52 protein-coding genes and 2 pseudogenes (2 of these 54 only partly in view) are annotated in these 56,797 nt (G+C 65.4%); 35 read left to right on the forward strand and 19 right to left on the reverse strand.

Going from position 1 to position 56,797, the window contains the following annotated elements; genetic code table 11:
- Both ACFWAY_RS18960 and ACFWAY_RS18965 read right to left on the reverse strand, forming a co-directional pair.
- Positions 1-360, reverse strand: the 5' end (the start) of a protein-coding gene (locus tag ACFWAY_RS18960; protein WP_378511659.1) for an LLM class flavin-dependent oxidoreductase. 636 nt of this gene lie to the left of the window's left edge; only the first 360 of its 996 coding nucleotides appear in the window; the start codon lies at positions 358-360; its stop codon lies beyond the left edge, outside the window.
- A 104-nt stretch (positions 361-464) separates the two neighbouring features.
- Positions 465-1,721: an MFS transporter gene (locus ACFWAY_RS18965; protein ID WP_378511660.1), complete on the reverse strand. Its 1,257-nt coding sequence runs from the start codon at positions 1,719-1,721 to the stop codon at positions 465-467.
- A gap of 65 nt (positions 1,722-1,786) precedes the next feature.
- Here ACFWAY_RS18965 and ACFWAY_RS18970 point away from each other — a divergent pair, with 65 nt between their 5' ends.
- The 16 genes and pseudogenes from ACFWAY_RS18970 to ACFWAY_RS19045 all read left to right on the forward strand — a co-directional run bounded on the left by ACFWAY_RS18970 (position 1,787) and on the right by ACFWAY_RS19045 (position 20,653).
- Complete coding sequence (locus ACFWAY_RS18970; RefSeq protein ID WP_378456442.1) at positions 1,787-2,149, forward strand: MerR family transcriptional regulator; 363 nt, start codon at positions 1,787-1,789, stop codon at positions 2,147-2,149.
- A gap of 157 nt (positions 2,150-2,306) precedes the next feature.
- Positions 2,307-3,302, forward strand: a complete 996-nt coding sequence (locus tag ACFWAY_RS18975) for a nuclear transport factor 2 family protein (protein ID WP_378511661.1) — start codon at positions 2,307-2,309, stop codon at positions 3,300-3,302.
- Between the two features lie 127 nt (positions 3,303-3,429).
- Positions 3,430-3,687: pseudogene (locus ACFWAY_RS18980) on the forward strand (LLM class flavin-dependent oxidoreductase); the annotation flags it as partial.
- A gap of 83 nt (positions 3,688-3,770) precedes the next feature.
- Entirely contained in the window at positions 3,771-4,445 is a 675-nt protein-coding gene (locus ACFWAY_RS18985) for an MsnO8 family LLM class oxidoreductase (protein WP_378511698.1), read from the forward strand.
- A gap of 658 nt (positions 4,446-5,103) precedes the next feature.
- Positions 5,104-8,601, forward strand: a complete 3,498-nt coding sequence (locus tag ACFWAY_RS18990) for a protein kinase (protein ID WP_378511662.1) — start codon at positions 5,104-5,106, stop codon at positions 8,599-8,601.
- Between the two features lie 479 nt (positions 8,602-9,080).
- Entirely contained in the window at positions 9,081-10,349 is a 1,269-nt protein-coding gene (locus ACFWAY_RS18995; RefSeq protein WP_378511663.1) for an MFS transporter, read from the forward strand.
- Positions 10,350-10,352: 3 nt separating this feature from the next.
- Positions 10,353-12,791 carry a glycoside hydrolase family 3 C-terminal domain-containing protein gene (locus ACFWAY_RS19000; protein WP_378511664.1) on the forward strand — a complete coding sequence of 813 codons (2,439 nt, stop codon included), beginning with the start codon at positions 10,353-10,355 and terminating at the stop codon, positions 12,789-12,791.
- A gap of 9 nt (positions 12,792-12,800) precedes the next feature.
- Complete coding sequence (locus ACFWAY_RS19005) at positions 12,801-13,454, forward strand: TetR/AcrR family transcriptional regulator (RefSeq protein ID WP_378511665.1); 654 nt, start codon at positions 12,801-12,803, stop codon at positions 13,452-13,454.
- Positions 13,455-13,464: 10 nt separating this feature from the next.
- Entirely contained in the window at positions 13,465-14,223 is a 759-nt protein-coding gene (locus ACFWAY_RS19010) for an IclR family transcriptional regulator (RefSeq protein WP_378511666.1), read from the forward strand.
- A gap of 123 nt (positions 14,224-14,346) precedes the next feature.
- Positions 14,347-15,684 carry an MFS transporter gene (locus ACFWAY_RS19015; protein WP_378511667.1) on the forward strand — a complete coding sequence of 446 codons (1,338 nt, stop codon included), beginning with the start codon at positions 14,347-14,349 and terminating at the stop codon, positions 15,682-15,684.
- An 83-nt stretch (positions 15,685-15,767) separates the two neighbouring features.
- Positions 15,768-16,265, forward strand: coding sequence for a nuclear transport factor 2 family protein (locus tag ACFWAY_RS19020; RefSeq protein ID WP_378511668.1), 498 nt, complete (start codon positions 15,768-15,770; stop codon positions 16,263-16,265).
- On the forward strand, positions 16,262-16,567 hold the full coding sequence (locus tag ACFWAY_RS19025; protein WP_378511669.1) for a hypothetical protein: 306 nt from the start codon (positions 16,262-16,264) through the stop codon (positions 16,565-16,567). The genes ACFWAY_RS19020 and ACFWAY_RS19025 overlap by 4 nt, the downstream gene beginning before the upstream one ends.
- Positions 16,564-17,847: a Rieske 2Fe-2S domain-containing protein gene (locus ACFWAY_RS19030; RefSeq protein ID WP_378511670.1), complete on the forward strand. Its 1,284-nt coding sequence runs from the start codon at positions 16,564-16,566 to the stop codon at positions 17,845-17,847. The genes ACFWAY_RS19025 and ACFWAY_RS19030 overlap by 4 nt, the downstream gene beginning before the upstream one ends.
- Entirely contained in the window at positions 17,837-18,343 is a 507-nt protein-coding gene (locus ACFWAY_RS19035) for an aromatic-ring-hydroxylating dioxygenase subunit beta (RefSeq protein WP_378511671.1), read from the forward strand. Before ACFWAY_RS19030 ends, ACFWAY_RS19035 begins: the two co-directional genes overlap by 11 nt.
- Before the next feature lie 10 nt (positions 18,344-18,353).
- Complete coding sequence (locus ACFWAY_RS19040; protein WP_378511672.1) at positions 18,354-19,301, forward strand: PDR/VanB family oxidoreductase; 948 nt, start codon at positions 18,354-18,356, stop codon at positions 19,299-19,301.
- A 59-nt stretch (positions 19,302-19,360) separates the two neighbouring features.
- Positions 19,361-20,653: an amidase gene (locus ACFWAY_RS19045; protein WP_378511673.1), complete on the forward strand. Its 1,293-nt coding sequence runs from the start codon at positions 19,361-19,363 to the stop codon at positions 20,651-20,653.
- A gap of 380 nt (positions 20,654-21,033) precedes the next feature.
- Here ACFWAY_RS19045 and ACFWAY_RS19050 read toward each other — a convergent pair whose 3' ends face one another.
- From ACFWAY_RS19050 to ACFWAY_RS19075, 6 genes are all read right to left on the reverse strand, one after another.
- The gene (locus tag ACFWAY_RS19050; RefSeq protein WP_378511674.1) at positions 21,034-21,816 is read right to left on the reverse strand and encodes an SDR family NAD(P)-dependent oxidoreductase; all 783 of its coding nucleotides are present in this window, start codon (positions 21,814-21,816) and stop codon (positions 21,034-21,036) included.
- A gap of 72 nt (positions 21,817-21,888) precedes the next feature.
- The gene (locus tag ACFWAY_RS19055; RefSeq protein WP_378511675.1) at positions 21,889-22,917 is read right to left on the reverse strand and encodes an ABC transporter permease; all 1,029 of its coding nucleotides are present in this window, start codon (positions 22,915-22,917) and stop codon (positions 21,889-21,891) included.
- A complete protein-coding gene (locus tag ACFWAY_RS19060; RefSeq protein WP_378511676.1) occupies positions 22,917-23,918 on the reverse strand; it encodes an ABC transporter permease in 1,002 nt (333 codons plus the stop codon). Before ACFWAY_RS19060 ends, ACFWAY_RS19055 begins: the two co-directional genes overlap by 1 nt.
- Positions 23,915-25,438: a sugar ABC transporter ATP-binding protein gene (locus ACFWAY_RS19065; protein WP_378511677.1), complete on the reverse strand. Its 1,524-nt coding sequence runs from the start codon at positions 25,436-25,438 to the stop codon at positions 23,915-23,917. Before ACFWAY_RS19065 ends, ACFWAY_RS19060 begins: the two co-directional genes overlap by 4 nt.
- 65 nt (positions 25,439-25,503) lie before the next feature.
- Positions 25,504-26,631, reverse strand: coding sequence for a sugar ABC transporter substrate-binding protein (locus ACFWAY_RS19070; RefSeq protein ID WP_378511678.1), 1,128 nt, complete (start codon positions 26,629-26,631; stop codon positions 25,504-25,506).
- 154 nt (positions 26,632-26,785) lie between these two features.
- Positions 26,786-27,313 (reverse strand): nuclear transport factor 2 family protein, encoded by a 528-nt coding sequence (locus ACFWAY_RS19075; RefSeq protein ID WP_378511679.1) that lies wholly within the window; start codon positions 27,311-27,313, stop codon positions 26,786-26,788.
- Between the two features lie 810 nt (positions 27,314-28,123).
- Here ACFWAY_RS19075 and ACFWAY_RS19080 point away from each other — a divergent pair.
- Positions 28,124-29,197 carry an alkene reductase gene (locus ACFWAY_RS19080; protein WP_378511680.1) on the forward strand — a complete coding sequence of 358 codons (1,074 nt, stop codon included), beginning with the start codon at positions 28,124-28,126 and terminating at the stop codon, positions 29,195-29,197.
- A gap of 111 nt (positions 29,198-29,308) precedes the next feature.
- On the opposite strand, the gene ACFWAY_RS19085 is transcribed toward ACFWAY_RS19080, so the two are convergent.
- Complete coding sequence (locus tag ACFWAY_RS19085; protein ID WP_378511681.1) at positions 29,309-30,154, reverse strand: tetratricopeptide repeat protein; 846 nt, start codon at positions 30,152-30,154, stop codon at positions 29,309-29,311.
- The gene (locus ACFWAY_RS19090) at positions 30,073-30,855 is read right to left on the reverse strand and encodes an ATP-binding protein (RefSeq protein WP_378511682.1); all 783 of its coding nucleotides are present in this window, start codon (positions 30,853-30,855) and stop codon (positions 30,073-30,075) included. The genes ACFWAY_RS19085 and ACFWAY_RS19090 overlap by 82 nt, the downstream gene beginning before the upstream one ends.
- Positions 30,856-31,199: 344 nt before the next feature.
- Here ACFWAY_RS19090 and ACFWAY_RS19095 point away from each other — a divergent pair, with 344 nt between their 5' ends.
- On the forward strand, positions 31,200-31,583 hold the full coding sequence (locus ACFWAY_RS19095) for a LuxR C-terminal-related transcriptional regulator (RefSeq protein WP_378511683.1): 384 nt from the start codon (positions 31,200-31,202) through the stop codon (positions 31,581-31,583).
- A 183-nt stretch (positions 31,584-31,766) separates the two neighbouring features.
- Here ACFWAY_RS19095 and ACFWAY_RS19100 read toward each other — a convergent pair whose 3' ends face one another.
- Together ACFWAY_RS19100 and ACFWAY_RS19105 are read right to left on the reverse strand one after the other, a co-directional pair.
- Positions 31,767-32,213: a cupin domain-containing protein gene (locus tag ACFWAY_RS19100; protein ID WP_378456430.1), complete on the reverse strand. Its 447-nt coding sequence runs from the start codon at positions 32,211-32,213 to the stop codon at positions 31,767-31,769.
- 86 nt (positions 32,214-32,299) lie between these two features.
- Positions 32,300-32,797, reverse strand: a complete 498-nt coding sequence (locus tag ACFWAY_RS19105) for a MaoC/PaaZ C-terminal domain-containing protein (protein WP_378511684.1) — start codon at positions 32,795-32,797, stop codon at positions 32,300-32,302.
- Between the two features lie 283 nt (positions 32,798-33,080).
- Between ACFWAY_RS19105 and ACFWAY_RS19110 the strand changes: the two genes are divergently transcribed.
- The 12 genes and pseudogenes from ACFWAY_RS19110 (at position 33,081) to ACFWAY_RS19165 (ending at position 44,616) form a co-directional block, all read left to right on the forward strand.
- Complete coding sequence (locus ACFWAY_RS19110) at positions 33,081-33,971, forward strand: HpcH/HpaI aldolase/citrate lyase family protein (protein WP_378511685.1); 891 nt, start codon at positions 33,081-33,083, stop codon at positions 33,969-33,971.
- A 34-nt stretch (positions 33,972-34,005) separates the two neighbouring features.
- The gene (locus ACFWAY_RS19115; protein ID WP_378456433.1) at positions 34,006-34,473 is read left to right on the forward strand and encodes a MaoC family dehydratase; all 468 of its coding nucleotides are present in this window, start codon (positions 34,006-34,008) and stop codon (positions 34,471-34,473) included.
- On the forward strand, positions 34,470-35,306 hold the full coding sequence (locus ACFWAY_RS19120) for a fumarylacetoacetate hydrolase family protein (protein ID WP_378511686.1): 837 nt from the start codon (positions 34,470-34,472) through the stop codon (positions 35,304-35,306). The genes ACFWAY_RS19115 and ACFWAY_RS19120 overlap by 4 nt, the downstream gene beginning before the upstream one ends.
- A 385-nt stretch (positions 35,307-35,691) precedes the next feature.
- Positions 35,692-36,816 carry a substrate-binding domain-containing protein gene (locus ACFWAY_RS19125; protein WP_378511687.1) on the forward strand — a complete coding sequence of 375 codons (1,125 nt, stop codon included), beginning with the start codon at positions 35,692-35,694 and terminating at the stop codon, positions 36,814-36,816.
- A gap of 69 nt (positions 36,817-36,885) precedes the next feature.
- Positions 36,886-39,426, forward strand: coding sequence for an ATP-binding cassette domain-containing protein (locus tag ACFWAY_RS19130; RefSeq protein ID WP_378511699.1), 2,541 nt, complete (start codon positions 36,886-36,888; stop codon positions 39,424-39,426).
- 13 nt (positions 39,427-39,439) lie between these two features.
- Positions 39,440-40,456, forward strand: coding sequence for an ABC transporter permease (locus tag ACFWAY_RS19135; RefSeq protein ID WP_378511700.1), 1,017 nt, complete (start codon positions 39,440-39,442; stop codon positions 40,454-40,456).
- Complete coding sequence (locus ACFWAY_RS19140) at positions 40,453-41,304, forward strand: mycofactocin-coupled SDR family oxidoreductase (RefSeq protein ID WP_378511688.1); 852 nt, start codon at positions 40,453-40,455, stop codon at positions 41,302-41,304. Before ACFWAY_RS19135 ends, ACFWAY_RS19140 begins: the two co-directional genes overlap by 4 nt.
- A 49-nt stretch (positions 41,305-41,353) precedes the next feature.
- Positions 41,354-41,707, forward strand: a complete 354-nt coding sequence (locus ACFWAY_RS19145) for an EthD family reductase (RefSeq protein WP_378511689.1) — start codon at positions 41,354-41,356, stop codon at positions 41,705-41,707.
- A gap of 47 nt (positions 41,708-41,754) precedes the next feature.
- Positions 41,755-42,615 carry an LLM class F420-dependent oxidoreductase gene (locus tag ACFWAY_RS19150; protein WP_378511690.1) on the forward strand — a complete coding sequence of 287 codons (861 nt, stop codon included), beginning with the start codon at positions 41,755-41,757 and terminating at the stop codon, positions 42,613-42,615.
- Between the two features lie 42 nt (positions 42,616-42,657).
- Positions 42,658-43,170, forward strand: a complete 513-nt coding sequence (locus ACFWAY_RS19155; protein WP_378511691.1) for a nuclear transport factor 2 family protein — start codon at positions 42,658-42,660, stop codon at positions 43,168-43,170.
- Positions 43,171-43,410: 240 nt separating this feature from the next.
- Positions 43,411-43,734: a hypothetical protein gene (locus ACFWAY_RS19160; protein ID WP_378511692.1), complete on the forward strand. Its 324-nt coding sequence runs from the start codon at positions 43,411-43,413 to the stop codon at positions 43,732-43,734.
- A 37-nt stretch (positions 43,735-43,771) separates the two neighbouring features.
- A pseudogene (locus tag ACFWAY_RS19165) lies at positions 43,772-44,616 on the forward strand (SDR family NAD(P)-dependent oxidoreductase).
- A 265-nt stretch (positions 44,617-44,881) separates the two neighbouring features.
- Here ACFWAY_RS19165 and ACFWAY_RS19170 read toward each other — a convergent pair.
- The 6 genes from ACFWAY_RS19170 to ACFWAY_RS19195 all read right to left on the reverse strand — a co-directional run bounded on the left by ACFWAY_RS19170 (position 44,882) and on the right by ACFWAY_RS19195 (position 50,974).
- Positions 44,882-45,208, reverse strand: coding sequence for a hypothetical protein (locus ACFWAY_RS19170; protein ID WP_378511693.1), 327 nt, complete (start codon positions 45,206-45,208; stop codon positions 44,882-44,884).
- Positions 45,205-46,164 carry a nitrate/nitrite transporter gene (locus ACFWAY_RS19175; RefSeq protein ID WP_378511694.1) on the reverse strand — a complete coding sequence of 320 codons (960 nt, stop codon included), beginning with the start codon at positions 46,162-46,164 and terminating at the stop codon, positions 45,205-45,207. Before ACFWAY_RS19175 ends, ACFWAY_RS19170 begins: the two co-directional genes overlap by 4 nt.
- A gap of 337 nt (positions 46,165-46,501) precedes the next feature.
- Positions 46,502-47,965 carry an aldehyde dehydrogenase family protein gene (locus tag ACFWAY_RS19180; RefSeq protein ID WP_378511695.1) on the reverse strand — a complete coding sequence of 488 codons (1,464 nt, stop codon included), beginning with the start codon at positions 47,963-47,965 and terminating at the stop codon, positions 46,502-46,504.
- A 185-nt stretch (positions 47,966-48,150) separates the two neighbouring features.
- The gene (locus ACFWAY_RS19185; RefSeq protein WP_378455077.1) at positions 48,151-49,254 is read right to left on the reverse strand and encodes an NADH:flavin oxidoreductase/NADH oxidase; all 1,104 of its coding nucleotides are present in this window, start codon (positions 49,252-49,254) and stop codon (positions 48,151-48,153) included.
- 32 nt (positions 49,255-49,286) lie between these two features.
- Positions 49,287-49,688: a cupin domain-containing protein gene (locus ACFWAY_RS19190; protein WP_378455076.1), complete on the reverse strand. Its 402-nt coding sequence runs from the start codon at positions 49,686-49,688 to the stop codon at positions 49,287-49,289.
- Positions 49,689-49,726: 38 nt separating this feature from the next.
- Positions 49,727-50,974, reverse strand: coding sequence for an acyl-CoA dehydrogenase family protein (locus tag ACFWAY_RS19195; RefSeq protein WP_378455075.1), 1,248 nt, complete (start codon positions 50,972-50,974; stop codon positions 49,727-49,729).
- 217 nt (positions 50,975-51,191) lie between these two features.
- Here ACFWAY_RS19195 and ACFWAY_RS19200 point away from each other — a divergent pair, with 217 nt between their 5' ends.
- The 3 genes from ACFWAY_RS19200 to ACFWAY_RS19210 all read left to right on the forward strand — a co-directional run bounded on the left by ACFWAY_RS19200 (position 51,192) and on the right by ACFWAY_RS19210 (position 53,543).
- A complete protein-coding gene (locus ACFWAY_RS19200; RefSeq protein WP_378455074.1) occupies positions 51,192-51,533 on the forward strand; it encodes a DUF485 domain-containing protein in 342 nt (113 codons plus the stop codon).
- The gene (locus tag ACFWAY_RS19205) at positions 51,526-53,112 is read left to right on the forward strand and encodes a cation acetate symporter (RefSeq protein ID WP_378455073.1); all 1,587 of its coding nucleotides are present in this window, start codon (positions 51,526-51,528) and stop codon (positions 53,110-53,112) included. The genes ACFWAY_RS19200 and ACFWAY_RS19205 overlap by 8 nt, the downstream gene beginning before the upstream one ends.
- 113 nt (positions 53,113-53,225) lie before the next feature.
- Positions 53,226-53,543, forward strand: a complete 318-nt coding sequence (locus ACFWAY_RS19210; protein ID WP_378455072.1) for an EthD family reductase — start codon at positions 53,226-53,228, stop codon at positions 53,541-53,543.
- A 16-nt stretch (positions 53,544-53,559) separates the two neighbouring features.
- Here ACFWAY_RS19210 and ACFWAY_RS19215 read toward each other — a convergent pair whose 3' ends face one another.
- On the reverse strand, positions 53,560-54,423 hold the full coding sequence (locus ACFWAY_RS19215) for an acyl-CoA thioesterase (RefSeq protein ID WP_378455071.1): 864 nt from the start codon (positions 54,421-54,423) through the stop codon (positions 53,560-53,562).
- 188 nt (positions 54,424-54,611) lie between these two features.
- Between ACFWAY_RS19215 and ACFWAY_RS19220 the strand changes: the two genes are divergently transcribed.
- A complete protein-coding gene (locus ACFWAY_RS19220; protein ID WP_378511696.1) occupies positions 54,612-56,402 on the forward strand; it encodes an acetyl/propionyl/methylcrotonyl-CoA carboxylase subunit alpha in 1,791 nt (596 codons plus the stop codon).
- A 1-nt stretch (position 56,403) separates the two neighbouring features.
- Positions 56,404-56,797, forward strand: partial view of an SDR family NAD(P)-dependent oxidoreductase gene (locus tag ACFWAY_RS19225; RefSeq protein ID WP_378455069.1) — the 5' portion only. 356 nt of this gene lie beyond the right edge of the window; 394 of the gene's 750 nt are visible here — the first part of the coding sequence; it begins with the start codon at positions 56,404-56,406; its stop codon lies beyond the right edge, outside the window.

Raw genomic sequence — 56,797 nt, forward strand, 5'->3', positions numbered from 1 at the left:
CCACCGGTCGGTGCCCGGTGCGCGACCCAAACCGAGGTCGATGCGTCCTGGATAGAGAGAGGCGAGGGTGCCGAACTGCTCGGCGACCACGTACGGGGCGTGGTTGGGAAGCATGATGCCGCCGGAGCCGACCTTGATCCGCTCGGTGGCAGCGGCCACCTGTCCGATCAGGACGGAGGTCGCCGCGGAGGCCACGGCGGCCATGTTGTGGTGCTCGGCGATCCAGTAGCGGTGGTAGCCGAACTCCGCTGCCTTGCGGGCAAGTTCGATGGTCTCGTGCAGCGCTTCAGTGGCTGTGCCGCCGCGCCGGATGGGGGCGAGGTTGAGAAGGGAGAGCGGGATATCGCGGAGATGGTTCATGAGTGTGCGAGATTGCCTTTCGCTTGCTGCGGGGGATGTGGGATGGATTGATCTGCGCGGATGCGTGATCAGGCCTGGATATGTACGGGTGAGGGTGGGGTAGGTCAGTGGTGCTGACCGAGCCCGGCGAGTTTGTGAGTGGGGCCGGCCTCGTCCTCGTTGCCGGGCCGGGCGATGACGGCCGACGTCGGGCGCCGGGGGAAGGCGAACGTGCGCGCGAAGAGAACGATGAGCAAGGCGACCGCGGCGAGTGCGGCTGCCACAGCGGGCAAGGCGGCTACGCCGACGTGATCGAGGACCAGGCCCCCGACCAGCGAACCGCCGCCGATGCCGAGGTTGAATCCGATAATGAACAGCGCGGAGGCGGCGGACTGCGCGGCTGGCGCGGCTTTGAGTGCGGCGGACTGCAGGAATGTCGGCAGTGCCGCGTAGGCCAGTCCCCACAGCACAATCAGTGCGATCGTCGCAGGAGTGAACCAGCCGACTGCCCCCAATCCGGCCAGGGCCAGAACCATGATGCCCACGGCGCTCAGCACGGCGCCCCGCGGGCGCCGGTCCACCAGCATTCCGGCGCACCACACCCCGGCGATGCCCGCGACACCGAAGGCGAAGAGCACGGGGCTGACCGCTCCCTCGGAGATGCCGGTGTCCTGCAGGTAGGGAGCGACGTAGGTGTAGAGCGTGAAGTTACCCAGCATGACCACGGTGGTCGTGACGGCGATGGCCAGTACTCCGGGGATCCTGAATGCCCTGGCGGCCGACGAGTCGGCGGAGCGCGTGCCGGGAACCTGAGGCAACAGGGCGGGAGCCGCGGCCATCACGAGGACCGCCACCCCGGCCAGGACGACGAAGGCCGCTCGCCAATTCAGGGCGTTGCCCAGCGCCGTACCAAGGGGGACGCCCAGGGACAGGGCTGCGCTGTTGCCGGCGTAGACCGTGGCGACGGCGCGGCCGGCTCGGCCGGGAGCGACCATCTGGGTGGCGTAAGCAGCCATCATCGACCAGAGCACACCGTGCACCAGCGCCGCGATGAGCCGGCCGATAATGGCCACGGGAAAGGTGGGGGCGAGGGCCATCAACAGGTTGCTCACGGCGAAGGCCGCCATGATCACTAGAAAGAGTCGACGCCGTGGCCAGTTCGCGGTCCATGCGGTGACGGGCAAGGTCACGAGCATGACCACGAGGGCGTAGATCGCGACCAACAGTCCGACCCGCGACTCTGATGCCCCCAGGCCTTGGCCCATCTGCGGCAGCAGACCCATGGGCAGGGTCTCGGTGGTGATGGTCATGAAGGCGGCCACGAACAGGACGCCGAGGCCGCCCGGTTTCGATCTGGAGGAGTCGTTCATTACGTCGGTCACGCCACTGACGCTAAACTTGCACATTGATGTCAAGGTCAAGCCGAAACGGAGTGAAGCACATCACCATGAAGATCGGTGAACTTTCCCAGCGCACCGGAGTCGCCACTCGACTCCTGCGCTACTACGAACAGCAGGACTTGCTGCACCCCGACCGCCTCGCCAACGGCTACCGGGATTACCCCGAGAGCGCAGTGCAGCGCGTCCAACAGATTCGCGATCTGCTCCAGGCGGGGCTGAGCACCGGGGTCATTCGCGAGATCGTGCCCTGCTTCCTCGGCGCCGGCGCCGCCTTGCGCCCGATGGTCGACGCGGAGTTGGCCGCCAATCTCGCCCGCGAGCTCGGCGAGATCGAGCGGCGCATCGACACTCTGACGCGCAATCGGGACGCTATCCGCGCCTACCTGGCGGTCGCCAGCCCGGCCGCCTGAGTGTCGAGAGGATGGACGGCCTGCCGACCGGGCCTGGGTTTCAAGGTTCCGAGTTCGGTCGTATTCCGTTCCGCGCGTACGCCGCGCGCAGACAGTGACGTGCTTCACTCCGCATTCGCTTGACCTTGACATCGGTGTCATTGATTAGCGTCGAGACATGACCCGCAACAACAATGGATTGATCAAATCGGAGCGAGGCCGCCTCGACCCAGCATCCGGACGAAGGCCGATGACCCCGACGGCCGAGGAGGCACTCGCGGCGTTGGACATCTTCGTGGCAGGTTGGGCCGACAGCGACCAGCGCGCCCTGACTACCGTCTTCGCTGAAACGAGCGTCCTGCACTCCAGTGCGCATGGCGAGGCCCGCGGAGCCACGGACATCACGGCTCTGTTCAGCGCCGATTTCGATCTCGTCATGCCCCCAGACATAGTCACCACTAACCACTTCGTCGGCGGTGACGACGAGCGGACAGTACTTACCTCCTACCTGTACGGTTTCACGCCGCAATCGGAACCGGCGCCTTCGACGTTCGGCGCGACACTCGTGGCCGACCTCGTCCGGACCGAGTCCGGTTGGCAATTCGAGGTCCTGCGACTGTCCATCCCATGGATCGACGGGGACGAGACTCGGTTCGCGAAATGGAGCATCCCGTCCCCCGAAGGATGGAAGATCGGCGACGCGACGCCCAGCATCGTGAGCGAATTGGACTCGCCCTGGGCCCGCGGCATCCCCGATCTCGACCCCGACCATGCCGTGCGGCAGGTCGCCGACTTCTACTCGCGCTATTCGTGGGCCATTGACCAAGGCGACATCACGCTCCTGCGTGGCTGCTTCACCGAGGATGTCTTCGGGGCGTTCCCCCCGATGGGTGACCTCCAGGGACGCCATGAAGTCATCGGACAGATGAAGTCCTTCCGTCGTCTGTGGCCGTGGATGCAACATTTCGGCCGTCCGCTGGAGATCACGGTCGACGAAGCTCGCAATACCGCTCACCTTGTCGTCGGCCGGATCATCCCGCAGCGGCCGGCTACACCGAGTGGGCAGGACCTCTACGGAGCCCACTATCGGTTGGATCTACGCCGCGAAGCCGACACCTGGAAGATCTCGCGTTTCGAATACATACCCGGCTGGATCACCGCGACGGAGCGGTAGACCGCCCCGCCGGGGTTGCGGCCGCCGTACCGCCTCCCGGGCGCCTCTCCCAATCCCAGGCACCCCGGGTTCGCCTGCACCCCTGGCGCACTCACTACCCATTCATAGATAAGAAACGGCACATGCGATGGATACCCTTTCCACTCCTCCGGATCGTCCGGCACTCTCGCTTCTCGATCTCGCACCGATCCGTCACGGCCACACTGTCGGTGACGCATTGCACCGCACCGTCGGACTCGCCGCCTATGCCGAGCGCCTGGGCTTCCACCGCTACTTGCTTGCCGAGCACCACAACATGGCGCCGATGGCGAGCTCGGCCGACATCGTCCTGGCCGGCGCCGTCGCCGCCGGGACCCGGACCATCCGGGTCGGCACCGGCAGTCTCAATCTGTCCAACTACGCGCCGCTCGTCGTGGCCGAGCAGGTCGGCACGCTGACAGCCCTGCACCCCGCCGCTTCGATCTCGGGCTGGGACGCGCACCGGGAACGGACCCGTGGACAGCGGCCGAAATTCGTCGCGGACGACCGGCGGATCAGGAGTTCACTGCGCAGTTCGCCGAACTCCTCTCCTACCTCCACGGCACACGACCACGGATGCGGGCCATCCCGGGCGAGGGCGCAAACATACCCATCCACCTGCTCGGTTCCGGTGTCTACAGCGCGGCCTTGGCCGCGCGTCTCGGGCTGCCGTTCGTCTTTGCCGCGCACTTCGCCCCGACTCGGCTGCAGGAAGCGACGGATCTCTACCACTCCACATTCCGCCCTTCGCAGGCGCTTTCCGAGCCGTATGCGATGGTCTCCGTGAACGCGGTCCTCGCCGAGGATGACCGAGAGGCAGCCCGGCTGTTCACCTCCGTCCAACAGCGGTTCCTCGCAACGGTGCGCGGCCGGATGCAGCCGCTGGATCCACCGGTGGACGACATACATCAGCTGTGGACCCGGGACGAAGCCGCGGCTGTGGCGGAGCAGCTGAGCCAGTCTTACATCGGCACGCCTGAGACCGTCCGTCCCCGACTCGAAGCGCTCGTGGCTCGGACGGGCGCCCGCGAGCTCATCTTCATGTCGGAGACCTACGACCAAGCAGCACGTATGCGCTCGTACGAGCTCATAGCCAGCCTCTGGAACCCTGTGACGGCACGGTAGCCCGACCCGGGTCGCCCGACCCACAGTTCCCTGGGTCGCCGCCCGAACAGATTCTGTCGCGCCTCAAACCCGAGCCGAAGTTCGCCATTGCCCCGCCGGGGGATCGGAGTACTTGCCAGTTATATCTGATACCCCGTTCGGCGCGTCCGTTGCAGATAAGAAGATCGAATAGCGTTGCAATCAAGCTTAATACGACAGTCGCCCACGAGCAGCCAAGGGAGTCTGCGCGGTCCCCGCGATACCACCAGCGCCGGCAACCGAAGTTAATTGGGGCACACCACCTCCCGATTGCCGTAGTCCGGTGACGAACTGCGATGGGTCAGTCGCCCGTGGGTCGGAATCCCTGCCGCACTCCGGATGCGGGGCAAATTGCGGCCGAGGGGTAAAGGGTACAACCGGCTGCTTGTCGTGCTGCCGTGCCACAGCGACGTCCGTCGGACGGCGCACTCGCCGGCTACGCCCGTGGGCGAACAGTGCGAGCGCTACTCGATCTCGACTTGACGGCCCACCGGCCTCGGCTGACCACGCGTGCCGCTCGAACTGACTACTCACCGACGATTCGGGGATTCGTATCGGGGTTATGCTCGCATTGATGCTCGAGAGGTGATTTGCATGACACCGCGATTGTGGACACCGAGGCAAGAGATCGAGGTCGGCCGTGGCCGAATACGATCCGCTGGCGACGCAGCGTGATCTGACCCCGGATATCGCCGCGGAGTTGGCCGCGGCGGGGTTCGACGATGCCCAGGAGATCGGGCGGGGTGGCTTCGGTGTCGTCTACCGCTGCCTACAGCCATCCCTCGACCGCACCGTCGCGGTCAAGGTCCTCACTGCCGATTTGGATCCGGACAACCTCGAGCGGTTCATTCGTGAGCAACGAGCTATGGGCCGGCTGTCCGGACATCCGAACATCGCCAACATTTTGCAGGTCGGAGCCACCCCCAGCGGGCAGCCGTACATTGTGATGCAGTATCACCAGCACGGTTCGCTGGCTTCTCGGATCCACCGCTCGGGGCCGATGGGCTGGGAGGACGCGGTTCGGCTCGGAGTAAAGGTCGCGGGTGCGCTCGAGACCGCGCACCGAGTCGGCACCGTGCATCGGGACGTCAAGCCCGCGAACATCCTGCTCACGGACTACGGGGAACCGCAGTTGACCGATTTCGGCATCGCACGCATCGTGGGCGGCTTCGAGACCTCGACACGTACGGTGGTCGGCTCACCGGCGTTCACCGCCCCCGAGGTACTCGGGGGCCGGCCCCCCACCCCGGCATCGGACGTGTACGGCCTCGGGGCGACCTTGTTCTGTACGATCACCGGTCACGCCGCGTTCGAGCGCCGCAGCGGCGAGCAGGTGATGGCCCAATTCCTGCGGATCACCTCCCAGCCGGTGCCTGATATGCGTGGGGAGGGCATCCCCCGCGACGTATGTGCCGCGATCGAGAGGGCGATGTCCCGGGAGCCGGACGATCGTGCGTCGACTGCGGTCGAGTTCGGGGAGGAATTGCGCGAAGCCGAGCTCCGCAACGGCGTGCCCGTCGACGAGATGGCCCTGCCCGCCGACCTCGACACCGAACACGATGATCATCGCCGCGGCGCCTCGACCAGGACTACGTCGGGCAGGTCCGGCCCGACGACGACGGGAGGTCGGAGCTATGCGGCGACGACAGGGACGCCGCCCGCCCCCTCGACCCGGTTCCGCCCGCCCACGCCGACCCGGCAGCTGGTCGAGCGTAGACAACTGATCGACACCCTGCGCGCCGGACAGCGGCGCCGGTTGACTGTCATCCATGCGCCGGCCGGATTCGGCAAGAGCACCCTCGCCGCCCAATGGGGTGAAGTGCTGACTAAGGAGGGGGTTACGGTCGCGTGGCTGACTGTCGATCACGACGACAACAACGCGGTGTGGTTTCTCTCGCACCTGGTCGAGGCGATCCAGCGGGTCCGGCCGACCCTGGCTCGCAACCTGGTGCAGGCGCTCGACGAGCACGGCGACGAGGCCGAGCAGTACGTCCTTTCTTCGCTGATCAACGAGATCCACGCCAGCGGTGAGCGGGTGGCGATCGTGATCGACGACTGGCACCGGGTCACAGACGCCAAGACCCGCGCAGCCATCGGCTTCCTGCTCGACAACGGCTGCCACCACATCCAGGTCATCGTGGCAAGCCGCACGCGGGCCGGCCTTCCCATGAGCAGGATGCGCGTCCGCGACGAGCTCGTCGAACTCGACTACACCACATTGCGTTTCGATGAACAGGAGGCACGATCCTTACTGGTCGACCTGGGCGGGCTGGAGCTGGAGCTGGAGGATGTCGCGGACCTGCGGGACTCGACCGACGGGTGGGTGGCGGCGTTGCAATTGGCGTACTTGTCACTGCGCGGACGCGACGATCCCGCAGAGCTGATCGGGCACCTGTCGGGTCGGCATCACGCCATCGGCGAGTTCCTCGCCGAGAACGTCCTCGACACGTTGGAACCTGAGATCCTCGATTTTCTGCTGGCTACGTCGGTCACAGAACGGATCAGTGGCAGCCTCGCGGCCGCGCTGGCGCACGTGCCGCGCGGGCAGGCGCTACTCGAAGTAGTCGAGGAGCGGGACCTGTTTCTGCGACGGGTAGACGAGGACGGAGTGTGGTTCCGGTACAACCACGTGTTCGCCGAGTTCCTGCGACAACGACTCGAGCGTGATCAGCCCGAGCGGATCGACGAACTTCACCGCACGGCATCGACGTGGTTCGCCGATCACAAACTCCTCGGCGAGGCCGTCGATCACGCACTCACGGCGGGTGATCAGGTCCGAGCCGTCGAGCTCGTCGAGCGCGATGGAATGCACCTGATCGAGTATTCGAACACGACGACCCTCCTCGGGATGGTTGCGAAACTCCCTCCCGCGCTCACGGAGTCGCGTCCGTGGTTGCAACTCGCAGTAGCCTGGGCCAATATCATGCTGCATCGTGCCGAACCTGCACAGAGAGCACTCGACCTCGTCGAATCAGCGCTCGATCGCGTTCCCTCCACCGAGGAGATCGCCGACTTGCGGGTCGAGGCCGCCGTGATGCGGGGCGTTATTCGGTTCCGCGCGGACCGAATTGACGGCGCAGACGAACTGGTCCGGGCATGCCTGCCGCGGCTGGACACGTTGCGGCCGTGGGTTGTGTCGAGTGCCGCGAACATGGCAACCTATCGCGCGATATACCAGTTCGATTTCGACGAAGCGCGCCGACTACAGGAATGGGCCTCCGCATTTCATGCGCGAACCAACGGTCCGTACCTGGTGATGCACGGGCACTGTTTCGCCGGCCTTGCCGCCTACGAACAACTCGATGTCGCTGCGGCAGAAAGCAGCTTCCGGGCAGGGGTGCGGGTGGCGAGGAAGTTGGGTGGTAGGCACTCGGAGGCCGCGCGCCTGGCCGATTCACTCCTCGGTGGGTTGTTATACGAACGTGGCGACATCGACCAAGCCGAGCAGTTGCTCGACGAAGGCTACGAACTCGGAGGCGAGGGCGGTCTCGTGGAATTCAAAATCACACGGTATGTCCTCGGCGCCCGTATCAAGGCCCTGCGAGGTGACCGAATAACGGCAGCGCAGCGACTGGATGAGGGTGCGCACACTGCTGTAACACTGTCTCTTCCGCGGTTGCGGGCCAACGTCGAGAACGAGCGGATCAGGTTGGGTCTTCCATTGCACTCCGACATCCCGGTCCCGCCTCCCGCAGAATATCCTTCTCGCCGACGACCGGTCGACGGCCTGGAGGCTCTGACAGCGCAGATCGAAGAGGCAACAGCCATCAGACTGCTGCTCGATGAGCATTCACCGGACCAGGCCGAGCTCGCCTGCACCTGGGCGCAGGAGTGGGTGAACCGACTCCGAAGCCTCGGCGCGCACCGGCTGTTGATGCAGGCCAGGCGGCTGCTCGTAGCCTGCTTGTTCGCGTCGGGCCGCATCGACGAAGCCAAGGAACTGCTCACCTCGATCGCGGCACAGTGCGCCGAGCTGGGTCTGGTGCGCCACCTTCCTGATGGTGGACCACACGTCGTCTCGCTCATCGCGGCACTGCGGGATGACCAGGTCGCCGGACGGTGGCGCAGAGACTGGGCACCGGTCCCTGCCGCCTTCCTCGCGGACCTGGTGACTGCCGACGCGCCGCAAAGGATCTGAGGCGTCACGGCAATCGGCTCCGCGCTCTTGCACCCAATCAGGCACGCTTCGGCTGGGAAGCGCGAAGGTGAAATACGACACCTGAGGTTCGTTCTTGCGCCGCCGCCATCGCCCTACCTCGTTTAGATCGCCGGCTGCTCGTTTTGCCGCACCACACGCCTGAATGTCACGAGCCGATACGGTCGGGGGAAATCGGCAACGCCGCGACGCGACGGTGATCGCGCCGTCCGCAATGAACACCCTGCCGCACCGCAACCGTGCGTGACATTGGGTTTCGGTCCTGTTAACGATTGCTTGCGCCCCACTATTCGGCCCGCACAGCGGACCAAAGCGTTTGATTTCCGTTCACGCCCTCGCCACAGTCTTCACACCCCCCACCAAGGGCCACAGCAGTCTCGCTCCAACATGCAGACCGAGTACTCGGTCTGTCACACTCATCTCTCCACCCGCGCCGCTGCGTGGGTGCTGAAGGAGGACCCATGACCACGACAGGCGAAGCAGTACCCGTCGCCGCCGTCATCTCCCCACCGACCGAGAAGGCCACACCGAAACTCGTGGGGTCCATGGCGCTGGCCCAGTTCGGCCTGTCCATCGCGCTACTCACCCCTGTGACCGCGAGCCTGACGATCAAGGTGCAATCGCTCGTCGGCACGGACAACGTGATCGCAGTGTTCGGTGCTGTCAGCAGCATCGGCGCCCTCGCCGCATTTCTGGCGAACCCCATCTTCGGCCGGATCAGCGACCGGACGACCGGGCGGTTCGGCCGCCGCCGGCCCTGGCTTCTCATAGGGATCGTCGGCCTCGCCGTGAGCGAGCTCATCCTTGCTCTCATGCCCAGCATCATCGGAATCGCGATTGCCTGGTTCGCGGCGCAGGCGTTCGCCAACGCAGCGCAGGCCGCGCTGATGGCATCGATCGCCGACCAGATACCACCGCAACAGCGCGGCAGGGTGAGCGGTCTCATCGGTGTCATGCAGCAGAGCAGCAAGCTCGGTGCCGCCTATGCGGCCCAGTTCCTGGTGGCGAACATGCTGCTGATGTTCTTGATACCGGCCGTGATCGGCATCGTGTTCCTGTTGCCGTTCCTCCTCCTGCTGCCCGACAAGCCGCTCCTCGAGCGCCCACCGAGCGAAGGCTTCCGTGCGGTACTGAAAACGTTCTGGCTTTCCCCGCGCCGTTACCCTGACTTCGCCTACGCCTGGTCGTCGCGCTTCATGATCACGATGGCGTTGTACCTGTTCATGACGTACCGCCTGCTGTACATGCAGCACGAGCTGGGGCTGTCCATCGCCCGCGCGACCGCGGTGATGGCCACCGGTGTGCTGCTCTACACCATCACGCTCGCCGCGGCAGGGCAGGCCGCCGGCTGGCTCTCGGACAGGGTGGGCAGGCGCAAGCCATTCGTCATCACCGCGTGCCTGATCTTCGGCATCGGGTTGGTGATGCTCACCCAAGCTCACACCGCTGGTGGTTTCTACGTTGCCGAAGTGGTGCTCGGGCTCGGTTTCGGCATCTACATGGGTGTCGACCTCGCGCTGGTCATCGACGTCCTGCCCGGACTCGACGACTCGGCGAAGAACCTGGGCGTGCTCAACATGGCCAACGTCCTGCCCCAGACCCTCGCTCCCGGGATCGGCGCCCTGCTGATCGGGATCGGCGGGCACAACTACGACCTGTTGTTGAGCACTGCCGCCGCCGCCTGCGCGGTGGGTGCGCTCCTCATTCTCCCGATCAGAAAGGTGCGCTAGGGAATGGCGAACACACGGAATCGGCTTGCCGAAGACGCTTCCACAAGCCCCCGCCAAGATCTGGAGACACGAATCGACAAGGCGATCGCGACTCTGGATCTCGAGTCCAAGGTCCGGTTGCTGACGGGCGCAACGAACTTCACCCTGCACCCGGACCCGGCGATAGAACTCGCCGAGGTCGTACTCTCCGACGGTCCGACCGGCGTGCGCGGCGAGCGCTTCACGGGAGGGCGCATCGCATGCCTGCTGCCCAACGCCACCTTGCTTGCCCAGCACTGGGACACCGCGGTCGCGGAGGACGCCGGGGCGCTGCTCGCCGAGGAGGCCGGCGCGCAGCACGTGCATGTGGTGCTCGGCCCGACGGTCAATCTGCATCGCACCCCACTGGCCGGACGACTGTTCGAGTCGTTCAGCGAGGACCCGCTACTGACCGGAGCGCTTGCCTCGGCATATATCAAAGGCCTGCAGGACAACGGCATCGGGGCGACGCTGAAACATTTCGTCGCCAACGAGTCGGAGACCGACCGCAAGACCGTGAACTCCGTGGTGGACGAGCGAGCCTTGCGCGAGGTATATCTCCTGCCGTTCGAGATGGCGGTCGCCGACGCGAATCCCTGGGCGATCATGGCCGCCTACAACGACATCAACGGCGTTCCCGCCACCGCGAACACTGCACTCATCGAGGGAGTTCTGAAGGGCGAGTGGGGATACGACGGGCTGGTCATGTCCGACTGGTACGCGACCGACTCCACCGCCGAGAGCGCCAACGCCGGACTGGACCTCTCGATGCCGGGCCCCGCGGGTCCCTGGGGCGACGCACTTGTCGCCGCAGTCAGAGCCGGCGAAGTGGCCGAGACGACGGTCGACGAACACGTGCGCCGGCTACTGAGATTGGCAGGGCGGGTCGGCGCGCTCGGCTCGCAGCGGGACTGGCCGTCCACTGTGCCGACACCCGACAGTCCAAGCCGGCGCGAGGCTCTCCGGAACCTGGCCGCTCGCGGTATGACCGTGCTCGTCAACCGACAGTCGACCCTCCCGCTGACGGCCGAGGGCACCGTCGCACTCATCGGACGGCACGCGACGGAAACCGTTGTGCAGGGCGCCGGTTCGTCGCAGGTACGACCACCCCATGCGGTCAGCATCGCGGACGGCATCACGGAAGCTCTCGGCGCGGATCGGGTATCCGTCGCCGACGGAGTCGAGATCAGCACGGATCCGCTGGCCGCCGCCCAACACTCCCTGCGCGACCCGGAGACGGGCGAGTTCGGTATGCGGGTCACCACCCGCGACGCCCAGGGCGAGGTGATCGAGTCGCGATACGTCGACTGGAGTGAGGTCTCCCTGCGGGAGAGCCCGTGGTTGGAGTCGGCGGCGACCATCGAACTCACCGCCGAGGTCGTCATGGAGCAGGCGACACGCATGCAAGTCGGTGTGCGTGGCCGCGGTGACTGGACGTTCACGGCGCCGGGCCACTTCGAACGGATTCACCAGGACCGCGTCGACGACGCGGGTGAAGTGCTGCGACTGCCGTACCGCACCGTGGTCCTCGACCTGAAACCAGGCGCGACGATCACCGCGGTCGCGACGGCCGCACCAGGCAGACCGGTCCTCGGACTCGCTGCTCGCGTGGCGACGAAACCTCCCGCGGTTGCGATCAGCGCTGCCACGCGGGCAGCGCGCAACGCGGACCTCGCGGTGGTGGTCGTCGGACTCACCCCGGAGCAGGAGACCGAAGAGGTCGACAAGATCACCCTCGCCCTTCCCGGAGAGCAGGACGCCCTGGTCGCCGCAGTGGCGGCGGTGGCGAAACGCACCGTTGTCGTGGTCAACGCGGCTACACCGGTGCTGATGCCGTGGCTGGATCGGGTGGACGCAGTGCTGTGGGCCGGGCTTCCCGGTCAGGAGGCGGGAGCGGCGGTGGCTGCGGTCCTGACCGGCGAGGTGGAACCCGCCGGTCGACTCGTCACCACCTTCCCGGCGCGCGACGGGGACGGCCCTGCCTGGTCGCCGGTACCCGTGCACGGCGAACTGCACTACAGCGAGGGCAGCGCCGTGGGGTACCGCGGCTGGCAGACCGAGCCGTTGTTCTGGTTCGGGCACGGACTGGGCTACACGGAATGGGCGTACGGCGAAGCGAATTTGACCGTCGACGACGCGATTCGCGCGGTGACGGTCGAGGTAACCAACAGCGGCTCCCGAGCCGGACGTGAAGTCGTCCAGGCGTACTGGCGACCGGAAGGTGAGCCCGTGCGGCTCATCGGATGGGCCGGCGTCGATGTCGAGCCCGGACAGACCGCGTCCGTCGATGTTCCCGTCGACCGGCGAGTGCTGCGTCGGTGGCACCGAGGAGGATGGCATCCGTTGCCGCTCACCGGCGACGTGCTGATCGCTCGTGGCCTCGGTGACATCCGGGTCACCCTGCCCGTAGCCGGACAACGATAAGGAGCGTGTATGTCCTTCCCACCCAGTTATCACACAGCGCCGGCGAAATCGCAGCGTGAGCTGTCCGGCGAGGTGTCGCGAGCCAAGGCGGTGCGGACGGCCCTGGAACTGTTTGCCACCTCGGGCTTCAAGGGCACGTCGATCGCGAAGGTGGCGGCGGAGAGCGGACTGTCGCAATCCGGTCTGCTACATCACTTTCCGAATAAGGTGGCACTGCTCTCGGCCGTCCTCGAGGAGCGCGACGCCGAGGACGGAGTGTTCCTGACCAACGAGGACGGGGAGGCGCCGCTGGGCTGGGACGCGTTCGATGCGCTCGAGGCGTTGGTTGCGCGCAACTCGACGCGACCGCAGTTGGTCGGACTGTTCGTCCGACTGTCCGCGGAGGCGGTGGAGGTCGGACATCCCGCTCACACCTGGATCAAGGATCATTACCTCGGCATGGAAGCCTGGCTGACCGACGCCGTCCGTGTCGGCCAGGCCCGCGGCGACGTCCGTGCCGACGCCCCGGGCCCCGTCCTGGCTCACCGCACGATCGCACTGGTGGACGGGCTGCAACAGCAGTGGCTGCTGCATCCCGGCCGGGTGTCCATGGTCGAAGAGTTCGGTGCGTACATGGCCGAACTCCGTGCCCGCTGGGGTACCACACCCGGGCGAGAAGAGTGAAAGAGTAACTGTGGGAAGTCCCGAGCCGGAAGGCGAATCTTTACTGCGGAAGGTGCGGAGAATCCTGGATGCCTTCGACACCGGCGCGCCGGTGCTCGGACTGTCGGAACTGGCGCGGCGGACCCAGCTCGCCAAGACGACGGTTCACCGGGTAGCCACGGAAATGGTCGAGGTCGGTCTGCTGAACCGGCACGGCCGCCGCTACGAGCTGGGCTCCCTGCTCTTCGAGCTCGGCCAGCGCGTACCACGGACCAGAGACCTGCGGCTGATCGCGGCGCGGTACCTCGAGGACCTGGCGCTCACAACCCGGGAGACCGTGGTGCTCGCCTTCCCCGGGGATCAGGCGGTTCTCTTTGCCGAGAAGTACTTCAGCCAGCGTGGGGGCGGTGTCACCTTCACCCAGGTTGAGGGCCGGGTTCCGTTCCACTGCGGCGCGTCCGGCAAGGCGCTGCTGGCCTTCGGTGACGCGGCGATCCGCGAGCGCGTCATGGCGTCGACTCTGTCACGCCGTACAAGGTGGACCATCGCGGATCCGGCGCGGCTGACCGCCGAGCTGGACCAGGTGCGGCGGCAAGGCTTTGCCGTGGATCGGCAGGAACTCGTCGTCGGCTACGGGGCCGTCGCCGCGCCGATCCTCTCGCACGGTGTCGCCGTGGCCACGTTGACCGTGGTCGGTCCGATCGACCGCATACAGGTCTCGCGCCTCGCTCCCGTCGTCACAACGGCAGCTGCCGCTCTGACACGGGATTTCGAACATGTAAACAACTGACAGTTGCAAATTTTTCGGTCCGAGCACCGGACCGATCGCATTCTCTCGAATGAATCCGTCGTGAACACTCCGTGCAGCTGAACCGCAGCTACCGATCTCGACAACTGCCCATGGAGGACCCCTATGACAGGAACGCAGCGTACGCCGCGTCAAGTACGCACGGCGGCGATCGCGAGCCTGGTCGGCAGCGCATTGGAGTGGTACGACTTCTTCCTCTACGGCACCGCCGCTGCGCTCGTCTTCAACACACTGTTCTTCCCCACGTTCGATCCCCTAGTCGGCACGATCGCCGCCTTCGGCACGAACGCGGCAGGGTTTCTCGCCAGACCGTTGGGTGGCGTGATCTTCGGTCATTTCGGCGACCGGGTCGGCCGAAAATCGATGCTGGTGGTCACGTTGATGATCATGGGGGTGGCGACATTCCTGATCGGCGTCCTGCCGACCTACCATTCCATCGGAGTGTGGGCGGCGATACTGCTGATAGTGCTGCGCATCGTGCAGGGAATCGCTGTGGGCGGCGAGTGGGGCGGCGGCGTACTCATCGTCAGCGAACAGGCTCCGAGCCACCGCCGCGGTTTCTACTCCGCGTGGAGCCAGACGGGCGTCGGACTGGGGTTCGTGCTCTCCGCGTCGGTGTACGCACTGGTCCAGACAACGACCACCACAGAAGCCTTCCTCGCGTGGGGATGGCGGATCCCCTTCCTGGCCGGCATCGTGCTCACTGCCGTAGGCCTGCTGATCCGGCTCCGGGTGATGGAGACACCGGTAGCCCGGCAGAACGCTGCAGCCACCAAGCCCGCGAGGCCGCCGATTCTCGAGGTGCTCCGCACCCACCGCAAGTCGGTGCTGATCACCTTCGGTGCGCGCATTGCCGAGAACGGCGCGATGTACGTGTTCCTCACATTCAGTCTTGCCTACGCGGCCAAGATCGGTCTGGACAGCGGGCTCGTCCTTGCCGCGGTCGTGGTGGGGATGCTGATCGAATCGTTCGCGATGCCTGCGTGGGGAGCGCTGTCCGACCGGGTCGGACGCCGTCCGGTGTATCTGGGTGGCGCGATCGCGATGATCGCCTGGGCCTACCCGTTCTTCGCACTGTTCGACTCGGGCAATCCGATTCTGGTATTCCTGGCCGTCTTCGTGGCGGTCGTGATCTGCCACGGGGCGATGATCGGCACCCAACCGGCGTTCTTCACCGAGCTCTTCGACAGCCGCGTGCGTTACAGCGGAGTCGCCCTGGGACACGAGCTCGCGTCCGTTGTCGCCGGCGGGTTCTCCCCCATCATCGCCACCGCCCTGTTCGCCTGGACAGGAGCATCCTGGCCGATCGCCCTGTTCCTGATCGGCATGGGTGTCATCACCGTCATGTCCGTGGCGGCCGCTCCCGAGACCAACGCGAAAGACATCGACGACCACGAGACTGCAGACAATGCCGAGGCGGAGACCGAGGTCCGGACGGGCTGATCTGCCCGCGGACCCTTCTCCCCCGGAGTTCACCCCACTCGCCGTCACCGGTACGCCGATCCTCGAAAGGAGGCTGAAGACGCATGCCCATCACCAGTGCCGTCTCACGGTCACCAGAGCGCCTCGCACACGAAGTGCTGACCCGCTACCTGGAACTCTGCGACGTCCCCCGACCACCGGACGTGACCGGTCGGCTCGACGACCTGTTCACCCCGGACGCCGTGTGGGAGGGCATCGGACCGCTCTACACCGAAAAGTTCGGACGGACGACGGGCTCCGAGGCGATCGCGACGATGCTGTCGGCCCACTTACCCCCGCACGGGAACTTCCTGTCCAACGTCCACCTGCTTCACCCCGGCACGACGACCCTCGACGGCGACGAGGTCGACGGCAGGTGGCTGATGCAGCAGCTGTCCCGGTTCCACTCCGGTGCAACCGAACTCGTCGTGGCTCGGCTGAACGTGACCTTCCGGGCCGACGGGAGAAGAGCCCGGATCTCCTGGTTCCGCACCGAACGTGTCTTCGACACCGACCTGGCACCGGCAACCGCCACCCGCCTTCAGGAGGTGACCACACGATGACCGCGCAGGACGGCCGGACGATGCTCCTCACCTGCTACCGGGACATCCGCTATTACGGCTGGTACCACGTGGATCTGTTCCTGCACGACCGCGAAGGCCGAGAACTCAACTGGGTCCATTGGGGAACCCCCGAGGAAGGTCCCGACGGCGCGGACGCCGCCTGCGCGGCCGTGGAACCCGCTCTGCGACGGATCACCGAGTGGCAGCACGGCATTCGCGCCGACGGCAGCGACTACTGGAGTGCCGCCGCCGCATGGGACGAACACACCGAACCCGACGACTTACAGGAAATGACGACATGAACACACCCACCTCACCTGAACTCACGGACACCGACATTGCCGGCCTCGTCCAGAGCGACCGCGTGGACATCTCCCTCTACACCGACCCCGAACTGTTCGAACTGGAGATGGACCGCATCTTCAACCAAACCTGGGTGTGGGTGGCCCACGAGAGCGAGATCCCGAATGCCGGGGACTTCAAGACCGCGACGGTCGGCAGGCAGCCGGTCATCGTCACACGTGACCGCCGCGGCGGAATCAACGTCCTGCTGAACCGTTGCCGGCACCGCGGCGCCAGCCTGTGCGAAGCCCCCCGGGGCAACGCCAACGGATTCACGTGCCCGTACCACGCCTGGTCGTACGCACTGGACGGGAAGCTGCGCGGCATCCCCTACCCGGACGGCTACGAAGAAGTACTGGAGAAGAAGGACTTTCCACTGCACCGACTGCAGGTCGACAGCTATGCGGGCATGATCTTCGCGAGCGTCAACCACGACGTGGAACCCCTGGCGGACTTCCTCGGGCCGGCCAAACACTGGATCGACCTGTTCATGAAGCAGGGAGCCGGCTTTCCGATCAAGGTGCAGGGCGAGCACAAGTTCCGGTTCAACGGCAACTGGAAGATCCAGCTCGAGAACACCACCGACGGGTACCACTTCCCGATCGTGCACCGGTCCTGGATGTCCTCGGTGGACGAGGAAACCGCCGACATGCTGTCGTTCATGACCGACGACAAGGCGCTCACGCACTCGCTCGGCAACGGACACAGCGTCATGATCATGGTGCCCGAGCACGTCGACCTCGACGAGGACGACGGCACCGAACAACTGCAGGAACGCTTCGGCCACATCGTCGAGGAACTGTCGAAGGAATTCGAACCGGCGAAGGTGCGGCGAATCGTGCGCTCGATGCACGGAGCCGGGTTCAATCTGAACCTGTTCCCGAACGTGGCGATGTCGATGTCGTTCTTCCGTGTGCTGCGCCCGATCTCCGTGACCGAGACCGAGATTCGGCACCTGGCGCTCGGCCTGGACGGTGCACCGGAGGTCGTCAACCGTGAGCGGCTACGAATCCACGAGCACTTCCAGGGCCCGTTCGGGTTCGGCACCACCGACGACTCCGAGGCCTGGGACCGAGTCCAGCGCGGCGCGGCGGCCGGACCGGGACTGCCGATCATGGTGAACCGCGGGCTGGGGCGGGAGCAGGACGAACTGAAGGGCCGCGTCTCACACGCCACCGACGAGACCGGCATGCGCGAGGCATACACGATGTGGAAGGCGATGATGACCGATGTCCGTTGAAACCTATGAGGCCGTGCAACTCTCCGATCCCCGGATCGCTCCGGCCATCGAGCTGATCTGGCGCGAAGCGCACCTGCTGGACCGCAAGGAGTACCAAAAGTGGGATCGGTTGTGGGCGCCCGGCAGCCGGTACGTGATCCCCATCGATCCGGACACCGAGGACTTCGCGTCCGCACTGAACATGGTCTACGACGACGACCGCATGCGGAGGATGCGGATCGAGCGGCTGACGTCCGGTTACTCGATCTCGGCGACCGCCGCCGCGCGAACGGTGCGGACACTCTCCCGGTTCTTGGTCCAGCACCGCGACGACGAGACCGTCGAGCTGAGCTCGGCACAGGTGCTGGTGGGCTACCGGAGGGAGGAGACTTTCGTTCTCGGCGCGGACGTGACCCACCGCATCCGCGTCGACGGGGCCGAGCCGCTCATCGAGGAGAAGATCATCCGGCTGATCAACTCTACGGGCGCCGTGAACGCGTCCGGATTCCTGCTGTAGGAGACCGACGATGATCACAGTGACGGTTACCGACATCACGACCGAAACCGTGTCGGTCAAGCGCTTTTCATTGCGTCGCAGCAACGGCGCTTCATTCGCGCCCTACGCTGCGGGAGCCCACGTGGACGTCACGGGCCCGGGCGGAATCACCCGCCAGTACTCACTGTGCGGCCCACCCCACCGCACCGACAGCTATGAGATCGCGGTCAAGCGGGAGGACTGCTCCCGAGGCGGGTCCGCGGCACTGCACGACCAGGTCGCGGTGAGCGACGAACTCACGATCAGCGAACCACGAAATCTCTTCGGCCTCGAGCATGCCGCCGACCGGCACGTGCTGGTCGCGGCAGGCATCGGAATCACGCCGCTGCTGAGCATGGCGCACCATCTGCGCCGCACCGGTGCCCGGTTCCGTCTGCACTACTTCGCCACAAGTCGGGAGAAGGCAGCATTCGTGCCGCTGCTCGAGAGCACGGAGTTCGCCGCCGATGTCGAGTTCCACTTCGGAGTAGACCGCACCGACCAACGTCAGGTGCTGGCACGGGTACTCGAGGACATCGACCCCGCAACGCACGTCTATGCATGCGGGCCCAAGGAGTTCATGCAACGCGTGGTCGACGTGGCGTCCCGGGTGCTGCCGGAGGACAACGTGCACATCGAGCACTTCCAGGCCCTGGAGCCGGCGGCAGAATCCGGTGACGAGTTCGAGGTGGAGCTCGACACCGGCGAGGTGTTCCGCGTCCCGCCCGGACGCAGCATCGTCGACGTACTGGCGGACGGTGGCATCGAGGTCGACACCTCTTGCCGTGAGGGCATCTGCGGGACCTGCGTGCTCACCGTCCTCGACGGTGAACCGGACCATCGCGACAACTGTCTGACCCGCAAGGAGAAGGAGGCCGGCGACCAGATCGCCACCTGCGTGTCCCGAGCGAGGACCGGCCGCCTCGTGCTGGAACTGTAATCGCCCCAGCAACAGCCACGCGCAGGAAACGTTCCGTGCACCGAACCGAGGAGAACCCGATGCCCGCAGTACAGCACGACACGTCGCTGTCCACCCTCGTGGCGAGAATAGCCGCGGGCGAGCTGACCCCGAGTGACGTGATCGCCGGCGCGCTCGATCGCCTCGAACGCATGGAGCCCGACATCCGGGCGTGGGTACGGATCGACCGGACCGGCGCGATCGAGGCTGCCCGGCAGCTCGACGCCGTACCTTCGGGTGGACTCCTGAACGGAATCCCGTTCGGAGTCAAGGACATCATCGACGTCCACGCCGTGCCGACCGAATGTGGATCGCCACTGCGACAGGGGCGAGTGGCCAAGTCCGACGCCCCACTGATCACCCGGCTCCGACGGCTCGGCGCGATTCCCCTGGGCAAGACGGTCACCACCGAGTTCGCGTACTTCGCTCCCGGCCCCACCCGGAATCCGCACGGGCTCTCGCACACACCCGGCGGTTCGTCCAGCGGCTCCGCGGCCGCCGTCGCGGCGGGCGTGGTCCCCCTTGCCCTCGGCAGTCAGACTGCCGGCTCACTGACCCGGCCCGCCGCCTACTGCGGAGTCGCGGGTTTCGTGTCGGCCGTCGGAGGGCCCCTCGACACAACGGGTTTCGTCGGACTGTCCCACAGCCTCGACGCAGTCGGACTGCTCACGCCCACGGTCGCCGATGTCCGGTTCGCCTACCTGGCGTTGACCAGTGCGGCCCGTTTCCCGGACCCCCTCGAACCGCCGGAGCGGCCGAAACTGGCTGTGTGGCCGGGCACCGAACTTGCCGAGATCTCGGGTGACATGCGGGCGGCACTGACGGAGACCGTCGACGATGCCGTGGTGAACGGTGCGGTACTCGTGGACATCGACTGGCCGACACTGACCCCTCGGCTCGTCGAAGCACACGCCACAGTCATGGGTTACGAAGCCTGCCGCGCGCTCGCCGCGGAAGGTAACCGGCCGGATCAACTGAGCGCACCGCTGAACGACCTCCTGACGCACGGCCGCAAAATCACCGCCCGGGACTACCACCGCGCGCTGTCCGTTGCCGAGCAGGCACGCGCCGAGATGCTGGAACTGCTCACCGACGTTGACGCTGTTCTCGGCCCCGCCAGCCCAGGCGCCGCGCCGAAGGGTTTGACGGCCACCGGCTCTCCCATCCTCAGCCGACCGTGGCAACTCCTGGGCCTGCCTGCACTTGCCGTGCCAGGTCACCGGGACGGCAAGGGCATGCCGCTGGGGCTGCAACTCATCGGGCACCCAGATCGCCTCGACAGGCTCTTCGCACTCGGTCACACCATTGAACAGGCAGCCCACGGACGGCAATAGGACGGGTCGCTCAGATGACCACGGGCAACGCCCCAGAAGCGTCCCGCCGGGTTGTAGACGTGGCGAATGCTCGCCCCCGACGGGACACCATGCCCGCGAGGGTCTCTTCCTTGGTCAAATCGCGCGCGAACCCTCATCCGCCAACCAGCACCATACCCACTGTGGTGCTGTCGGTTCATACACATGTTCAATGTCTATGCAATCGGCGGACGTGTTGACCAACTCGCCGATTCACCACTGGAAACTCGTTGTCCTACATTGTGCTCGCCATGGCGGCGTTTGACAGAAGCCGTTGCGTATCACGAGTGGGTCGGCTACCTCGCTAGAGCAATCTCGCCGCGTTCGACCATCAACAGGCCTCACGCCGCATCCAGGACCATCTACTGTATGGTCCACCCACCGTCTGCCATATACACAGCACCGTGCACAAAGCTTGCTTCGTCGCTGGCCAAAAATAGCGCCACGTTGGCTAGCTCGGAGGGCTGGGCGTGGCGTCCGGCCGGGGCTTTGCGTAGGGCTTCGACGACGGGCAGTTCCTCGTTGGTGAGGATGTCCTTCGTCATTTCGGTCTCCACCGCGCCGGGGGCGATGGCGTTGACCCGCACGTTTTGGTGGGCGTAGTCGAATGCCATTTGCTTGGTGAATCCGATGACACCGTGCTTCGACGTCGTGTAGGCGATCCCGCCACCGCCTGCGATGAGCGCGGAGACGGAGGCGGTGTTGACGATCGCGCCGCCGCCGGCGGCCAACATCGAAGGCAGCAGAGCCCTGCTGACCAAGAACATTCCCTTCAGGTTTACTCCGACCACATTGTCCCACAACGCGTCGTCCGTATCGAGTGCGGTGGCATAGTCATCGAGGATCCCGGCGTTGTTCATGATCACGGTGACTTCACCGAGGATCCGGATTGTCTCTTCGGCCGCTGCCTCCACGCTTGCCGTGTCAGAGATATCGACCTGTACGCCGGCTGCATCGCCTCCGACGTTCCGGATGAACTCGACAGTTTCGTCGATGCGCTCCTTGTTCAGATCCCAGATGACGACCCGTGCACCTTCCATCGCGAATCGGAGCGCGCTCGCGCGGCCGATCCCCGACGCTCCCCCGGTGATGACCGCCTTACGGTTGGCCAAACGTGTGCCCTGGACGAAGCCGACTTCACTCATGAGTCATCTTCCTTCGATATATCGATAATGGACAGCATTCTCGAGGTGTACCTGTCTACCCGGGTACGGGAGCTAGGACACGGGGGTGGATGCAGATACCGGCGTCCGCGGGCGTGGTGTGCGCGAGGATCGCCGGGCAACATGGAATCTGCGGAGCGACTGGCCGATCGGAGAGGATCCGTTCGCGATGTCGAGGACCAGAAATACGAGCAGGACCGCTCCAGTTGCAAGGCTTGCCGCCCAGAATGCGGCGCCGTGCAATGTCAGGCCGGAGAGGAGGCACTGCAAGGTCAGAACGCCGACGAAGATGCCCGACATGCTTCCCCGGCCGCCGTACAGGCTGATCCCGCCGATCAAGGCTGCGGTGACGGCGGCGACAAGTAGCGTCTCGTGTCCGCTCGGAGAGGCACTACCGGACCGCAGGGATGCCAGCGAACCGGCAAGGGCCGCCAGCCCCGCCGAGAGAGCGAAGGCCAGAACGAGGAGCTTTGAGGGTGAGATACCGGCCGCACGGGATTCCTTGCGCGCTCCACCTATTGCGTAGATCTCGCGGCCGATGCGGGTGTACCGGAGGACGTACCCGATCGCCACCACGATGGCGATCATGGTGAGACTGAACGGGGAGAAGATGACGAACCGCTCGCGCAAGGCAGTTGTGATCGCAAGGTTGGACAGGTCCATCGTCACGGTCTGCTCGTGTGAGAGCACGAATGCGACACCGCGCAAGGCGATGAAGGTACCGAGTGTGAAAACCAGTGAGGAGATGTTCAATCGGGCGATGAGGGCACCTTGGAGGACACCGAAGACAAGCCCCGCGATAGTCGCCGCGGCAACCGCGACCACGACTCCGGAACCGGACATCTGGACTGCGACGATTCCGGCGCAGGCGGCGATCGAGCCCACCGACAGATCGAGTTCACCGGCCAGCATGGTGACACCGAGTCCGGCGGCGACGATGCCGACGAGGGCGCATGATTCCAAGATTGCGTAGATGTTGCCGCTGCTTGCATAGCCGCGGGTGGTGAGGGCGAAGAACAGAAACACCAGCACCGCCAGTGCGATGCGCAGTATGAGGTCATGGTGAAGAATTCCAGAACGCATCATTTAGCTCCCGCTCTGCGACGAACCAGGGGGAAGGACACCACAACAATCAGGATGAAGGCACCCATGATGGTCGTCCTTATTCCGAAGGACCAGCCCAGCAACAACATGTAGTTTTGAAGCATCGCGATGAAGACCGCGCCCAGCGCAGTTCGAGTGGGCGAACCCTGCCCTCCCTGAATCGCTGTGCCGCCGATGAGAATCGCTGCGACAACGTCGAAGTCGAGGCCGCTGAACTCGCTGATCCGGGCCTGGCTGAACTGCGCGGCCCCGAATATTCCCACGATGCCCGCCGCTACGCTCGCGACGACGAAGACTACGGTGGTGACCTTCCAGACCGCGATTCCTGAGCTGATCGCAGTGGCCCGGTTGGCGCCGGTGACCACCGTTTGCCGCCCGAATCGCGTCTTGCTCATCACGAACCACGCCACGACGATGAGGATCAGGAACGCCCAGGTCTGCGTCGGCACCCCGAGCGGACGAGCGTTCCCCCACCACTCGACCGAGGTGTTGTCGATGCGGACGTTCTTGCCGCCGGTCGCGAGACCAGCGAGACCCGCGAGTAGTGCCCCGGCTCCCAAGGTGGTGACGATCGGGTTGGCACCCATCGAGACCAGAGCGCCCTGCACGGCACCGAGCATCAGGGTCACGATCAGCGTCGCGACGACAGCGAGGGCAAACGGCACACTGTGAGACATCAGCAGGGCAAAGGTCACTCCGCCGAATACCGCTGTCTGCCCTAACGCCAGCGAGAAGAATCGGCCTGCGACGGTGATGAACGTGGCGCCGAGGGCAACGATTCCGGTCAAGGCCGCGGACCTGAGGATGGCCAGCGCGTTCGCTGTGGTGAGGAATGCCTCGTTGGTCAGACCCGCGACGATGATCGCCGTAGCCAGCGCCAGTGCCGCCCCCGCCAGCGGGAGATATTTTCTCGCTCCCGTGGCGTTTGCGGACGCGGGCGGATCCGAGGACGTGACAGTAGTCGTGCCGACCGCGCTCATATCTGTACCTCCTCGGGGTGAGTGATGTCGCGCAGCACTTCGTGTGTGCTGATGGACGTGGCAGGAACCGTTCGGATGAGGCGACCACGGAACATCGTGACGATGGTGTCGGCGAGGCCGTGAACCTCCTCGAGGTCTGACGAGGCGAACACGATCGCCAGGCCCTGCTCGGCGAGCATCCGCAAGTGCTGGTAGATCTCGGCACGCGCACCGATGTCCACGCCGCGGGTCGGTTCCTGCACCAGGAGCACTTTCGGTGAGATACCCAGCCACTTTCCTAACGCGACCTTCTGCTGGTTGCCGCCGCTGAGAGTGCCGGTCTTGTGGGGCATCCGGGTCGGGCTCAGAGCGACTTGCCCAGCGATCGTGTGGGTCAGTTCCCGCACCCGGCGTCGGCTGACGAGTCCGTTCGGGGAGATCGACTTGATGGCAGGAACCATCAAGTTGGTCGAGACGGTCAGGTCGGCGAAGATGCCATCCAGTTTCCGGTCACTCGAGCAGTACGCGATACCGGACTTGATGGCGTCCGTGAGGGTGTGCGCCGGTGGTAGTGGCGCACCGTCGACCACGATTGACCCGGACTCGACCACGTCGACACCCGAAATCGCGCGCACCAACGCACCTGAGCCGGAGCCTAGCTGCCCGGCCACCCCGATGATCTCCCCTGCATGCAGTTGCATCGACACGGGATTGGGAAGCTCTCGGGTCGTGATGCCGGCTGCATCGAGGATGGCAGCTCGGAATGATTGGGCTCGTCTCGGGAACATATCTTCGAGGGGACGACCGATCATCGTTTCGATGACTTTCTCGAGGGTGACGTCGCTGACGTTGCAGGGAGGGTTGCTCCGGCCGCTGCGGAATATGGTGATGCGGTCGGCGATCTCGAAGACCTCACCGAGCCGGTGGGTCACGTACACGATGCTGTGACCGGCGGCCGCAAGCCGGAATACCGTACTTTTTACTCGTTCGATGTCGTTATCCGACAGTGCCGCAGTGGGTTCGTCGAGAATGAGGATCTTCGCATCACGAGCGAGCAGACGGCCGATTTCGATGAGTTGGCGCTCTGCCACCGACAGCGTCTCCACCGGGGTGCGTGGATCGATGTGCTCTAGACCCACGGCATCGAGATGCTTGCGCGCTTCCTTCGCCAGTCTCGCGGAGGTCCACGCGCCCTTGAACGGTACGCCGCCGAGGAAGATGTTCTCCGCGGCGCTCAGGGGGCCGATCACGCTCAGCTCCTGCTCGGCGACGGCGATACCGGCAGATCGTGAGCGCCGGGTGCTGCCGAGTTGAGTCGGTTCGCCGTCGACAAGGATCGTTCCCTCGTCCGCGGATTCGAGGCCGGCGAGAATTTTTACCAGGGTGCTCTTGCCCGCGCCGTTTTCGCCGAGGAGCGCCATCACTTCGCCCTTGCGCAGAGTGAAGTCCACTCCGCGAAGGGCGTGCACCGACCCGTAGGACTTCTTGATGCTTCTCATTTCGAGAACCGGCGGCGCAGCGCCGTTGTCGACAGAACCCATCGTTCGCTCTTCCGTCTCTGATTGTGAGGCTCGAATATTCACACCGCTGAACTGCAGGGTACGGTTCAGCTGTAGTTGCAGAGCTCCGATGCCGGCCTGCCCCAGATGGTCGTGCTGTCGAACGATGCTGCGGTGCCGTCGAGTTTGGTGTTGGGCATGAAGTTGCGCTTGTGCGGCGGGGTGTCGATGGACGGCGGCGCGTCCGCGGACAGGTCTGCATCGCCGTCGAGGACCGAGCCGTTCTTCAGGTAGGCCGCCAGCGCGTAGATCGCGGACTGTCCCTCGACGAGCGGAGATTGGATCGCCGAGCCGACGAGTTCACCATTTATTACCGCAGCATTGGTGTTGGCGTTCATGCAGGTGCCTCCAACGAAGAGTGCGTCCTTGCCGGGAAGGATGCCGTTCTCTTTGGCTGCGCGGATGGCACCGAGCGCCAGGGCATCGTTGACTCCGTACACCCAGGTGAATTTTCCCTTGTTGGCTGGGATGACCTGGGAGCCGATGCTGTAGCCCTCGGATTCGAGGAATCCGCCGGATGTCACATCGCTGAGAACCGCTGACGAGGGAGAGCTCTGCTTCAACTCGTCGGTGAATCCGGCGACTCGCTGTTGCGCAGCCGTGTGGCCGGCAACCGTGTTGACGATCAGACCGTCGCCGAGGGGTACGCCGGCCTTCTGGGCACCAGCGATGAGCAACTGCGCTGCTGTTCGACCGCTGCCGTAGTCGTTGACGCCGGCGTACGCGTCGAACAACGAGTCCTGCTCCTCGGTGGGAACCTGGTTGAGAATGACGAGCGGAATTCCTGCTGCTTTGATGGCTTGTTCGGACGCTACTGCCGCTTCCCCGGAAATGGGGTTCAGCACAACGCCGACGGGCTTGTCGCCCTGAGCCAGCATCTGCTGGATTGCAGAGTCCTGTTCTTCCTGCGTCGACGCCTCGACATAGGAGACATCCCAGCCGTAGGACTCCGCGACTTCGCGTGCGCCGACCTCGTTCTGTCCGAAGTACGGATTCTCGCGGGACTGGCCGAAGAACATCACCTCACCGGATGAGGGCATGCCGTCCGGCGCTGATGATGGGCTGCTTTGAGCGCTGCCGCACGCGGTGAGCAGGAGTGTGGCGGCGGTGCATCCGGCGGCGGTCAGGTAAGCCCGTCTGCGCTTATGGTCTGCGCGAGGTGGGAATTTCGACATGTTGACTCCTGTTTGGGGACTTGTCGGGGGCACTGCCGGTGGGATGGGTAGGGCGGTCCCGCCGAACTGCGGCCCGGGACACTGCGATGTGCACGAAGATCGAAATTCGAGCAGATCGTGATGTTGGATGTTGCGGCGGTGCCGAAGCAGGTGCCTATTTGTCGGACCAGACCACGCGAAGCCGGGTCAGGGTAAGCGCAGAGAACTTCCATGTCCCGTCCACGCACTCATACTTCTCGTGGTAGTGCCCGTAGCCGTGCATGACCTCGTCGCCATACTCCAGACGGTCGTACATCGACCAGCGCCCCACAGCTCGATTCGGGCTGATCAGCTCAATTTGCGGGTCGTGTCCTTGATGAACCGAGATGACCTCGGAGACCGCACCCGCGATGACCCGCGCCGTCGCTTCGCCGCCGCTGACGATCCAATCGTCAGGGTTGATATCGGCCGCACTCACCCCGTGATGCCCGATGTGATATTGACCTTCACCACCGAAATCGACACGTGCGTCCGGGGTGAAGAGCGCCTCGATGCCTGCCCAGTCCTTCTCGTCGACGACCTGGAAGTATCGTGACTTCAGCTGGCGAATCTCCTCGATGGCGCACAGCTTGTCGATGGGGTCTGGAACATGGAGACTTTTCACTTCTCGCGTGTCCGCAGTTGTTGACTCTGAAGCGATCACGGATCCTCCTCGCTTGGGGATACCTATCCGGTCCTATGGGGAGCGCGCGCCTAGCTGCATCTTCTGCGCGCCGTCCGTGTTTGCTACTGACACGGCGTGCAGCCAGAAGGGCAGCCGACGATTCGAACGGCGTGGCAGGAACGTCAAGTGGGTGCAACGAACGCAAAGAAGCCTACAAACGCTCGTTCGTTGGATGTAACGTAGATCATAGTTTTCGGTGACGCAAGAGTTCCGGACCCGAACACCACTGTCGGCAACGTTCCGCTGCGGGCGTCTCCGTCCACACCACTGCGAGTCGGCCATTCGAGACGACCGAATCGCATCAGCGAACCCCTCGCCCCACACCAGAGCGGCCGCATCGCGCCTTATCGCCACAGCTGTGACACGTACCCGGCCATGCGTCCACCTGTGAGGGTTGACACATCGACTGATTCCGCTAATACTTACGAACGTCCGTACGTTTGTTGCACGGGAGAGGGACTTCGACCAATCACCGATCGCACGCGGGGTCAGCGCAGAGACCATCCGAAACATTAACCCCACCTGAGCATTACCGGAATCATCGATTCGTCCGATGACAACGTTCAACGATTCCCGGACAAGGCTCGTCGGGCGCAACCTCGCGCCTCGCTACGCCGATGAGACTGAGCTCCGGGGTTCGACTGTGACTGCACCACCGAATTCACTCGCACCAGACAAACACCGACAGCGCGGTCGACAACTAGCCATGCAAAAGGCATTACTCGGTGCCGATGCGAGCCAGGTGGTGGCCGGGCGGACAAATATCCCCACAGAAGGAGTTCTCAGGTCATGTTGTTCGAGACATATAAATTGGGTTCACTCGAGCTGTCGAATCGAGTCGTCATGGCGCCCATGACGCGGGTTCGCGCCTCCGAGACGGGACTGCCGTCCGAGAGTGCCGCGCTCTACTACGGGCAACGCGCCAGCGCGGGGCTCATCGTGAGCGAGGGCATCTCGCCGTCGAAGCAGGGACAGTCCGAGCCGAACATTCCCGGTCTGTACAACGACGAGCAGGAGGCCGCCTGGCGCCCGATAACCAAGGCTGTCCACGATGCCGGCGGCCGGATCTTCGCCCAGCTCATGCACGGTGGACGCGTTGGACACCCGGAGATCAACGGACTGCAGCCGCTCGGAGCCTCGCCCATCGCCGCCCAGGGCACGATCTTCAACTCCGGCGGTCGGCTGGCGTTCGTCACTCCCGTCGATATGACCGTCGAGCAGATTCAAGAGCAGGTCAACGTGTTTGTCACGTCGGCCGAGCGCGCAATCGCCGCCGGTTTCGACGGCGTCGAGATCCATGGTGCCAACGGCTACCTGATCCAGCAGTTCCTGTCGGACAACAGCAATCAGCGCACCGACCAGTACGGCGGGTCGCACGAGAACCGGGCACGCTTCGCAGTCGAGGTCGCTACCGCCGTCAGCGCTGCCATCGGCGCCGACCGGGTGGGGATCAGGTTCTCTCCCGGCGGAAAGTTCCACGACATGAACGAAAGCGATCCCGAAGGCCTCTACACAACGCTTCTCAACTCCCTGAATCCGCTGGGATTGGCGTACCTCCACATCCTCGAGACTGCATCGAACGATATCAACGACCGGATCCGAGAAATCTGGACTGGCCCGCTGATCGTCAATCCTGCAATCGTCGGAAGTGCAGACTTCGTCGACAAGGCGAATGCCGATCGGTGGTTGGCGCGCGGCGGCGACCTGATCGCATTCGGTCGGTACTTCATCTCCAACCCGGACTTGGTGCGTCGCTTGCGCGATGGCCTCGAACTGACCATGCCCGATCTCGACACCTTCTACTCGGGCGGAGACAAGGGCTACGTCGACTACCCGGAGTGGTCAGACAGCGCCGTCGGCTGACACTGGTGGGTGGTGCCGGGCCGGAGTTCTTCCGGTCCGGCATCGGTGCTGTGACGAGCTGGCATACAGTCTCGGAGATAGCAGCGAGGGCCGTCTGGGCAACGGCCCGGTTCACCGATTCGCCGTGGGCTCGGAGATTACGAGGGCTTCTTCGAGGCAGGTGACTGCGGTCTCGTGTTCGCCGTTGCGACCGCGAGCGCGACCGAGTCCTGTCAGTACCTCCAAGCATGCCGTGGCATCCCCGGACTCACCAATCGCCGCGAGAGCGTTTTCAAAGAGCGCGGCCGCCGTGGTGGCATCGCCGCTCGCGAGCGACACTTCGGCTTCCGAACGTAGAACGGGTTGCGCTACGCCCGGATCCGAGTTCAGGGCCGCGAATCGACGTGCCTCGGCGAGCAGATCGAGGGCCTCGTGAGATCGTCCCTGTAGGCCCGCCAGTGCGCTTTCGGCGCACGGCGCCGCGACCTGCGCGGTGGACGACCTCGAGATTTGGTGGGCCCGGGCTTGGCTCAGCCACTGCCGGCCCTCTTTCAGAAGACCACGGCACACCCAAAATCGCCGGAGCGCGATCGCAATGCGAAATCCGCACGGATCGTCGAAGCAGGCCGACATCACGACATAGAGGTTGGCCCGCTCTCGGTCCAGGCGATCGATGAATTCGACCTGCTGGAAGCCGAGCCAACAGGCGTCCGAATAGAGGGCGAGCTTGATGAACCAGTCTCGAATCCTGCGGAGGACAGTCGTGTGCCGGTCGATTGTACGCAGCTTGTCGCGGCCGTAGTCGCGCACCGTCGCGAGCATGCGATACCGCACCAGACCGGCGGTCTTTTCGGGGATGATGATCGACTTGTTGATCAGCGAGCTCGCCACGTCGACTAACTCGTCCGCGGTGGCGTAACCAGCGCATACTGCTTCGGCGGCGTCGAGTTCGAACCCGTCCTCGAATATCGACAGCAACTCCCACAGAGACCGCTCGGCCGCGGTACAGGTCGTAACTCCAGGCCAGGCTCGAACGCAGGCTTTTGCTGACGTGCGGGCGCTCCCCGGCTACCGAGGGTAAGGAAACAGCACAGATCGTCGGGGTGTTCGAGGATCTGCTGTGTGGACAATGCTCGCAGCCGCCGGGCCGCCAGCTCGATGGGAAGCGGCAGCCCCTCGAGCCGCTGGCAAATCTTCGCGACGGCGAACTGATTGTCCTCGGTGATCCCGAACCCGGGCACGGCGGCGCCGGCCCGATCGGTGAACAGGGCGATCGCCTCGTAGCTGGGGAGCAAGCTCAGTGAACTCGGGCCGTGGCAGTCGGGGGTCGCCAACGGTCGCAGCGCCAGTGTGGCTTCGCCACCGATCCCCAGACATTCCCGACTGGTGGCCAGAATGCGCAGATCCGGACAGACCCGAAGCAGTTTCTCGACTGCTACCGCGACGTCGGCAACCAGGTGTTCGCAGTTGTCGAACACGAACAGCGCGCGTTGTGTCGCCAGGTGTTCGGTCAGATCGTCGAGCGAGTGCGCTGTGATCTCGGGTGCGAGTGACGCGGCGATGGTGTCGGTCAGGTTCCCGGCGTCGTGCACGTCGCCGAGTTCGATGAGCCGGACACCGCCGGTGAACGTGTGCCCGATGTCTGCTGCCAAACGCAGCGCCAGACGAGTCTTCCCCACTCCACCTATTCCGGTCACGGTGACCAACCGGTGAGTACCGAGGAGTCGTGTGGCTTCAGCGAGTTCGGCGCGCCTCCCGACAAAGCTGGTCAACTCGAGCGGGAGGTGTGCTGTTCGATCCCCAATGGCGAGCGACATGGGACCGCTTCTTTCACCGGAGTTTGATTCGGTACCCGACATCCGCTTACACTTACGAGTGTTTGTTTGTTTGAGCCTATGACTCTTCACGGTCGATGGCAAGGACTTCCGTGTCGAACAACCATTTCGGGCCGAGCAACGCCAGGACTGGAGAGCCGCCGCGGAGCGTCCATGGCTGGGTCAGTCCCCGGAGGGTTGTGGAATCGATGACCATGCACGCCGAGCTGAGCCGAATCCTCGATTTGCTTCACTCTCAGCACGTGGACGACCCGGCGGCACGCCTTGGCGCCGCATCGGCGCTGGAGAGGATCCTCCTCTCCGGCGTCCACGCCAATTCGTGTGTTCACGCCGGTCTTGCGGCCCGCGCGGATGCCGCATGGCCTTCGGATCACGACGAGCCGTTGACCGGTCGCGAACACGAGATTTTGGGCATGATCGCGGGCGGTGCGTCGAACGCCGAAATCGGTCGTGACTTGTATATATCGAGGAACACGGTCAGGTTTCACGTCAGCAATATCCTGCGCAAGATGTCGGTGAACAATCGCACTGCGGCGGTCGCGAAGATGACAACCGGCGTTGGCGCGCGCTAGCACCTCTCCCCCGGTTCGCCCCCGTCCCGGTACACCAAACGGCCGATATGCGTTCCGCTGCTCGACGCACCGACGTCCTCCGGCCGTGATTCGGCCGTGATTCGGCCGGAGGACTTCCGTGGGTGGAAATATTGAGCCGCAGCGAAAGGACCGCCTGCGGATGATGCATATAGAGAGAGAAGGTCAGTGCGCCTCGGCGTGCGTGCCGACACGGACGTATCCGGCGAGGGTGCCGTCGTCTACCTCGGGCAGGTTGACGACGATGTTCTCGGGCGTGCGGGTGGTGAGCCAGATGAGTTCCTCGGTGGTGCTCATGTTGGCTTCGACGTGCGGCATGAAGGGTGGGACGAAGACGAAGTCCCCTTCCGACATGTCGATATACTCGCTGAAGTTCTCGCCGAAGTAGATTCGCGCCTTGCCGGTGAGAACGTACCCGCCGGTTTCGGCCTCACCGTGATGATGTGGCAGTGACCGATATCCCGGCTCGTTGAAGACCTTCCCGAACCACAGCTTCGTCGCCGGCGTGTGCTGGACGCTGACCCCGGACACCCGCACGGCGCCACCGGATTGGCCCGTGTTCTGCGCTTCCGCCCCCTTGCGAGTTACTACCGGCTTGTCGTGCTCGGCCATGCTCGATTCCTTTCAGAAGACAAACGTTGCTTTTATGCAAGATATGAGTGCCACTGCGGCCGCTCGCGGGCCCGCCTGGTGACGAGTCAGCGCAGCGGCTCGGGGCGTCGGCGGATCATGAAGCTGCTCCGGAAGGTCATCACGGCTTCGCCTCGCTGATTGAGAGCGCTGTAGGCGAAGGACCAGATGCCCTGGTCGGGTTTCTTCGTGGGACGGGCGGCAATGAGCTCGGCTTCGGGATGCAAGGTGTCGCCGATGTGCACCGGACGCAAAGCGCGCACCTCGTCGAGGCCGAGCCAGGCGACGACGTTGTTGAAGTAGCCGGTCTGGGTCGTCAGCCCCAGGGCGAGCGAGAGCGTGAACGGCCCGTGTGCGATTCGCTGCCCGAACTGGGTGCCGGCGGCGTACTCCTCGTCGAGGTGCAGCGAGACGATGTCGCAGGTCAGCCCGGCCCACTGCACCAGGTGTGCATCAGTGACAGTCATACCGGGGCCACGGAGTACGTCCCCCAGCTCGAGGTCCTCCCACCAGCGATCGGGCTGCCCGATCACTCGGGTGACAGTGCTGACGTCGTTGATTGTCATCGAAACTCCTCATAGCGCCGGCGCCGCCGGCCGTGTTAACGTACGAGCGATTGTTCGTTTAACACTACGGGCAGCCAACCCGCTGGTCAATCATTTGGTCAAAGCCTTGCACCACGATCTCTGGATGTGACGAGATGCCACACACCACGAAATCCCGCACCTTCTTCGCTGCGGGCTCGGACACGGCCGAGTGGCCGGCGCAACGATCGGCGGCATTACCCGGGACTGCGCGGGGAGTCCGTGTCGTCCCTGCACCGGCGGTTCCCTATCGAGTGAGGAAGTAATGCGACCCCTACGTTCTCTCCAGTTTGTGCCGGCTCATCGTGAGGGCTGGGCGCAGAAAGCCGTGCGCGCCGGCGCCGACGCCGTAATCCTCGATCTCGAGGATTCGGTTCCCGAGCCGAGCAAGGCGGAGGCCCGCTCGATGGCAGCCGTCACGATCGACACCCTGCGACGCGAGCACCCCGAGGTGACGGTGCTGGTGCGCCCGAACCCCCTCGATACCGACCACTTCGGCAAAGACCTGCAGGCCGTCGTCCGCCCCGGGCTCGGCGGTCTACTGCTCCCGAAGATCTACGGACCGCGGGAGGTGCTGGATTTCGCGGCCCTGCTCGAGCACTTCGAGATCGAGGCCGCGCTCACCCGCGGCAGCGTCGAGGTGATCCCCACCCTCGAAACCGCGAAGTCGCTGGTGAACTGCGAGTCGATCGCGGCAGCCCATCCCCGGGTCGTATCGTTGATGGTCGCCGCGGCTCGCGATGCCGATGTCTCGCGGGAGGTCGGTTTCGAGTGGACAGCCGAGGGCCTCGAAACCCTGCACTACCGCAGCAAGGCTGTGCTCGCCTGCCGCGCCGCCGGGCTGGCCCATCCGATCGTGGGACTCTGGCAGGAGATCTCCGACCTGGAAGGGCTGCGCCGGTTCGCCGAGGGCAACCGTCGGTTGGGCTTTACCGGGCAGGTCCTCATCCACCCCTCACACATCGAGACGGTCAACGACGTCTATGCGCCGGACCCGAAAATCGTCGACCGCTTCCGCCGCATGATCGAGGCCTTCGAGCAGGCCCAGGCGAACGGCCAGGCGGCGGCACTGTTCGAGGGCGAACACGTCGACATCGCCCACGTCAAAACCGCCCGCGGCGTGGTTGCCCTCGCCGAAACCATCCAGTCGCGCTGACCCATCACCCGACCGAACCTAAAGGACCAGACAAATGAGTGGACTGTACTTCGAAGAGCTCGAACCGGATCTCACCATCCAGCACGCCGTGACCCGCACCGTCACCGAAACGGACAACCTGCTGTTCACGACGCTCACCATGAACGTGCAGCCCCTGCATCTCGATGCCGAGTTCGCCAAGAACAGCATGTACGGCGAGCGCATCGTCAACAGCGTCTTCACCCTCGGTGTCGTCGTCGGTATTCCGGTGCAGGAAACGACACTCGGAACGACGCTGGGCAACCTCGGGTTCGAGGAGATCGCCTTCCCGGCACCGGTGCTGATCGGTGACACCCTGCGCGTGGAGACCCAGATTCTGTCGCGCCGCGAATCGAAGTCCCGGCCGGATACCGGAATCGTGCGCTTCGAACACCGCGGTTTCAACCAGAACGACAAGCTGGTCTGCCGCGTCCAGCGATCCGGTCTGATGCTCAAGAAGCCCGCCGAGGTCGCCGTCTCATGAAGCTGGCGACGCTGCGTTTGAACGGATCCACCGCGGCGGCCAGGATCGACGGCGGGTCAGCGGTCCTGATCGAGCCGTACTCCTCTGTCTCGGAGCTGTTACGAAACCCGAACTGGCAGCGCATTGCAGCAGAGGCCGCTGGTGCCGTCACCGATCTCGCCGACGCCGACTATGCACCGGTGGTTCCGCACCCGACGAAGATCGTGTGCGTGGGCTTGAACTACGCGAACCACATCGAAGAGATGGGACGGGAACTTCCCCGGTACCCGACCTTGTTCGCAAAGTTTCCCGAAGCGCTCATCGGCGCCTACGACGACATCCACGTCCCTGCCTATGCCGATCAGCAGGTGGACTGGGAAGGTGAGCTCGCCGTCGTCGTCGGCAAGAAGGCGAGGACGGTGCAAGCCTCCGACGCCGGCGAATACATCGCCGGTTTCGCCGTCGCCAATGATGTCACCATGCGCGACTACCAGTATCGGACGCAGCAGTGGCTGCAGGGCAAGACCTTCGAAGGAACGTGCCCGATCGGCCCGACGCTGGTGACCCCGGACGAGTTTTCGCTCGGTGCCACATTGAACACCCTCGTCGACGGTGCAACCGTCCAGTCGGACTCGACCGGCGACCTGGTGTTCACCCCCGCACGGTTGATCGAGTACATCTCACACATCGTCACCCTGCAGGCTGGTGACGTGATCTTGACAGGAACTCCCGGCGGGGTCGGCCATCCGACGGGAACACATCTGTCCGACGGTCAAACGCTCACCACGGAGATCAACGGCCTGGGCACCCTGCGCAACACTGTGCGCGTTGCCGCCCCGGTCCCGGTCGGCTGACACCCGCACCAAGCTCCACAACCGAACATACGACACGGCCCAGCCCTTCCAGTCCGTCACGGACCGGGAGGGCTAGTGGCCGTTGCTCCGCCAGCACCCAGAGCGCGCACAACGGTTCCCACTCTCCGGGCCTTCCGCCGCACAGGCGGCGCACCACCACAGTGGGACGCGAGATCGCTCTTCCACACTGCCGCAACAGAGTTGACGCGAGGCGATAAGGGCAACATGCCACACAGTTTCTGCTGACGCGTGAGCGCCGCGAGCACCCCCAAACTCCCAAGGTTGCGCCATGCCGTAGATCACCCGTTGACGGATGCTGTGCTCTACGCCACAATAGCTAAACGAGCAAACGTTCGTCTGTGTCTGGCATTAAGAAGGAAAATCCATGAACGCTCTGTCTTGTCGTCGTGCGGCCCTTGCCGGAGTTGCCCTCAGCGCGATCCTCAGCGTCGCCGCATGCACCGCCAGTGCGCCGGCAGAATCGGGTAGCAGGTCCGGAGGTTCGACGAGCGACGGTGGCCAGGCCTTGCCGGTCGAGCAGCTCTGCGGCGACCAGCCCCTCAAGATCGCGCACGTCGCCGGTTTCGGTGCCAACTCGTGGCGCAAGATCACGCAGGCCGAACTCACCGACGAGCTTTCCGCCTGCCCGAACGTAACCCTCGAGTACACCCAGGCCGACAACGACCTGCAGAAGTACATCACCGCGATCAACTCCTACACCGCACAGGGTTTCGATGCGATCGTCACGTACGACGACTTCGGCAGCCAGGCGCTCAGCGCCCTGAAGAATGCTCATGACTCCGGTGTCGTCGTCGTGCCCTACATTGCCGATCCCGGCGGTGAGGTCGGCGTCGACTACGACGGTTACGTCCAGTACGACTTCGATGTCGAGGGCGACGCGATGGCAAAGTGGCTGGGCGGCCAGGTCCAGCCGGGCAGCAAGATGCTCTTCAGCGGCGGACTGCCGGGCGGGAGCCCCTCGACGGTCGCCCTGTGGGACGGAATCAACGAGACCTCGAAGGAACTCGGCGATGCCTTCACACCCCTGACCAACGAGCCGCAGCCGTCGAGCTGGGACGCGGCATACGAGCAGCGGGCGATGGCCGGGGCGCTGACCAAGTACCCCGAGATCGATGCTCTGGCATCGGATTACGGTGTCGCATCGAAGGGCGGGCTGCGAGCGTTCATCAACGCCGGCCGGCCTATCCCGCCGCTGGCGACGTCGGCGACCGACAACGAACTCGGTTGCATGTGGTTGCAGTACCACCAGGCCAACCCGGATTTCCAGTTGCTGACCCTCGACGGCACCACGACCGTCGTGCGTATCGCAGCCCGCAAGGCATTGGCCGCGCTCAACGGACAGCCCGATAACGAGCCGGAGAACTTCGAACTGCCGACGTTCGTCGACACCCTGGGCGGCAAGCTCCCGACCTGCCGCGAGGACCTGCCGCCGGACGCCGACCTGTCCTCGGCGCTCTCGCCCGAGCAGCTCTCGGCCGTCTTCCGGTAACGGCTAACGGTCCGGCCCGAGCATGAGGAGTGGTCAACAATGACTCAGCAAGACATCGTCGAGGATGTGATGTACGTGAGTGACCTACAGGTTCAAGAAGATCCGGTCCACAAGATCGCCGATCAGGACATCGTCCTGCGACTGGGCTCCGTGGACAAGAAGTACCCGGGGGTCCACGCAATCAAGGGTGTCTCGCTCACCGTCCGGCGCGGCGAGATCCATGCGCTGGTCGGCCAGAACGGGGCGGGCAAGTCCACCCTCGTCGGCATTGCGGCCGGTTCGATCACCGCCGATTCGGGGACGGTGGAGATCGGTGGCGTCGCTGCCACCGACCCGTCCCCGGCCTGGTGCCGGGAGCAGGGGCTCGCCATCGTCTATCAGGAGCCGGCGCTTCTTCCGGATCTGACGGTGGCCGAGAACATGCGCCTGAATATGCCCGAAGACCGCCGCCCTTCGGTCGGCGAGCAGGTCGGCTGGGCGGAAGGCATCCTCTCGCGGTGGAGCAGCGTGGCCTCGATCGATCCGCGCACTCCGGTCCGCGAACTGCAGCCCGACGCGCGCTTCGTCGTCGAGATTGCGAAGGCCCTGGCGGAAGAGCCCAAGGTCATCGTCCTCGACGAACCCACCGAGCATCTGCTGCCGCCCGCGGTGGCCGAGTTGTTCCGCCTGGTGTCGGAGTTGATCGACGCCGGTGGCGCGGTCGTGTACATCTCGCACCGGCTCAACGAGGTCAAGCAGATCGCCCACACCGTGTCGGTACTGCGCGACGGCGCGCTGGTCGGAACGTTCGACGGCGCCGAGGTGACCGAGCAGGACGTGGTCAACCTCGTCGTCGGCCGCGAGCTCACCCGCGCGCACACCCGCGCCGAGACCCGCACGACCGCGCTCGGTGACACCTTGCTGGAGGTCACCGGATTCTCCGGTACAGGGTTCGACGACCTGGACCTGACGGTCCGTGCCGGCGAGATCGTCGGGTTCGCCGGTGTCGAGGGTCAGGGACAGCGCGAGGTCCTGCGTGCGCTCGGCGGTTTGGTCGCCGGGCGCGGCACCATCGAACTCGGCGGTCGGGCAGTCAAGACGTCGAGTCCGACCGCGGCACTGGCCGGGGGAATCGCCTACCTTCCGCACGACCGGCACCACGAGGGCATTCTTCCGGGCCTGAGTCTGCGGGAGAACGCCTCGCTGTCGTCGCTGGGGCGGTTGTCTCACCTCGGCGTGCTCTCGCGCCTGCGCGAGCGCAAGGCCACGTCCGAAACGTTCGCGTCGATGCGGGTCAAGGCGCCCTCCGCCGAGGTCGATATCGCCACCCTCTCGGGCGGAAACCAGCAGAAGGTCGTGCTCAGCCGAGTTCTGATGACCGAGTCGAAGCTTATTCTGGCCGACGAGCCCACCCAGGGTGTCGACATCGGCGCCCGCGAGGAGATCTACACCATCCTGCGGGAGGCGGCGGCCCGCGGCGCGGCGATCATCGTGCTCTCCTCCTCTGCTGCTGAACTCGAGCAGCTCTGCGATCGGGTCATCGTCTTCTCCCGTGGCAAGGCCGCGAAGGAACTCGTCGGCGACGACCTGTCCGAGCACGGCATCGCCCAGGCCGCACTCAGTGCCACCGGCAGTCGCAGTCGCGTCGGCACCGCGCTGCGGAAAGTCACCTTCGGCCGGAAGCTGGCCCGCAACGACCTCACTCCCGCGGCGATTCTCGCGATCGCGACCATACTGCTCGCGGGTGTGGCGATCAGCCAGAGCGAGTTCTATCTCACCTCACGCAATTTCGGGCTGATCTTGCCGCTGCTGGCCACCTTGGCGTTCTTCGCGATGGCCCAGCAGGTGGTGATGATGGTTGGGGGCATCGACCTGTCGGTTGGGCCGCTGGCAGGCCTGCTGGTCGTGGTCGGCTCGTTCGTCCTGTCTGCGTACAAGACGCCGATCGGGATGATCATCGGGCTGATCGTGCTCGCACTCGTGGCCGCGGTCGTCGGTCTGGTCAACTGGACCTTGGCGGTGGTCGTCAAGATCAATCCCCTGATCGCCACCCTGGTGACCTATACCGCGATCCAGGGCATCGCGTACCTGCTGCGACCGTTGCCCGCGGGCAAGATCGATCCGATCTTCCTGTCGTACGCGTCCACCAAGCTCGGATTCATCCCGATCATGATCGTCTTGGCGATCGTCGTCGCGGTGCTGCTCGAGTTCGCGATGTACCGGACTCTGTTCGGTATCCGCCTGCGCGCCACCGGATCCGCGCATGCCACCGCAGATCGGATCGGTGTGCGCACCAAGCGGATCACTCTGATCGCGTACGTAGGCTGCTCGGTGCTGGTCGTTCCGGCGGCCGTGCTGCTGATGGCGCAGGCCGGGACCGGAAATGCCAGTATCGGTGACAGCTACACGCTCGCGAGCATCGGTGCCGCGGTACTCGGTGGCGCCTCGATCTTCGGTGGGCGTGGCTCGTTCATCGGTGCCTGCCTCGGCGCGGTGCTGGTGATCCAGATCAATACGGTGGTGCAGTTCATCGGCTTGCCGCTGTACTGGCAGCAGTGGCTGCTCGGTGGGCTGACCATCGCCGCGGCCGCCTTCTACTCCAAGTCCCGAACCCTCGCAGAGCGGAGCTGACGCCGTGAGCGCAATGCACGCACCACAAGCACTCCCGGACACCGAACCGAAGGACTCCGGTTCTCGCCGCTGGACGCCGACCTGGAACGGCACCAGCTCGGTCATCGCGATCACCGTGGCCCTATTCGGCTTCAGCTGGCTCATCGCACCCGGCAGCGTCTCCGGCAGCGCGATCGACTCGCTACTCCCCTTCGCCGGGATCCTGGCGATCGCCGCGATCGGGCAGACCATCGTGGTCATGCTCAAGGGCATCGACCTGTCACTGCCCGGCATGATGACGATGGCCGCCCTGGTCAGCAGCCAGTACGCCCAGGACCACGGCAGCATCCTCACCGCGTTGCTCATCGTCGCCGCCATCGCCGTCGTCGTCGGCCTGGTCAACGGCATCGTCGTCTCGGCCTTCTCGGTGACCCCGCTGGTGGCCACCCTGGCAGTCAACGCCGTCCTGATGGGCGCCGCCCTGGCCTACTCCGGAGGAACCCCGACCCGCGCCCCTCAGAGCGTGTCCGACTTCGCACTGGAAAAGTCGATCGGTGTCTCCAACACGGTGTGGCTCGCGATCGCGCTGATGATCGTGACCGTCTTCGCAACCGGCCGCACCGCCTGGGGACGCCGGGTGATCGCCGTCGGGTCGAACGAGCGCACCGCCCACGCCGCGGGTGTGCGCACCGCGCGGATCAAGATCAGCGGATACGTCGCCGCCGCGCTGTGTTACAGCGGTGCGGGGGTCCTGCTGGCCGGGTATGTGAGCACACCGAACACCAACGCCGGCACCAGTTACCTCCTGCCGGCCATCGCGGCGGTCGTCGTCGGCGGCACCGCCCTCACCGGTGGCCGCGGCAACATCATCGGCACAGCCGTCGGAGCCCTGTTCCTGAGCCAGCTCACTCAGCTGGTGCTCTCCCTCGGCGCACCGTCCTCCACCCAGTTCCTCGTCCAAGCCGTGGTCATCGCCGTTGCGGTGGGAGCACAGCAATTGGACCTGCGCCACATCCTCCACCGCCTGAATCCTCGAAAGGATCTTTCATGAGAGACATCGGTCAGCGACTGAACGGCAAGGTGGCGTTCGTGACCGGCGCCGCCCGCGGCCAAGGCCGGTCGCACGCCCTCACTCTCGCGGGCGAAGGCGCGGACCTCATCCTGCTCGACTCGGTACGCCCGATCGACCAGGTCAGTTACGCGATGCCCGAGCACGCGGACCTGAAAGAGACCGCCGGCCTGATCGAGGACCTAGGCCGCAGGGCGGTCGTGATCGAAGCCGACGTCCGCGACGAGTCGATGATCGACGCGGTCGCCGCTGCCGCCGCCGAACTGGGACGACTCGACATCGTCGTCGCCAACGCCGGCGTTCTCGGCGCAGCCAAACCCTCCTGGGAGCTCACCCGTGCGGAATGGGACACCCTGATCGACATCAACCTCACCGGTGTCTGGCAGACGATGAAGGCGGCGTTGCCGCACATCATCGCCGGTGGTCGCGGCGGGTCGATCATCGCGATCAGTTCCATCGCCGGTATCCGCGGAGTCCCGCACGTGGCGCACTACAGCGCCGCCAAGCACGCGCTGGTCGGATTGGTCGGCTCGGTCGCGAACGAGGTTGCTCCGCACAACATCCGGGTCAATACGGTGCATCCGACCAACGTCCGCACCGACATGATCGACAATCCGACGGCAGCGAAGATCTTCCGTCCGGACCTCGAGAACCCGACCCTCGACGACGGTATCGACGTTCTCGGGCGCATCAACCTGCTCCCGGTGCCGTGGGTCGACTCCGCCGACATCTCCGAAGCCGTCCTGTGGCTGGCCTGTGACGAGTCCCGGTATGTGACCGGCACAGCGCTGCCCGTCGATGCCGGGATGCTCGCAAAGTACCCCGGCTGACAATCCCACATTTCCACGTCAACAGACCCCAACAGAGAAGGAAAATCAAATGACAGTCAACGGTGGACCGGTCCGCACGATCGCACTGATCGGACGCAAGCCGGGAATGTCGTTCGCCCAGTTCGACGAGTACTGGCGTGAAAAGCACGCCCCGCTCGCCGCGCAGGTGCCCGGCGTGATCCGCTACGTGCAGCGGCACGTCGTTCCGCAGGAAGGTGCCACCGAACCCGACAACGGATTCGGGATCGACGGTCTGGCCGTTCTCGACTACGAGAGCGCCGAGGCGATGGAGGCAGGTTGGGCGTCCGAGGCCGGTCAGGCGGCCCTGGCAGACGTCGAGAACTTCATCGGCAAGCACTACGTCGTGGTCCTCGATGACCACGTCGTCGTCGGCGACGCCTGAATCCGTCGGCGCCCCTTACACGCAGACACTTCAGTTAGGAACCCGTCATGGATGTGGGCGTAGTTTACTTCTTCACCGATCAGGGGCCGGACCCCATCGAGTTCGGGCAGGCCGCGGAAGGGTACGGATTCGAGTCCCTGTTCGTACCCGAACACACGCATTTCCCGGTGTCCCGGAAAACCGACTACCCGATCCCCTATGGCGGGCCCGAGCTACCCGGGTTCTACCTGCGCACCTATGACCAGATCGTCACGATGTCGATGATCGCCGCGCACACGCAGACGATCATGCTCGGCACCGGAATCTGCCTGCTCGCTCAGCACGATCCGATCGCCAAAGCCAAGCAGATCGCCACCCTCGACCACCTCTCCGGCGGCCGCGTCATCTGCGGCGTCGGAATGGGCTGGAACGTCGAGGAGGCCGAGGCACACGGCGTCGTCTGGAAGCAGCGCTACTCGACCGTGCGCGACAAGCTCAAGGTCATGCAGGCACTGTGGACGCAGGAGGAGGCGAGTTACGACGGGCCTCGGGCGTCCCTCGCCCCCTCCTGGGCGTGGCCCAAACCCGCGCAACCGAACGGCCCACGTACCTACCTCGGCGGCGGCGGCCCCACCACCATGCGGCACGCCGCCGAGTGGGCCGACGCCTGGTACGTCGTGCCCTCCGCAGAGGATCCGACTCTGTCGAAGACAGTGCCCGAGTTCCGCAGGGTCGTCGAGGAGTCCGGCCGTGATCCCGAATCGGTCGGCATCGCGGTGGCCTCGGCGCCGCCGGATCCTGCACTGCTCGAGAGCTATCGAGAATTGGGGATCGAACGGGCAGTGCTGTGGGTCGATCCGGCAGACGACCCGGGCGAGGGCATGCGCAACCTCGAGACGGTCTCCAACGTCCTCGCGCAGATCTCCTGACAAACCTTCCAGAACTCAACCCTCACAGAAGGACTCCAAACCATGAACACCACTACCGCGGATGTGAGCGTCGCCGAGCTCGCCGAGAGACTGACACGACTCGAAGACGTCCGCGCAATCGAACAGCTCAAGTACCGCTACGCCGGCTTCTGCGACAACGGCTATGACCCGGAGGGCATCGCCGGCCTGTTCGTCGAAGACGGCCGGTGGGTCGTGGACGGCGAGGGTGGATCCATGACCGGCCCCGAGGAGATCAAGGCGCACTTCCGGGCGTTGTCGGACAAGATCACCTGGGCTTTGCACTACATGATCGCCCCACGTGTGGAGCTCGCCGACGACGGCCAGAGCGCAACCGGATACTTCTACCTGCTGTGCCTGTGCACCATCGAGAACAGCCAGGACACCACCAAGAAGGACCCGGTCATCCTGACCATCAACTACACCGATCAGTTCGTCAAGCGCGACGGCACCTGGTATTTCCAGGAACTGCGTGGACGCACCCACCAGGTGTCGAACTGGGACCAGGGCTGGGTCAAGCAGCCCTTCCGCGACTGAGGCTGCGGCACCCATTCGGCCGCTCCGGCCCTCCCGAGCGAGACGGAGTTGTCAACGTGCGGGGCTACGGGGGTCACCTCCGTCGCCCCGCACAGCTGCGCGCCACATCCGCGACGGAAGTGGCACAACACCCTATCCGCCGGTCCGCTCCTTCCATCCATTCGACGGCGGGCCTCACGCTTTGCTGTCGGCCGCAGTCGAGGCTGATCACGCAGTGCAGCGCATTCGAAAGTTACCGCCATGCAGCCCAGTCGATTCGGAAGAATAGCGTCGACTGATATCGACGCTCAGGTCGAGCGTTACAAGCGACTACGGCGCAAGAAGCGGGACGGCGAACGTAGGAGGACGCGTCCTCTGGCGGAAACCGATGCGCACGCGATGGTTCGTGTGGCGCTGGCCTGGCTGCCCTACGGCGGCGTTCCGGCCGACGAACTGCTGGTGCATTTCGGACTGACAGAAGATCAGTTCGTCGCCGCACTCTGGCAGATCATGGCCGACGGTCACTGTGCTCGAGAGGATGCGCGGGACATTGCCGAGCATTACCCGCGGTCGAAGAACAACTGAGGAGCGCCGAGGCCGCACCGATCCGGTGCGTGGCGGCATGGGCGGCCGGTGCGACAAGTGGCTATGTATTCACTCACTAGACATACCCTGGGGAGGAAATTGTGATCGAACTGCGAGTGGGACGGGAACTCGTCTTGCCGATCGGACGGCGGTGATCACCGGCGGCGCGTCGGGTATCGACCGGGCGAGCGCTCTACGATTCGCGTGCGAGGGCGCTGAGGTCGTTGTATGGGACCTCGATCCGGTCAGGATCGATGCCGTGGTCGCCGCGATCCGCCAGGCGGGCGGACGGGCCCGCGGGGTGGCGGTCGATATCTCCGACGCGTCGGCGGTGGCAGCGGCGGCCGCCGAGACTGCGGCTGTTGCGGGAGAGGTGACGGTGCTGATGAACAACGCGGGTGTGCTCGACGATTACGCCCCGCTCCTCGACACAGACGAGGCGCTGTGGGAACGCATCATCGGCGTCATCTCAAGGGCATGTTCTTGGTTACCCGCGCGGTGTTGCCGTCGATGATTGCTGCTGGCGGTGGGTCGATCGTCGACACCGCCTCGGTCGCCGCGTTCATCGCCGGTGGCGGCGGTACTGCGTACACCAGTTCCAAGCATGGTGGCCTCGGGTTCACCCGGCAGATGTCGTTCGACTACGCCCACCAGAATGTGCGGGTGAACGCGATCGCGCCCGGTGCGGTGGAAACCGGGATGTCCAAGGACATCTTGTACAACGAGGATCTGCCGGTCGTCGAGGCGCTTTGTAGTGCGCCGGCCGGCCGGCATGCGCAGCCCGAGGAGTTGGCGAACGTCGCGCTGTTCCTGATCAGCGACGAGGCGAGCTTCGTGCACGGCGCGGTCTACGTCGCGGACGGCGGCTGGACCATTCGCTGACTTCCCTACTTCGACGACAAAGGGGGCTCGGACCGGATCCCGGTCCGAGCCCCCTTTGTCAGTGCTCGTCCCGTCATGCGAGGCATCTCGGGTGTTGTCGAGCACGACCCGCAGAGTGCGCGGGAGCGCTCTCCGGCTCCGGACTCGCCGCCATGGTGTGAACCGCCCGGAACCGGAGAGCGTTTGGGAGCCGACCCGCGAGGATGACGCAACGGCTGGTATGCGGTCTCACGGGTCGGCGATCAGGGGGTGGAAGGAGTGCGGCTCACAATCGTGAGCGGCGGGCGCACTCCACGCTCAGCAGGCCGAGGACTCCGATGGTGATCATGGCGTAGGTGGCGCTGCCGGTGGCGTCGATGATCAATCCGAGCATCGGCGCGGCGAGGACTGCTCCGACGTTGCTGACGGTGACGATGAGTCCGCTTGTCTGGTAATTGGCTTGGGGCTGAGACAGTTCCGCCGACCACGCCCAGTAGGTGCCGCCGTACAACGAGGCTGCCAGGAACATCATGCACAGGTAGATTCCGAGAGTGCTCGCGGGAATCCCGGGCAGGGCGACCACCATGATGCCGGCCAGACCGGCGCCGATCATGTTCGTCTGGAATCGCTCGCCGCGGAAAGCCGGTCCGACATCAGCCCGCCGATGGGGGCGGCGACGAGTTTGAACATGAAGGTGACGCCGATGATCGCCGAGGCCTCGAGCAGCGTCATGCCGCGGTCTTGTTCGAGGAACAAGGGCAGGGCGTAGGAGAGCCTGTAGAGGGTGATCGCCGTGCCCGCACCGTACAGCGAGGACCACCACACACGGGAGCTGCGCAGCGCCTCGGCGAGTGATCCCGGTTTGGGGAGCGCGTCGAAACGGGTCGAGTGCGGGCGCCGGAGTCCGACGGGGTCGGCGACCAAGGCGTCCATCGAGGGCACACCGGGGTGGGACTTGTGGAAGTCCTTGACGGTCAGCACGAACAACACCCCGCAGGCGATGCTCGGGAAAACGGTCAGCCACATCGAGGCGATCTCCCACGACATGCCGCTGTCGGTCATCAACGGTCCGGCGAACGAGGTGATGGAGAAGCCTACGCCGAGGAACCCCATCAGCAGGCCGGTCGCGAAACCGCGCCGATTCTTGGGAAACCATAAGGATGCGTGGGTGGCCAGGGACGCATTCATCACGCCGCCGCAGCAGCCCAGGAGCAGACGTAGCACGAGCATGCCGGCGTAGGACTCACCGACGACCGGAATCAACAGCCCCGAAACGACATTGCAGAGCAGGCCGATGACGACGATCTTCTTCACCCCGATACGGGCGGCCCACTTGCCGGCGAAAACCGGAACCACGCAGAACGTGAGCATCGACGCAGTGGTGAGCAAGGACAGTTGGGTGGCGTTGATCCCCCAGTCGTCCTGGATGACCGTGCCGAACACGGCGACGGTGTTCAGACCGATGAAGCAGCACATGAAACACAGCAGGCTGACGAGCAGGACCCACCAACTGTAGAGGGGCGCACGCGTGTAGGTCACACGCGCGCCGGTGAGCGTCGATGTTGTCATGACGTGGCTCCTGGTATCTGGATTCTCCGCCGACAAGGCAGGAGGCGCCGTCGGGATGGGTGGGGTGGACTGAAGTGCACACGGCACGTGGTGGATTCGACCGTGAATCGCACTCGGAACGGCCGGCATGCGGTGGCTTGGGATGGAACCGACAACCTTCAAACGAACGTACGTATGTTAGAGCTGTCTCGGTTGTCGTGTCAACGATCACAACGAGGCTTGCGTACCGGACCGGCCCACGGCGTTCGGGCGGTGGGAACGAACCGGATTCGGCCACAGAACGTGCAAACGCCCGGCTGATGCACCAGCCGGGCGTTTGCGGGGGCTTCGAACGGTGTCAGGCGAGCGAGACGGTGACCGCCTTGCTCTGCAGGTAGCCGTCGAGGGCTTCGCCGCCCATTTCCTTGCCCCAGCCGGACTGCTTGAATCCGCCGAACGGCAGCGCGGCGTCGAAGACGTTGTAGCAGTTGACCCAGACCGCACCGGCGTTGACCGCCTCGGCGAAGCGGTGGGCGCGACCGACGTTGCTCGTCCACACTCCGGCCGCCAGACCGTAGGTGGTGTCGTTCGCGCGGCGCAGTACCTCGGCTTCGTCGTCGAACGGCATAAGCGAAACCACCGGGCCGAAGATCTCTTCCCGGGCGATGGTCATGTCGTCGTCGACCCCGCCGAGCACGGTCGGCTCGAGGTAGTAACCGGGCTCGCGGGTCTGGGCACCACCGGCGATGATCTCGGCTCCGTCACTGAGTGCGCCCTCGACGAAGGTCTTGACCTTGGAACGGTGCTGGTCGGAGATCATCGGGCCGACCAGGACACCGCGCTCGGCGCTGGGGCCGATCTTGATCTCCGGCACCTTGGCGGCGATACGGGTCTGAACCTCGTCGTAGACGTTGCGCTGCACATACAGCCGCGACCCGGCCGTGCAGGCCTCACCCTGGGCATAGAGGACGGCGCCGAGCACTCCGTCGACGGCGAGGTCGAGGTCGGCGTCGTCGTAGATGACATTGGGGGATTTGCCGCCGAGTTCGAGAGTCAGCTTGCTCAGATTCGATGCCGCTGCGACGACGATCCTCTTGCCGGTCTCGACCGAGCCGGTGAACGCGACCTTGTCGACCTGCGGGTGGCCGGCCAATGGAGCTCCGGCGTCCGCGCCCGTTCCAGTGATCACGTTGACCACTCCGTCGGGCACACCGGCTTCGACGGCCAACTCCGCCAGGCGCAGCGGGGCCAGGGAGGCGAGTTCGGCCGGTTTGAGCACCACGGTGCATCCGGCGGCCAGCGCCGGGGCCAGCTTCCAGACCGCGGCGAGTGCGGCGCCGTTCCAGGGGATGATCTGGGCAACGACGCCGACCGGCTGCCGCCGGGTGTAGGAGAAGAAATCTCCGGGGTTCTGCCGCGACAGCGGGATCGTGCGTCCCTCGAGCTTGGTGGTCCACCCCGCCATGTAGCGCAGCAGGTCGGCCATGTTCGGCAGGTCGATGTCGCGGATGAACGCGAAAGGCTTTCCGCAGTCCTGCGTGTCGATGAGGGCGATCTCGTCCGCGTTGGCCTCGACGAGGTCCGCGAAGCGGTGCAGGATCCGGGCGCGGGCCTCGGCCGGCATCCGCCGCCATGGGCCGTTGTCGAATGCACGGCGTGCGGCCTGCACCGCCAGTTCGACATCGCGCGGGCCGCCTGCGGCGATCTCGGCGAGCTTTTCTCCGGTCGACGGGTTGAAGACATCGACAGTGCCGCCTTCGACCGGATCCACCCACTTTCCGTCGATCAACAGTTGATGACGGCTCGGGCTGGTCTCGGACATCTTTTCTCCTTCAGGTAGAGCTGCTCGGCGAACACACGAACGCTGGCGGCGATGATGCGGCCGTGGATGCCGCCCGGCGCGCGAGGAAGTCTCTGGACCCGGCACGCTTACCACATACGAACGATTGTTTTCTTACGGTACCGGGTGGGCACCCATCCATGTCAACGATCGCGCCCACCAGAAGATCAGGGGATGTTGCCGCGGTAGCGGGCCGACCGGTACGGAGTCGGCCAGTCGAGCGTGTCCTCGACGCCGAGTTCCTTTGCCGCCTTGAGCGGCCACATAGGCTCGCGCAGCAGGTTCCGTCCGACGAAAACAGCGTCGGCGGCTCCGTCGACGAGGACTTGCTCGGCCTGGGAGGAGTCGGTGATCAGCCCGACGGCCGCGACCGGCAGGGATGTTTCGTTGCGAATCCGGCGGGCGAACGGCACTTGGTATCCGGGTCCGACGGTGATCCTCTGCTCCGGGGTCAGGCCGCCGCTGGAGACGTCGACGAGGTCGATGCCGGAACCCTCGAGCGAGCGGATGAGTGCGACGCTGTCGTCGACGTCCCAGCCGCCCTCGGTCCAGTCGGTGGCGGAGATCCGCAGCAACAGCGGCAGCTCCTCCGGCCAGACCGTGCGGACCGCGGTCACGATCTCCCGCAGCAGACGGGCGCGGCGGTCGGGGTCGCCGCCGTATTCGTCGGTGCGCCGGTTGGTGATCGGGGACAGGAACTGGTGGAGCAGGTAGCCGTGTGCGGCGTGGATCTCGACCACCCGGAATCCTGCGGCCAAGGCACGGGCAGCGGCGTCTGCGAAGTCGGTGACCACCTTCCCGATGTCGGCCAGGGTCATTTCGCGCGGCACGGTCTGGTCCCCCCAAGCCGTCGCCGACGGGCCGACCGTCTCCCAGCCGCCTTCCCTGATCGGGACGGTGCCGTCACCCTCCCACGGAACCTGTGCGGAGGCTTTGCGGCCGGCGTGGGCAAGTTGGATTCCGGGGATCGATCCGTGCTCGGTGACGAATCGGTTGATGCGGGAAAAGGCCTCGAGTTGCGTGTCGTTCCACAACCCGGTGCATTTGCGGCTGATCCGGCCTTCCGGGCTGACCCCGGTTGCCTCGGTGAGTACCAGTCCGGCTTGTCCCTTGGCGAACGAGCCGAGGTGCACCAGGTGCCAGTCGTCGGGTATGCCGTCGGCGGCGGAGAACTGGCACATCGGCGCCACCCAGAGGCGGTTCCGGAAGGTCACACCGCGCAGGGTCAGCGGTGAGAACAGCCGTGTGCGATGAATGGTGGGTTGAGGCAACGCGAAACTCCTCGGGTCTGGATTGGTGGCGGTTATTCGAGCGTGGAGCCGGCGTTCGGGCCCTCGAGGAACCTGTTGGGGGTCAAGAAGAAGCACAGCACCAGGGCACCGTTCGGCGCGGAGGCCCGGTGCTGGTTACCCTGCGGTCGCCAGGAGAAGTTCCCGACGGTGGTCTCGCCTTCCTCGTCGACGATGCTGCCTTCGAGCACCCAGGTCTGTTCGATCCGGACGTGCTCGTGCAGCGGCAGGACGGAGCCGGGCTGCCACCGGAACAGGGCGGTGAGCAAGCCGCTCTCCTCGTCCTTGAGCAGCACCTTGATCTCGATGCCCTCGTACCCGGAGGGTCGCCAGGGCAGGGCGTCGACGTCGACGTAGCGCGAGGCCAGGGGCGGCAGCGCGTTCAGCTCGTCGGCGAAGGGGGTGATTGTGGGCATGGCGGTGTGCCTTTCTGGTTGCGGTGTGGGTGCGCCGGTCAGAACGACCGCGGCAGCCCCAGATGCTTCTCACCGATGTGGTTGCGGAGCATCTCGTTGGTCAGTGGGGCGAAGGTGTAGAGGCGGGCGTCCCGGAACAGCCGCTCCATGGGGTACTCCTTGCTGAACCCGGATCCGCCCATCAGGCGCATGCCTGCGTCGGTGACGGCGACTGCCGCATCGGAGGCGGCGACCTTGGCCATGGCGCTGAGGATGTCTGCGCGTTTGCCGGTGGCGGTGGCCTCGGCGGCCTGGAGCATCAGGGCGCGGGCCGCCTCGATCGCGATGGCGCCGTCGACGAGGCGGTGCTGGCCGGCCTGGAAGCTGCCGACCGGGCGCCCGAATACCTGCCGCTGTTGGCCGTAGTCGACGGCGGCTTCCAGAGCGCCGCGGGCGATCCCGAGTGCGGCGGCGGCAGCGTTGAGTCGTTCCCCGTTGAGGGTGCCCAGCACCTGCCGGAACCCCTGGTCGACGTGCCCCAGGACGGCGGCGGCATCCACCTCGACGTTGTCGAAGGTGATCTCGCAGGTGTCGAGGCTGTGGATGGCGAAGGTGTCGAGTTCTTTCACGGTGATGCCCGCGGTCTCGGTGGGGACCACGAACATGCTGATGCCGTCGATCGGAGAGGACTCGGGCGTCGAGGTTCGGGCCAGGACGATGAGGTTTCTCGCGTGCTGCGGACCGGAGATCCAGGTTTTGGCGCCGTTGAGGATCCACCGGCCGTCGTCGGTCTGCTTCGCCCGGGTGCGCATGACGCGGGCGACGTCGGTGCCGCCGTCGGGTTCGGTCAGCGCGAAGGCCACTCGCTCGCGGCCGTCGAGGAGGGGGGCCAGGACGGTGCTGCGTTGCTGGTCGGTGCCGTACTCAGTGAACAGGCCGACGCCCATGTACTGCACGACCAGGCACACCGCCATCGAGGTTGGGCCGGCGGCGAGCTCTTCGAGGACGATGATCTGAAGTCGAGGGTCGGCGCCGGTCGTGCCGTCGGCCTGGGCATCGAGTCCGATCAGCCCGGCATCTCCGAGGGCACGGTACAGCTCGAGGTCGAAGGCGTTGGCGTCGTCGAGCTCCCTGACCCGCTGCGGAGGTGCATACCGTTCGATGATCTCACGCACCATCTCGCGCAGATCCGCTTGCTCTGTGGTGTCCGGCAGGGTGCCGCTTCCGATCATGAGACTCCTCCGGCTCGGGGTGACGGCACCCTCGGGGCGCAAGGTGCGGCCGCCACCGTGCTGTGACCTGGTCACTCACTCACAATACAAACGAGCGCACGTTTTTCCAAGACATCGAAAGGTTCATTTTCCTGCCTAGACAAACAAACACCCGTTCGTATAACGTGTGTGATGCCCATTACAGAGGGCGTGCGGGCCGTTCGATCCCACACGCGACCCGGCCCCGCCCTCACTCGTCGTGAACTCGCGGTATACGCGCGAAAGACGGCACCGACCACGAGAAAGGGTGACCATGCCTCCCACCGAGACCGCTGTCGACTGGAGTCGGCTCTGGTCGGATCCGTCGATGCTCCGCCTACGACGTGACCGCCGCAGTTTCTTCACCGTTGCCTGGAGCGTTTTCACGGTGGCATTCTGCGCGCTCGTCGGCTTCGCCGCCTTCGCCCCGGAGATCATCGCGAAACGTCCCGTACCGGGGCTGAGCATCGGGTTGATCCTGTCCCTCACCTACGTCGCGACCGTGATGAGCCTCGGCGCCTGGTATGTGAGGCGCGCACGCCACTGGGATGTACTGGCCGCGGCCGTGCTGAGCGTGCCCGCCACCCGGGAGCGAGAGGTCGCGGGCAATGTCTGACGGATTCAACACCACCGCCGTCGTCGTCACGATCCTGCTGCTGGGCACGACCTTCGTGGCGACCTACTTCGCCTCGCGCCGCACGAAGACGTCGGCGGAGTTCTGGACGGCCGGCGGCGGTATGACCGGACGCAAGAACGGCACCGCCATCGCCGGCGACTTCCTGTCCTCGGCCTCCCTGCTGGGTTATGCCGGGCTGGCCTACCTCTACGGCATGGACGGCATCGTCTACGCGATCTTCGCGTGCGGGATCTTCCTGATGGTGATGTTCCTGATCGCCGAAAAGCTGCGTAATCTAGGGCGTTTCACGTTCGCCGACGCGCTCGCCACCCGACTGCGGTCCGGTCCGGTCCGCATCGTCTCGGCGATCTCGACGCTGTTCATCTGCGTTTTCTACCTCCTCGCCCAGATGGTTGCCGGCGGCGTGCTGATGGAGGCACTGGCCGGGATCGACTTTTCCTGGGGCGTGGTGATCGCCGCGGTCCTGATGCTGACCTATGTGCTCTTCGGCGGCATGCTCGCCACGACGTGGCTGCAGATCATCAAGGCCGTCGCCCTGATGAGCGTCGTCGCACTGCTGGTGATCCTGGTTCTCATTCGGATCGATCCCAACCCGCTCAACATCATCGAGCAGGCGATCTCCCAGAGTAAATTCGGCGACCACTACCTGGCCACCGGCAACTCCTTCAAGGGACCCTGGAACATCATGTCCATGGCAGTGGCCGTGACGTTGTCCGCGGTCGGCCTGCCGCACGTGCTGATGCGATTCTTCACCGTCCCCGACGCCATCGAGGCCCGCAAGTCCGCGATCTGGGCGATCAGCCTGATCGGCGGATTCAACGTCCTCATCGCGTTCCTCGGCATCTCCGCACGCGCCGCCCTCGGCGCCGGCGGGGAGGAAATCGCCGGCAAGGGCGGCAATCTCGCCCTACCCGCCTTGACCGTCTGGCTCGGCGGTGGAGACGGCTTCGCGTCCGACCTGCTGCTGGCGCTGGTGGTCGCGGTCTCGATCGCCACGCTGCTGGCGGTGTCGGCCGGCCTGGTGCTCAGCGCGTCGAGCACGATCGCCCACGACCTGTGGGCCAAGACGTTCCACCGTCCCGAAACCGAGGAAATGACGGTCGGCCGGATCGCGGCAGTGGCGTTGGTGATCGTCACCGTCGGTGTCACCCTCACCATCGGCGGCACCCAGAACGTGACCTTCCTGGCCACGCTGGCGACGTCGACCGCGGCCAGCGCGAACTTCCCCGTCCTGATCATGACGCTGCTCTGGCGGCGGATGCGTACCCTCGGGGCCGTAGTCGGGGCGCTGTCGGGTCTGCTGACGGCTCTGGCGCTGATTTTGACCGGTCCGCTGGTGTGGCCGAGTCTGGCTCCGCTGCTGTCGGATTCGTTGTCGACCACCGCTCCGTTCCCGCTGGCCTTCCCGATCCTGCTGTCGGTGCCCGCAGGATTCCTCGGATGCATCGTGGGCAGCTACCTCAGTCGCGAGCCGGCAAATGACGCTGCCTTCGACGAACTTCAAGTGCGTGCCCTGACCGGGGCAGGTCTGGACACGACGAAGACCCTCTCACACTGATCCCCTCACGGCGGCGTTCGACCGGAAGCTGTCATCTCCGGTCGAGCGCCGCTGTGCATTCCCGACTGGTCGCCGAATTTCTACCGGCGGCCGACCGACAGAAGGAGAAATGTATGTCCGTCAAGATCGTTGCGCTGATCACGTCGAAATCCGAGCTTTCTCGCGACGAATTCCTCCGGTACTGGAACGTCGAGCACCCCCAGTACGTCTGGAAGCTCCCGGAACTCGAGCGCTACGTGCAGAACCCGGCGATCGAGCATCGCACGGAGTGGGCGTACGACGGGATGGCGGAGCTGTGGTTTCCGTCGGTCGCTGCGGTGGCCCAGGCGTTCTCCTCGCCGGAGGCGGATGCGGTGCGCGAGCACGAGGAAGAGTTCATCGGGGACATCACCTGGTTCCTCGCATCCGAGTCGGAGATCGTGCCGGTCTGACGGACGTTCGTCGAGGTCAGGGTTCGCGCAGGATGCCTTCCTGGGAGGCCGTTGCGATGCGCGCACCCGCCTCGGTGGTGAAGTCGCATGTGCACAGGCATCGGCCGCCGGTGGCGATCGGGCTGATCTGTCGACACAGCATCCAGTCGTTCATCGAGAACCGGCGGTGAAACCACATCGCGTGGTCGATGCTGGCACCGGCGATTACCCGGTTGCCGTACCAGGAGCGCCCGTGCGGCATCAGCGCGGGATCGAGCAGCGTCAGGTCGCTGACATACGCCAGCAGCGCGGTGTGCAACAGCGGCTCGTCCGGGACACTGGTGGCCGCGCGCACCCAGAACCGCTGCTCGGGAATCCGGGTTCCGGCCGCGGCAAGCGCTTCTGGGTGCTCGAGAAAGCGGAAGTCGAAGGGGTGTGGTTGCGACCACCACTCCGGCAGCATCGCACTCTCGCCCTCGAGCCGCTCGTGCAGCGGCAACAGTTCGTCCGGTGCCGTCTCGGTCAGCGGCGGGGACCATTCGTGCTCGGGGCCGCTCTGATCGGTGGCGAACGAAAGCTGCAGGGTCGCCAGCACGTCGTCGCCCTGGGTGGCGGTTACGGCTCGGGCGCTGTAGGAGCGGCCGTCGCGCAGGATCGTCACCTCGTAGGTGACGGGCGCCGCCGGGTTCCCTCCCCGCAGGAACAGCGTATGCAGCGAATGCGGATACCGATCGGCGGGCACGGTCGCACCGGCCGCCATCACGGCCTGGGCGAGAACCTGTCCGCCGAAGAGCCGGGGAAGTTTGCGCGCCGCGGTCGGTCCGTGGAACCGGTTGTCCCCGGCGTGTGTCAATCGCAGAGCGTCGACCAGCAACTCGAGTTGTTCGGCAGAAGCAATCACCGTCCGCGCCCTCTCTGTCGTCGACCCCGCCCCACGGGCAAGGCGGGAACCATCGTTGACCATTACCACATCGGACGGTACCGTAAGCGAACGTACGATTGTTTGTCTAAGTGGCATGGTCTTACGAAGGCGACCCCACACCGGGGCGCTCATCGGCACAGGTATTCGAAACCCCAAGGAGTCCGGGCATGTTGTCCAAGGTCCTCGTCGCCAACCGCGGCGAAATCGCGGTCCGCATCATTCGCACGTGTGCAGAGGCCGGTGTAGCCAGCGTCGCCGTGTACTCGGAGGCCGACGAAAAGGCGCTCCACGTGCGCCTTGCCGACGAAGCGGTCCTGCTCGGCGCGGCCTCGGCCTCCGAGTCGTACCTGGCGATAGACAAGATCATCGAGGCCGCCGGGAGCACCGGCGCACAGGCCGTGCACCCCGGCTACGGCTTCCTGGCGGAAAACGCCGCGTTCGCCAAGGCCGTCGAGGACGCCGGGTTGATCTTCATCGGGCCCCCTTCCTCGGCGATCGAAGTAATGGGATCGAAGATCGCCGCCCGCGAGATCGCCGCGGAGGCCGACGTCCCGCAGGTCCCCGGCTCGCAGAGCACCATCGCCTCCCCTGCGGACGTGATCGCGTTCGGTGACGAGTACGGCTACCCGGTGGCGATCAAGGCCACCTACGGCGGTGGCGGCCGCGGCATGCGGACAGTCGCCTCGGCCGCGGACGCCGAATCCGCGTTCGCCTCCGCCAAACAGGAATCCGCCGCCGCGTTCGGTCGTGACGACGTTTACCTCGAGCGATACCTGTCCAGCGCCCGCCACGTCGAGGTCCAGGTCTTCGCCGACACCCACGGCAATGCGGTATGGATCGGCGACCGCGACTGCTCGGTCCAGCGCCGACACCAGAAGCTGATCGAGGAAGCGCCCGCCCCCGGCCTGTCCGACGACCTGCGCCGCGCGATGGGCGAGGCGTCGGTCCGCCTGGCCAAGAAGGTCGGATATGTCGGTGCCGGCACCGTCGAGTTCCTTGTCGAGGCCGACCAGGACCGCTACTACTTCCTGGAGATGAACACCCGCATCCAGGTCGAGCACCCGGTCACCGAGATGACCCTCGGCCTCGATCTGGTCGCCGAGCAACTCGCTGTCGCTGCCGGCGAGCCGCTGTCGATCACCGAGTCCGGTGCCGCCCCGCGCGGGCACGCGATCGAGGTCCGCGTCAACGCCGAGGACACCCGCGGCGCCCTGTTCATGCCCAGCCCCGGCCCGATCGCCACCGTGCAGGCACCCACTCGCGCCGGAGTCCGGTGGGACGGCGGCTACGAATCCGGCGACGAGGTCCAGCCGTACTACGACAGCCTGGTCGGCAAGCTCATCGCGTGGGCACCCACCCGGGACCGGGCCCTGGACCGGTTGACCCTCGCCCTCGACGAGCTGATCATCGACGGCGTACCGACCACCGTCCCGGCCGCACGACAAATCATTGCGCACAAGGACTTCCGCAATGTCGCCATGCACACCAACTGGCTCGAGCGCGACATCGACTTCGCCTCGCTGCTGCCGCCGGTCGAGGGCCTGTCCGACACCGATGCCGAGGACACCGAGGAGATGCTGCCCCGCAACGAGGTGTGGGTCGGTGACCGCCGCTACGTCATCCCGTTCTTCACCCCCGCCGGTCCGGCCGCTGCCGCGCCCGTCGCCGAGCCGCAGGCGCGCCGCACCGCGACCGGCGGCCCACGGAAGAAACGGGGCGGCGGCGCCGCGGCGAGCGGTGAGGCCAAGAGCCCGATGCAGGGCACGGTCGCGCAGATCGACGTCGAGGTCGGCGCCCAGGTCGAGGCGGGCCAGGTGCTGATGGTGCTGGAGGCGATGAAGATGCAGAACCCGATCCGCGCCGCCGTTACCGGTGTCGTCGAGTCCTTGCACGTCGAGGTCGGGCAGGTCGTCGCGGCCGGAGCATCCCTGGCCACCGTTGTGGCGGCAGGTGAGTGAGATGACCACACCCGCAGGGCCGCCGGTCGCGGTCGTCACCGGCGCCGGAGGCGGACTCGGAGCCGTCACCGCCACGGTGCTCGGCGAACTCGGCCTGGCGGTGGCCTGCGTCGACATCGACAAAGTTGCGGCCAAGCGCACCGCCACCGAACTCGGCAACAACGGGGTCACCAGCGCCGCCTACGGCGTGGACATCACCTCCGAATCGGCGGCCAGCTCGCTAGTCGACGCGGTGCACGCCGACCTCGGCCAGGTTTCCCATCTGGTCAACATAGCCGGCATCCTGCGCCGCACCCATCTCGCCGACACCACCGCCGACTCCTGGCGGCAGGTCATGGATGTCAACGTCACCGCCCCGTTCCTGCTCACCCAGGCCTTCGCGGACGATCTGAAGG

Origin of the sequence: Rhodococcus sp. NPDC059968 (assembly GCF_042738615.1) — a bacterium.
In the GTDB taxonomy this organism is placed as follows: Bacteria; Actinomycetota; Actinomycetes; order Mycobacteriales; family Mycobacteriaceae; genus Rhodococcus_F.

What these genes read in the sequence shown, in the direction of transcription:
- ACFWAY_RS19220 (WP_378511696.1), top strand. Translation starts at nt 54,612, where the DNA reads ATGTTGTCCAAGGTCCTCGTCGCCAACCGCGGCGAAATCGCGGTCCGC.
- ACFWAY_RS19095 (WP_378511683.1), top strand. Translation starts at nt 31,200, where the DNA reads ATGACCATGCACGCCGAGCTGAGCCGAATCCTCGATTTGCTTCACTCT.
- ACFWAY_RS19135 (WP_378511700.1), top strand. Translation starts at nt 39,440, where the DNA reads ATGCACGCACCACAAGCACTCCCGGACACCGAACCGAAGGACTCCGGT.
- ACFWAY_RS19160 (WP_378511692.1), top strand. Translation starts at nt 43,411, where the DNA reads ATGCAGCCCAGTCGATTCGGAAGAATAGCGTCGACTGATATCGACGCT.
- ACFWAY_RS19110 (WP_378511685.1), top strand. Translation starts at nt 33,081, where the DNA reads ATGCGACCCCTACGTTCTCTCCAGTTTGTGCCGGCTCATCGTGAGGGC.
- ACFWAY_RS19170 (WP_378511693.1), bottom strand. Translation starts at nt 45,208, where the DNA reads ATGATCGGCGCCGGTCTGGCCGGCATCATGGTGGTCGCCCTGCCCGGG.
- ACFWAY_RS19120 (WP_378511686.1), top strand. Translation starts at nt 34,470, where the DNA reads ATGAAGCTGGCGACGCTGCGTTTGAACGGATCCACCGCGGCGGCCAGG.
- ACFWAY_RS19080 (WP_378511680.1), top strand. Translation starts at nt 28,124, where the DNA reads ATGTTGTTCGAGACATATAAATTGGGTTCACTCGAGCTGTCGAATCGA.
- ACFWAY_RS19040 (WP_378511672.1), top strand. Translation starts at nt 18,354, where the DNA reads ATGATCACAGTGACGGTTACCGACATCACGACCGAAACCGTGTCGGTC.
- ACFWAY_RS19045 (WP_378511673.1), top strand. Translation starts at nt 19,361, where the DNA reads ATGCCCGCAGTACAGCACGACACGTCGCTGTCCACCCTCGTGGCGAGA.
- ACFWAY_RS19190 (WP_378455076.1), bottom strand. Translation starts at nt 49,688, where the DNA reads ATGCCCACAATCACCCCCTTCGCCGACGAGCTGAACGCGCTGCCGCCC.
- ACFWAY_RS19020 (WP_378511668.1), top strand. Translation starts at nt 15,768, where the DNA reads ATGCCCATCACCAGTGCCGTCTCACGGTCACCAGAGCGCCTCGCACAC.
- ACFWAY_RS18970 (WP_378456442.1), top strand. Translation starts at nt 1,787, where the DNA reads ATGAAGATCGGTGAACTTTCCCAGCGCACCGGAGTCGCCACTCGACTC.
- ACFWAY_RS19145 (WP_378511689.1), top strand. Translation starts at nt 41,354, where the DNA reads ATGACAGTCAACGGTGGACCGGTCCGCACGATCGCACTGATCGGACGC.
- ACFWAY_RS19125 (WP_378511687.1), top strand. Translation starts at nt 35,692, where the DNA reads ATGAACGCTCTGTCTTGTCGTCGTGCGGCCCTTGCCGGAGTTGCCCTC.
- ACFWAY_RS19155 (WP_378511691.1), top strand. Translation starts at nt 42,658, where the DNA reads ATGAACACCACTACCGCGGATGTGAGCGTCGCCGAGCTCGCCGAGAGA.
- ACFWAY_RS19150 (WP_378511690.1), top strand. Translation starts at nt 41,755, where the DNA reads ATGGATGTGGGCGTAGTTTACTTCTTCACCGATCAGGGGCCGGACCCC.
- ACFWAY_RS18995 (WP_378511663.1), top strand. Translation starts at nt 9,081, where the DNA reads ATGACCACGACAGGCGAAGCAGTACCCGTCGCCGCCGTCATCTCCCCA.
- ACFWAY_RS19065 (WP_378511677.1), bottom strand. Translation starts at nt 25,438, where the DNA reads ATGGGTTCTGTCGACAACGGCGCTGCGCCGCCGGTTCTCGAAATGAGA.
- ACFWAY_RS19130 (WP_378511699.1), top strand. Translation starts at nt 36,886, where the DNA reads ATGTACGTGAGTGACCTACAGGTTCAAGAAGATCCGGTCCACAAGATC.
- ACFWAY_RS19005 (WP_378511665.1), top strand. Translation starts at nt 12,801, where the DNA reads ATGTCCTTCCCACCCAGTTATCACACAGCGCCGGCGAAATCGCAGCGT.
- ACFWAY_RS19205 (WP_378455073.1), top strand. Translation starts at nt 51,526, where the DNA reads ATGTCTGACGGATTCAACACCACCGCCGTCGTCGTCACGATCCTGCTG.
- ACFWAY_RS19070 (WP_378511678.1), bottom strand. Translation starts at nt 26,631, where the DNA reads ATGTCGAAATTCCCACCTCGCGCAGACCATAAGCGCAGACGGGCTTAC.
- ACFWAY_RS19000 (WP_378511664.1), top strand. Translation starts at nt 10,353, where the DNA reads ATGGCGAACACACGGAATCGGCTTGCCGAAGACGCTTCCACAAGCCCC.
- ACFWAY_RS19180 (WP_378511695.1), bottom strand. Translation starts at nt 47,965, where the DNA reads ATGTCCGAGACCAGCCCGAGCCGTCATCAACTGTTGATCGACGGAAAG.
- ACFWAY_RS19030 (WP_378511670.1), top strand. Translation starts at nt 16,564, where the DNA reads ATGAACACACCCACCTCACCTGAACTCACGGACACCGACATTGCCGGC.
- ACFWAY_RS19115 (WP_378456433.1), top strand. Translation starts at nt 34,006, where the DNA reads ATGAGTGGACTGTACTTCGAAGAGCTCGAACCGGATCTCACCATCCAG.
- ACFWAY_RS19055 (WP_378511675.1), bottom strand. Translation starts at nt 22,917, where the DNA reads ATGCGTTCTGGAATTCTTCACCATGACCTCATACTGCGCATCGCACTG.
- ACFWAY_RS19100 (WP_378456430.1), bottom strand. Translation starts at nt 32,213, where the DNA reads ATGGCCGAGCACGACAAGCCGGTAGTAACTCGCAAGGGGGCGGAAGCG.
- ACFWAY_RS19050 (WP_378511674.1), bottom strand. Translation starts at nt 21,816, where the DNA reads ATGAGTGAAGTCGGCTTCGTCCAGGGCACACGTTTGGCCAACCGTAAG.
- ACFWAY_RS18975 (WP_378511661.1), top strand. Translation starts at nt 2,307, where the DNA reads ATGACCCGCAACAACAATGGATTGATCAAATCGGAGCGAGGCCGCCTC.
- ACFWAY_RS19140 (WP_378511688.1), top strand. Translation starts at nt 40,453, where the DNA reads ATGAGAGACATCGGTCAGCGACTGAACGGCAAGGTGGCGTTCGTGACC.
- ACFWAY_RS19025 (WP_378511669.1), top strand. Translation starts at nt 16,262, where the DNA reads ATGACCGCGCAGGACGGCCGGACGATGCTCCTCACCTGCTACCGGGAC.
- ACFWAY_RS19200 (WP_378455074.1), top strand. Translation starts at nt 51,192, where the DNA reads ATGCCTCCCACCGAGACCGCTGTCGACTGGAGTCGGCTCTGGTCGGAT.
- ACFWAY_RS19060 (WP_378511676.1), bottom strand. Translation starts at nt 23,918, where the DNA reads ATGAGCGCGGTCGGCACGACTACTGTCACGTCCTCGGATCCGCCCGCG.
- ACFWAY_RS19105 (WP_378511684.1), bottom strand. Translation starts at nt 32,797, where the DNA reads ATGACAATCAACGACGTCAGCACTGTCACCCGAGTGATCGGGCAGCCC.
- ACFWAY_RS19035 (WP_378511671.1), top strand. Translation starts at nt 17,837, where the DNA reads ATGTCCGTTGAAACCTATGAGGCCGTGCAACTCTCCGATCCCCGGATC.
- ACFWAY_RS19210 (WP_378455072.1), top strand. Translation starts at nt 53,226, where the DNA reads ATGTCCGTCAAGATCGTTGCGCTGATCACGTCGAAATCCGAGCTTTCT.
- ACFWAY_RS19175 (WP_378511694.1), bottom strand. Translation starts at nt 46,164, where the DNA reads ATGACAACATCGACGCTCACCGGCGCGCGTGTGACCTACACGCGTGCG.
- ACFWAY_RS19015 (WP_378511667.1), top strand. Translation starts at nt 14,347, where the DNA reads ATGACAGGAACGCAGCGTACGCCGCGTCAAGTACGCACGGCGGCGATC.